Origin of the sequence: Providencia sp. PROV208 (genome assembly GCF_028479465.1) — a bacterium.
GTDB classification, from domain to species: Bacteria; Pseudomonadota; Gammaproteobacteria; order Enterobacterales; family Enterobacteriaceae; genus Providencia; species Providencia alcalifaciens.
In genome coordinates, this window is sequence record NZ_JAMPNS010000012.1 from 1 (window position 1) to 57671 (window position 57671).

Consider the following 57671-nt stretch of genomic DNA (forward strand, 5'->3'; position numbering starts at 1 on the left):
CGACTCTATTCCTTATGGAGTTCCCTCTTCACGATGAGAAGGAACTTAAATTAAAGTAGTTAAATCGATAAAAATCGATTATCTAGCGTTACGAGCTTCAATTACAGCTTGTGCAACGTTGTTTGGCGCTTCATTGTACTTCAGGAACTCCATAGAGTATGAAGCACGACCTTGTGTCTGAGAACGCAGGTCAGTAGCATAACCGAACATTTCGGATAATGGTACTTGTGCACGAACAACTTTACCAGTAGGTAAGTCATCCATACCTTCAATCATACCACGACGACGGTTCAGGTCACCAATTACATCGCCCATGTAGTCTTCTGGAGTTTCCACTTCAACTTTCATGATTGGCTCAAGCAGAACTGGTTTCGCTTTTTTGAAGCCGTCTTTAAATGCGATTGATGCCGCAAGTTTAAACGCCAATTCAGAGGAGTCAACATCATGGTAAGAACCGAAATGCAGACGAACACCCATGTTAACTACTGGATAACCCGCTAATGGACCAGATTTCAGCTGCTCTTGCAGACCTTTGTCAACCGCAGGAATGTATTCCGTAGGGATTACACCACCTTTGATTTCGTTGACAAATTCGTAGTCCATTGGCAGACCATCTTTGTCTTTCTTGTCCAGTGGGTACATATCGATAACGACATGACCGTACTGACCACGACCACCAGACTGTTTCGCGTGTTTACCTTCGATGTCAGTCACTTTAGTCGTGATTGCTTCGCGGTAAGCTACTTGTGGTTTACCAACGTTCGCTTCAACTTTGAATTCACGACGCATACGGTCAACCAGAACGTCCAAGTGTAATTCACCCATACCAGCGATGATAGTCTGATTAGTCTCTTCATCACTTGATACGCGGAATGATGGGTCTTCTTGAGCCAGACGGCCTAATGCGATACCCATTTTTTCTTGGTCAGCTTTAGTTTTTGGTTCGATTGCAACAGAGATTACTGGCTCTGGGAATTCCATACGCTCCAGGATGATTGGTGCATCAACTGCACATAAAGTATCACCTGTAGTTACGTCTTTCAGACCGATAGCAGCCGCGATGTCACCAGCGCGAACTTCTTTAATCTCTTCACGCTTGTTAGCGTGCATCTGTACGATACGACCAAAACGCTCTTTCTTCGCTTTAACGGCGTTCAGAACGGTATCACCTGAGTTAACAACACCGGAGTAAACACGGAAGAATGTCAGGTTACCAACGAATGGGTCAGTTGCAATTTTAAATGCTAAAGATGAGAACGGCTCTTCGTCACTTGCATGACGTTCAGCTGGAGTATCTTTACCATCGTCCAGAACACCGTTAATTGCCGGCACATCTGTAGGAGCTGGTAAGTAATCCACAACCGCATCCAGCATCGCCTGAACACCTTTGTTCTTAAATGCAGAACCACAGGTAACCAGGATAATTTCGCTTGCAAGAACACGTTGACGTAAAGCGCCTTTGATTTCAGCTTCAGTCAGTTCTTCACCGCCCAGATATTTTTCCATCAGTTCTTCTGATGCTTCTGCAGCGGATTCGATCAGGTTGTTGTGCCACTCTTCAGCCAGCTCTTGCATGTCCGCAGGGATATCTTCGTATTCGAAGGTAACGCCTTGGTCTTCGTCGTTCCATTTGATTGCTTTCATTTTCAGCAAGTCAACAACACCAGTGAACGACTCTTCTGCGCCGACTGGTAATTGCAGTGGAACTGCAGTAGCTGCTAAACGTGTTTTTAATTGCTCAACAACACGTAAGAAGTTCGCACCCATACGGTCCATTTTGTTAACGAACGCGATACGTGGAACTTTATATTTGTTAGCCTGACGCCATACGGTTTCAGACTGTGGCTGAACACCACCAACTGCACAGTAAACCATTACTGCGCCATCAAGAACACGCATAGAACGTTCTACTTCGATTGTGAAGTCAACGTGTCCCGGGGTGTCGATGATGTTGATACGGTGTGGTTCATACTGTTTAGCCATACCAGACCAGAATGCAGTAGTCGCAGCGGAAGTGATAGTAATACCACGCTCTTGCTCTTGCTCCATCCAGTCCATTGTTGCAGAACCTTCGTGGGTTTCACCGATCTTATGGTTTACACCAGTATAGAACAGAATACGTTCAGAAGTTGTGGTTTTACCGGCGTCGATGTGTGCACTGATACCGATGTTACGATAACGTGCTATGGGCGTTTGACGGGCCATTTTTTCCTCTCTCGTGGGCGTTCAATTCTTCATATAAAGGGCAGCTGAAAGCTACCCTGAGATACATCACTAAGATTGGTAAGAGATTACCAACGGTAGTGTGCGAACGCCTTGTTAGCTTCTGCCATACGGTGAACGTCTTCACGTTTCTTAACAGCGGAACCTTTGTTCTCAGCAGCGTCTGATAATTCGTTTGCCAGGCGAAGCGCCATAGATTTATCACCGCGTTTACGAGCAGCATCAACGATCCAACGCATTGCCAGGGCATTACGACGAACCGGGCGAACTTCAACTGGAACTTGGTAAGTTGAACCACCAACACGGCGGGATTTAACTTCCACAGTCGGACGCACGTTATCAAGTGCTAATTCGAATGCATCAAGTTCAGTTTTACCAGAACGCTGAGCAAGGGTTTCAAGTGCGTTGTATACGATTGCTTCAGCAGTAGATTTTTTCCCGTCTACCATCAGGATATTTACAAATTTGGCCAGTAATTCTGATCCGAACTTAGGATCTGGAAGAATTTTACGTTGACCAATTACGCGACGACGTGGCATGGATATGACTCCGTTGTTAATTCAGGTTTGTCCAAAACTCTACGAGAGTATTTTGACATTAAGATTAAAATGTTTGGCCTTACTTAACGGAAATCCATTAAGCCTTAGGTTTTTTCGCGCCGTATTTAGAACGAGCTTGCTTACGGTCTTTAACACCAGAACAGTCCAGTGCGCCGCGAACGGTGTGATAACGCACACCTGGCAAGTCTTTAACACGACCGCCACGGATCAAGATTACGGAGTGTTCCTGCAAGTTGTGGCCTTCACCACCAATGTAGGAAGAAACTTCGAAACCGTTAGTTAAACGAACACGGCATACTTTACGTAATGCTGAGTTTGGTTTTTTAGGAGTGGTAGTATATACACGAGTACATACGCCACGTTTTTGCGGGCAAGCTTCCAGTGCTGGAACGTTGCTTTTAACAACCTTCGAGCTACGAGATTTGCGTACCAGCTGATTAATAGTTGCCATTATTAAAAAAGCTCCTGGTTTTTTGCTTCGTAAACACGGATTTGACCTCGTTCGCCAACATGACGATACACGAGGACGCGAAATTTTATTGCCGACTGGCTCGGGTGTCAAGAAATATACAACTTTTAGTGACTTTATAAGGCAAAATGTTGCTTATGAGCTTCAGTTAGCTTTACAAAACCTTGGTATGAGATGATAGAAACGCCATCAGCGATCTGATTTTGCAGCCCTCGGGCGTAAATATCTGCATCCAAGGCATAAATTTGAGCTCCGCTATTTTGTAATTCAAGAAGGTATTTAGACCGCGAAATGCCAGCCAGAACACCATCTTGGAACAACAATATAGCGTCTTCATTTGTGACTAACCGCAGCATTGCGGAAAAATCGCTTTTAAATGGAGAAGTGGCTAAGGTGTATAACATAGGCGGGATCCTACTACAGATCAAAAATTGAACGCAAGATCAAAATTTAAGCACGACGTCGCAAGCAGATAAGTATGCTTGAATTTGTTGTGGCGTTAAAAATTCAGGAGTGACAACCCAATCATTCTGCTGGCTAATCCCTCTTTCCTGTAATGATTCAGAACACAGGTAAATATTTTCAATATCATACAATGGTAGGACTTTGAATGTCGCGATATAGTCTCGAGCCAAAATTTCTTTGGGTTGCTGGTGCGCAAGTAGTTGACATACACCATCCGAAATAAAGAATACGTTAATATCCTCAGTCAATGCTGAAGTTGCCAATAATGCATCCAGCCCTTCTCGTCCACTGGCACTGCCATGAGGCATCGTCGTAAAAACAAACGCAATCTTTTTCACAAAATACCTTATATCGTTGTGCTGTTCATGGTGTTCAGACTTAAAACTGAATAGTTCGGTCTGTTGTCAACATCGCCTCAGCTAAACTGCCTAAGCCGCTCATGACAAAACCTTCAGATAAGTTATAGGCTGGTAATGACAATGCTTGTGCTTGCTCTTCGTCGGTAATACCACGGCGCAGACTCGCAGCAACACAAATGTTCATTTCACACCCAGATTCTTGTGCAAGTTTACGCCATGCTTTGATTAAATCAAATTCATCAGTCGCGGGAGAAGTCAAGGTGTTGCCGTTAAGAACGCCATCTTGATAAAAGAAAATGCACTTCAATATATGCCCTTCTTCAAGAAGAGCATTGGCAAATTGATAGGCACTCGCTGATTGCGAAGTACCATATGCAGGGCCTGTCACTAACAAACAATATGTTAGCGGGTTTGCTTTACTCATTCACCACTCTTAAATTGGCGTATATATAAATAGACGGTGTGCTTCGAAATGTTCAGACGGTCAGCAACCTGATTGATTGCATCTTTAATATCGAAGATTCCTTTCTCGTATAGATTCAGAACCACTTGCTTGTTTTTCGCATTGTTCGAAACATTACGGTCATTACTGACTTCTTCAATGGTGTATTCCAATGTTTGAGCAACTAGGTCATCAACAGAAGATGCGAAGTTTACATCTGAAGTCACTTCTTGTTTTTCTTCAGGAACAAATGATTTAATAATTTCTGAGAATGGCACATCTAAGTTCATATTAATGCACAGTAAACCAATAACACGCTGCTTACGGTTACGAATCGCAATCGTCACGGATTTCATTAGGTCACCGCTTTTAGCTTTCGTAAAATACGCTTTGGATACATTTGATTCTGCATCGGCCATGTCATGGAGCATTCTTAACGCTAAGTCAGTAATAGGCGAGCCAATCTTACGCCCTGTATGCTGACCATTAGCTATTCTCACTGCTGAACATTTTAGATCTTCTAGAGAATGAAGAACAATTTCACAATGCGCACCAATTAGCATAGCGAGCCCGTCAACCGCAGCTTCATATGATTTCAAAATTTCGTGGTCAGTCTCAGTAAACGGCTGGTTATCTAGAATATTAATATCACTGAGGTCTTGGGATTGTAATGCATCAGACATTTCAACGTCATCCTTCTAAAGTGTATAAAATTCATCCAGTCAACCAATGAGGCATTCATTATTCGACTCATTTGCCTTCATTCTGTTGTACATAGTCAACGGATGTGATGATTAAAAATAAAAACGAATCTATTGAAGTTAAAACTCCGAGGCGTTGCCGTCAAGCGAATGAATGCAAGAGAGTATGTTTTATCACAATCTTTACGTAAATCAATCGCTACACAAGAGCCGAATGGCTGTGTTTATATTAACCGCGTTTTATAATAGATGTTACGGAGTTTAAGTAATAGCCTTCAAAGTCTTAGCAATATTAGATATGGACATAAATAATGCCAATGATAAATGCGCATACTCGCATGCTAGATATCCTGCAAAAAACTTCAACTTACTTAGCCGAACAGGTTCAAAAAGGTCTCACTCACAGCCTAGCCTCCGTTTCAAACACCTACAATCAGCTCTACTTTTCCTATACAAACCAAGATACAAACAAAGATATTGATACTTTTGCCAACGCATTAAAAAACTACAGTAAAGAGTACATTTCTACCTATGGAGCATTAATAGGTGAAGGCAATTATGGTCGAGCCTACAAATTAGGGTCATATGTCATAAAAATAGCGTTAACTGAAGATTCCTTTCAAGGTTCTAATTCTAATTGTGCTCGAACCTCTCGAATTACCAATGAATTCAATGATTCTGATTACTCACGAGAAGCCAACTTAAGTAATGGTGAACATGTTTTAGTGTCTAAATTTATTCAAGGTCATTCCGTGACAGGTAAAAAAGTTGTTGAATTTATGAATTCAAAAGACAGGGTCATGTACGACATAGACTCGGAAGGTAATGTAAAGGAAGGTTCAGATAAAAACCTGTACTTAATTGATTCTGATATGGTTTTTTACAAAAAAAATCACCGTAAACAATCAATAGCCAGTGATGAATTTCATGAAAATCTTGCAGTAATCGCGGATACGTATGATATCGAACTATCTTTAAGAGGCTGGGTCGATTAAACAACGCTTTTTTAGGTCGTCATTTATTCCCTTATACGAAGAGCGCTACATGATGTAGCGCTCACTCAAACATTATTTAGCAGCTGGTTTGATATCTAATAATTCAACATCAAAGATCAACGTTGAGTTCGCAGGAATACCTGGAACACCGTTTTCACCATACGCTAATTCTGGCGGGATAACTAATGTCATTTTGCCGCCTTTCTTCAGGTTAGCTAAACCTTCTGTCCAACCTTTAATGACTGAATTCAATGGGATAGTCAGTGGTTCATTACGTGAATAAGAGCTATCGAATTCTGTTCCATCAACCAGAGAACCTTTATAGTGCACGACCACTGTTTCGTCTTCTTTAGGTTTTGCGCCTGTACCGTCTTTTTCAATTTTGTACAACAGACCAGACTTAGTTTTCACGACACCTTTTTCTTTCGCAAACTTCTCGCGATACTCTTCGCCTTTCTTCACGTTAGCAGCAGATTCAGCTTTGATTTTATCTTCAGCCGCTTTTTTCACTTGGCCTTCAAATTGACGTAACGTTTCTTCAACTTGCGCATCTGTCATTTTACTTTTGCCGCTGAATGCATCTTGCACACCAGCTAATAATTGGGCTTTGTCCAGATTAATGCCAATAGATTTTTGCTCTTCTAAAGAGTTTTGCATGTAGCGACCTAAAGAGGCACCTAATGCATACGCGTTACGCTCTTCTGCATTTTTGAACGCGCTTGCTTGTGTTTTTGCTTCTTCTGCCATAACTTGTGGTGCAGTGAAAGCGAATGCTAATGTTGTTGCTAATAGACTTGCCTTAAACAGTGATTTCATCCTAATCTCCGATAGCTATTATTCGAGCTATTACGCTCATTTTTATTGATAGCTGTTCCTTATCTTAAAAAACAAGCTGTCAGTTAACACAATAAATATAAGAATATCTTAGACCACATTAACAAAAAGAGGTTTCAACGCCTACACCTTTAAATAAAACTTATCTGTTGATTTGTAATGTTCGGTTATTATGATGTTTTTTTCATGGTGAGAACCCATAAGGAGATCCTAAAATGGATTCATCAAACAATTTTGAACAGCGTTTAGAACTTTTGGAAAGCAAAGTTGCCTTTCAAGAATTAACCATTGAACAGCTCAACCAAGTGATCACAGAACAACAAATGCAGCTGTCAAAAATGCAGGAACATTTGCGTATCGTTGCGGAAAGATTGAAAGCGTCGCAATCATCTCACCTAGCGCGTCCTGAAGAAGAGACTCCCCCTCCCCATTATTAGTCTCTCAACTTTTCCCCCTGATATGAAATTGGGAGATATCAATATCAGGCAAGGCCACCTCTTCGGGCTTATCCACTTGAGGTACCCATTCATAGGGAACTCGATAAGCCCGATAAATCATGTTATCCCAGGCGTATTGTTCATCGGTATAGGGGGAAATATATTCCCAAGCAATTTTATTTTCCTTAGTAACTTCAATTATTCGTCCATCCGCGCCCTCTGTAATCAATGTATTACCATTGAGGAGTCGTTGTGCGCTGCTAACATGCGGACTAAAAAATCGAAAACGATTCGTCGGCATTTTAAATCCCTGCTCATTTGCAGAATGCTGCCAAACAATATCTAAACTGATCGGGTCTATCTCCAAGACTCGAGAATAGTCACGACCCGCATTTTTTAATCCATAAAGCGAGGTTGGCGTTGCTTGCCCATAGCCTGCTTGCCAGCCATTATCAAACAGTAAAATATTCCCCGCACCCGGTAACCCTTGAGGAATAAGATGGGCATGATGTTGACCAATAATCCCCCCTAAATGTTTAACATTATCATGGGTATAATCAGGCCCAATTTGCCATACAATCTTTCTTGTTTCACGGCTGGTAATTCCAATAATATTCGCTTCCCGAGAGCTCCATATTATATTCTCAGGATGAAAATCAGTATTGCCATTATCATAGTGTTTGTTGGGACCAAGCCGAGATAGGCTATTGATATGTAAATAATCCCCCACACCATCAGATATGAGATTAGGGTTACGATAAAAGACATTCTTTGCGGTTTCAGAAAAACCGAGCTCTGAAAAGTGATCACTGAGCGCCCAAGTCCATACAATATTTCCCTGCCAATTAACCTCAACAAAGACGTCATCCAGTAATGGCTTATCTGATATTTGAGGATTTTGAATATTTCGATGGCAAAGTAATAATGTTTTTCCTTCATAGATAGGGGATATCAAGTCAGGCGTATAATACCCGACGGGGTTTCCTTCCCGTTGAAAATCATGATGGGCTCTTGCAGACCAATATTGCTCCCCAGCATCATCCGTCAATAATTCGACACGATCAAATGACCAAACTTCGTTATTGTCCCAATCCCGCTGGACCAACCGAGTATATTCGCGATATTTATCACCTTCTTTTGACCATTCATAACTCAGCAGATTGCCTCGAGGTAACATTTTACAAGGCACTCCATTACTGTCCTGCCAAACATGAACTTCATTGCCATTCATATCAATAAGCACAGCGCCCTTATTAGCCACTGAAAATAATGTATAACCATTCCAGGCTTTATCTGGTTTATAAGTGGTTGTTTTTGTAGGGTAAATAGAGGGCATTCCCATAATGATTTTCCTCGATAATTGAGACAATGACACGAGATAAACAAAGAAATTAATCTCGATAAAAATCATGGGAATTATAAGTTAGAAAAATAACCAACTGATTTACAATAAATTTCAGTAATTATTAAATTTAATAACAGTGAATACTTGAGACTGAATGTTGAGTAAAAAAAAGCCCAACATAAAAATGTTGAGCCTACTTTCGAAATAAAAAGCGAATTCACTTTTTATTGAATCTCTTTTTTAGAGATTAGTGGCAACCACAGCCACCATGCTTGTGTCCGTGGCCTTGACCTTCGCCACCACCACAGCAACCGCCTTCTGAACCGTGGCTATGACCGCCACCGCCACAGCAACCACCTTCGTGATCATGGTCATGGTCGTGACCATCAGCACCATGGACGTGACCATGTGCGATTTCTTCTTCTGTTGCTTCACGGATAGCCATGACTTCAACATTAAATTTCAGGTTTTGACCTGCTAACATATGGTTACCGTCGACGATAACTTCATCGCCTTCGATGCCAGTGATTTCAACAGGAACTGGACCCATATCAGTATCCGCTAAGAAACGCATACCCACTTCCAGCTCGTCAACGCCCATGAATACATCTTTTGGTACGCGTTGAACTAAGTTGTCATCGTATTGACCATATGCATCGTCTGAAGCGACTTCGACATCGAAATGTTCGCCAACTTCACGACCTTCTAATGCTTTTTCCAGACCAGAAATTAAAGATCCACGGCCATGCAGATAATCCATTGGCGCGTTTGCCGGGGACTCATCAACTAAAACACCGTCTTCTGTTCTTACTTGGTAAGCGAGGCTTACAACCAAGTCTTTTGCTACTTTCATGACATCTCCTACGACCCGTAAGGGAAAAATTTTTGCCAATTGTACCGGAAAACAATTGTGCTGTATTGAGAATTGACAAAATTCTCTTATTCTGGGGTAAAAATCCCAATAACTTGTTCTTGCTTTCTCACATGCTCAGTGGCATCACCTTCGGTTTGGCGCTGTTGATCCCCACAGCTCACACATTCAACCACATCAATTTTGTCTTCTCGCCACATCATTAAGGTGTCTTGAGACTTGCATTTAGGGCAAGTTGCCCCAGCAATAAAACGCTTACGTGTTGCTGCCATTTTTCTACCTTACTGTTCGTTATTCCAGCTATGCGGTTGGCGATTTTCTCTTTGCATCTCTTTTTCGAAAAGTTCGTTAAGTTCACGCCGCGCCTCTTTAATGCGTGAGATTTGCCCGCTGTCGCTGTTTTCATTTTCAGGAATGATATCGCGTAACATACGCATATCGAGTCTGCGGAAATGTTGCTTAGCTCGATAAGCTTTATGAGGGTGCATACCGGTACTAACTAGCGCCTTACTGCCCATTTCCAGCGCACTTGAGAAGGTTTCACGGCTGAAATCCGTCACGCCACTGTGCAATAATTCGTGTGCCTCTAAACGCCCTTTAGCTCGTGCAATAATATGCAAGTTAGGGAAATTTTCTTGGCAAATACGCACAATTTCCATCACTTCCTCAGGCACATTGCTGGTGATCACAATCGATTTCGCTTTATCCGCGCCTGCCGAACGAAGAAGTTGCAGCTCACGCGCATCCCCATAATAAACGGTATATCCATAGCGGCGCATCGTGCTAATTGCCGTGACATCTTGTTCAAGCACCGTAATGTTCACTTTATTCGCCATCAACAAACGACCAACCACCTGCCCCATGCGCCCAAATCCCACTAAAATAACATGAGGATTAGTATCTTCCACAAACGGTTTTTCTGTCGATGTCGCTTGCTGATTATAACGGCGGTTGAGATACGCATCTATCAGCTGCATCACAAGTGGCGTTGTCATCATCGACAAAGTCACCACAACCAACAAGAGGTCCATTTGACGTTCATCAATAACACTCGCGCCAAACGCGGTGGCATAAATCACGAAGGCAAACTCCCCACCTTGGCTCAATACCCCAGAAAACTGTGCGCGAGCACCATTACGTAAGCGAGCCACAAACCCTAGCGCATACAACACCAGTGCTTTCACCGCGACTAATACTACAACAGCGATCAAGACTTGTGGAAGGTAAGTCCACAACACTTGTAGATTCAGAGACATACCAACAGAGATAAAAAACAGCCCTAACAATAATCCTTTAAACGGCTCGATATTAATCTCTAGTTCATGGCGGAATTCTGTTTCCGCCAGCATCACTCCAGCCATAAATGTTCCCAAAGCCATTGAGAACCCTAGGCTTTCCATAATCAGTGCCGAGCCTAATACCACTAACAGCGCGGCTGCCGTGAAAATCTCGTGCACCCCCGACTTGGCGGCTAGTCTAAATAGTGGACGTAATAAATAGCGACCGACAACCCACAGCCCTACAAACGCTACCACTTTCAAACCAATTTTGTACCAATCACTGCTCCCCGTATCACCGGCTAATAACGGAATCAACGCCATAATGGGGATAACGGCCATATCTTGAAACAGTAAAACGGAAAAACCAAGCTGCCCACTTTCTTGATTAGACATCCCTTTTTCGTTCATCAATTGCAGCGCCATCGCCGTCGAGGACATCGCCATGCCCAAGCCACCGACTACCGCAGCCTGCCAAGAAAATTGTGCCAAAATGAGCACCCCTGCCATTAGCACCGCAGTGACAACCACTTGGATGGTTCCCACACCAAAAATTGACCGACGCAGTTCCCATAATTTAGATGGCTTCAGCTCGAGTCCTATCAAAAACATTAAGAAGACAACACCTAACTCAGAGAAATGCAGAATATCATTCACATTGCGGATAAAACCCAACACAAAAGGACCAATGATGATCCCAGCGAGTAAATACCCTAACACCGCACCCAATCGGATTTTTTGGGCAATTGGCACCATCACAACACCGGCGCATAAAAATATGATCACCGACTCAAATAGATTCAACTCATCCATTTGAAATATCTCCCATATTGAGGGGCTGCTTCATCCATTGTTTATATTCTTCAACTGCTTGCTGTAATTGTTGTTTGCTCAGTCGACGGGCAGAATAAATGATACTCGGTTCTAGCCACTGCATATCACACATCAACGCAGTCAATTCAAATGGGCGAAGAATTTCGGATAACGGATAGCGATTATAGCCGCCATGCTGGTAAGACTCTTCTGGCTCCCCTGTCGTAATAATCGAACGCCAATATTTGCCTTTTAACTTTTGATAACCTTGGTCTGTGGCAAACCGGCGAGTCAGCACTTGGTCAAACCACTCTTTTAATAAAGCGGGGCAACTATAAGTATAGAGAGGATGCTGAAATACGATGACATCATGCTGACAAAGTCGCTTTTGTTCTGCGGTGACATCAATAAAATAATCGGGGTATGTTGCATATAAATCATGGATAGTGACATTATCAAAATCACGCACCGCATCTAATAACAGACGATTAGCAACTGACTCATGGGGGTCTGGGTGAGCGTAGACCACCAGTACTTTTAGCGAATTTGACATCTTTCCCTCCTCAAAGGCGTGTCAGGCGGATAATTTTCCGTTACCATGCAGCCTGCTAAATGTATTTTAAGCTTAATATATTTCAGTAATAACTTTTTTATTCGAATATATCTAACTCAATAATTTAACATATTTTCAATAGACGGTTTCTATGATTGTTTTCTCTTCATTACAAATTCGCCGAGGTGTACGTGTTCTGCTGGACAATGCAACTGCGACTATCAATCCGGGACAGAAAGTCGGATTAGTGGGTAAAAACGGCTGCGGAAAATCCACATTGCTGGCACTGCTAAAAGGTGAATTACAAGCAGAAGCAGGATCAGCAACCTTTCCAAGCAATTGGTCAATGGCATGGGTTAATCAAGAAACCCCAGCCCTTGATGTGCCTTGTATTGAGTATGTGATTGATGGCGATCGCGAATTTCGTGCCCTAGAACAAAAACTCCAGCAAGCGAATGAAAAAAATGATGGTCATGCCATTGCCGTGGTTCACGGACAGTTAGATGCCATTGATGCATGGACGATTCAATCCCGTGCGGCCAGCCTACTACATGGTTTAGGCTTTAGTCAGGCACAACTACAGTCCCCAGTAAAATCCTTTTCGGGTGGCTGGCGTATGCGCTTGAACTTAGCGCAAGCCCTATTGTGCCGTTCTGATTTATTGTTGCTCGATGAACCAACGAACCACTTAGACTTAGATGCCGTCATTTGGCTGGAAAAATGGCTTAAGAGCTACTCAGGCACACTGATCTTGATTTCCCATGATAGGGACTTCCTCGATCCTATTATCGATAAAGTGCTGCATATCGAACAAGAAACGATGTTCGAATACACGGGTAACTACTCCTCTTTCGAGCGTCAACGTGCCACTAAATTGGCACAACAACAGGCTCTGTATGAGAGCCAACAAGCCAAAGCCGCTCACTTACAAAGCTACATTGACCGCTTCAGAGTACAAGCAACGAAAGCGAAGCAAGCTCAAAGCCGTATTAAAATGCTTGAGCGTATGGAGATGGTTGCCCCTGCACATGTGGATAACCCATTCCATTTTTCATTCCGCAAACCAGAAAGCTTACCTAACCCATTATTAAAAATGGAAAAAGTCAGTGCTGGTTACGGTGAAAAAGTGGTATTAGAATCCATTAAATTGAATTTAGTCCCCGGCTCACGCATTGGTTTACTTGGGCGAAATGGTGCAGGTAAATCAACATTAATCAAAATGTTAGCGGGAGATTTACCCCCATTGCACGGTGAAATTTCCCTCGCCAAGGGCATTAAACTGGGGTATTTCGCCCAGCACCAATTAGAATATTTGCACGCTGATGAATCCCCGTTGCAGCATCTTGCCCGCTTAGCACCAGAGCAAACGGAACAACAGTTACGTGACTATTTAGGAGGGTTTGGCTTTAAAGGCGACCAAGTGACCGATCCTAGTGGGCGATTTTCCGGTGGTGAAAAAGCTCGCCTAGTATTAGCGCTGATTGTCTGGCAACGCCCTAATTTACTGTTACTCGATGAGCCAACCAATCATTTAGACTTGGACATGCGCCAAGCACTGACTGAAGCATTAATGGCTTTCGAAGGGGCCTTAGTGGTGGTTTCCCATGATAGACACTTACTGCGTACCACAACCGACGAGCTGTATCTGGTTCATGGTGGAAAAGTCGAGCAATTTGATGGCGACCTTGAAGATTACCAACAATGGTTAGCCGAACAAAACAAAATGGAATTGCAGCAAGCACGGGAACTGCTTGATAAAGAAAAACCAGCCAGTACCTCAACCGTCACGGCACAAGATAGAAAAGACCAAAAACGCCGAGAAGCCGAGTTCCGTCAACTGACTCAACCCATCCGTAAAAAAATTACGGAATTGGAAAAGAAAATGGAAAAGTATTCGATTTCCTTGGCAGAATTAGAGGCAAAATTATCTGACGCAGCCATTTATGAGCAAGATAAAAAAGCAGAGCTTACTGACTGTTTGAAGAAACAGACAGAACAAAAATCCGCACTCGAAGACGTTGAAATGGAGTGGATGGATTTACAAGAACAGCTAGAAACCATGACCAATGAGTTTGAAGCAGGTTAATCGGTAATTTATTTCAATGAATAAGCCCTTATTAAGCTCATATTAATAAGGGCTATTTTTACAATAAGACCAAATTAGATATTTTTAATTAGTGCAAAACCTTTAAAAATTTAAATTACACATAAAAATCTTATTTATAGTTTTTTTAAAAAACAATCTGAAGATTTGAGGTGTAATTAATAGATTTAAATATTAACATATCATTAACTTTAAGCAGTTAAAACCAATCAAAGAAAGTGTAATATTAAAAATAACACTTATTCTTCAATAGATTAAAATCATAGTAAAACACTTCAGCGAGCATCTATTTTGTCACTGTAATATCCCCATTATAATGAAGCCTATCCGACAAATTAAAAAATAAAAACCTATAAAGATAAGGCATTAGCACTTATCTAGATTCTATGGTTGGTACAGCATGATTTATATAATGACAATGCTCTATGGCAGAAACACAGCAAAAAAATATTTTTGGTTTATTCTCGCATTAACACTCTTTGGTGTGTTTATTGGCGCCTGCTTTTTCTTATTACCTTTTTTTGCAGATCCCCATGAGTACATGATTTTTCTATGTATTCCAATTTTATTGGAAGCCATTCGCTCCTTTGTTTGCTCAGCATATTGCCAAGGTGCCACTCGAGGATTACGAATCAGCCGTGGGCTAGTGCTGCTGCTTATGGTCTACATTGTGTTGTTTTCCAAAATACATGCTTGGGAAACCGTTCTTTCTGGCTTTATTACTGGCTTATATCTGATGGTCAGCGCTATCTGGAAAATGTCCAACAGCGTGGTTTTAAAGTTTCAGCGCTGGAAACTGATGTTTACCGTATCCATTATTGAGTTCTTACTTGGCTTATGGAATTTTATTCCATGGTCTTTTGACTATTCATCCCGCCAAGTCTATTGGGATGTCGGTACGCTGATTATGATCTTCTCCCTAGACTCATTCTTTGTGTACTATTTTGTCGTCAGTAGCCGGATATCCGATGATGTGGATCAAATAACTTTTGTACGTAATCACTCATCTTCAGATAGAGAATCCGGCACCCTACATGTTTGGACAACCACAGGGCAACTACCGTTATTTTTTAAAATTATCCAGCGCTACATTGTCTCCCGCAATTCTCAGGGGGTCATTAGTACAGGGCATGTCGCCTTTGAACTCGATGAGATTTATATCAGCCACTACCCAGAGAAAGATATTGACCGCGATACGGCGCAATTCTTACAGATATTAAAATCCACGGAAGAAAACAATGACACTGGCGTTTTTCAAATCAGTTATCTTGATGAAATGAAAATTGCGCCGCCGTCTAATTTCAAATTAACCATTGAAGGGATCAGTAAAGAAAAACTGGATGCATTTTGGCGTGAATACAGCAAAGACACGACCTACAATTTAACTAACCGTAATTGCTCAACCGTTGTCTCTTTAGCGCTAATAAAAAGTACTGAAGGATATTTTACTGAGAAAAAAGGCGGCTTCATGTTGCTACTTAAATTACTCTTTAGCCCTGAACTTTGGGTCATGTCCCAGCTCAGAAAACATGCAAGTATAATGACGTGGACACCGGGGATTGTTTTAGATTACTCCCGAGCCATGTCCGTTCTATTGAAAATGCGATGATGAGTAATTTACTTCCTAAAGACGAGTGGAGAACAGAGTATCGCTATAAATCCTCTATGGATTTTAACCGCGATACTTCAGAGGTTGCCATCCACAATTTTCGTTCGTTTCAATTCACAGATAAAAACGAATACATATGGGGTACCAAACATTACAACTTGTCTGATCTGCAAAGTGTCGATTTAGTACAGTCACATTGGTCTGGTAAAATGATTGCCCATGTTTTTTTGAGTTTTGGTTTTTCCAATGGAGACTATGTCTCTTTTTCCATTGAAACACGGCGAAAATCACATCAGCAATTTTCGGTTTGGAAAGGTTTTTTCTATAACTACGATATTATCTATGTGGTCGCGGATGAGCAGGATTTGATTGGTACGCGGGTTAATTTACGCAATGAGCAAGTCTATATTTATCCCTTAAATTTAGATAAACCACTTATTACTGAATTGTTTATCAATTACATGGATAAAATCAATTCATTGAAAGAAAATGATGAAAAATATCATTCTATGTGGAATAACTGCACAACCAGTATTTATAAAATCGCAAAAAAAACTTATCCAGACTTTAAATTCAATTGGAAACTTTTAGTCAGTGGCTATGCTTCACAATATTGCCATCAATTAGGCTTTATTGAAGATAACGATTATTTTAATAAACAAAAAATTCCTATCATTCCATTAGTTAACCACACATTCTCACACCAGATTAGGCGTTAATTCCGCTCATAGTAACCGACAGAAAGACACAATAGATCCTTAGCTAATCCCTGATAAGGATCTATTTTCGGTATTAAGCACTAAATTTAATTACATTCTCACTATCGAGCTTTCACGCACATCACATGGTACTCGCCATTAATTTTTTCTGTACCTTCCGTTTCATGCTCGAAACCCGGAAATTCGCTATCCCACGCTTGTAAACTACGCAAATAGCCAATATGTGGACTGTCGGTTTCTCCAAAGCTTTCGCCCGATAACAACATTGGGATCCCCGGCGGGTAAGGAATAATCGAGTTCGCCGCAATACGTCCAGCCAGTTTGTCTAACGGTACGGCTTCAACACGGTTAGCAACAATCTGTTGATACGCATCACGGGGGCTCATCATGACATTCGGTAACTCGGAGTAGGCTTGATTAAGCTGGCTGCCAGGGTTATTACGTTGCAAATACGCAAACATTTTATTGCCCAAATCACGTAACCCCATATCACCATAAATATCAGGTGCGACTTCTACCACTTCCGGCAACACTTTTTTTAACTGAGTATTAGCATCATAGTGGCGTTTAAAAGAGAGCAATGCATTGACCAATGTTCCCCACTTACCTTTGGTGATCCCCATAGAAAACAGAAACATAATTTGAAAATCTGTGGTGCGCGTTGGCACAATACCGTAGTGATTTAGCCATGCTGTGACCAAGGCTGCGGGTACACCAGAATCCAGTAATTTACCATCATCCCCCATACCCGGCGCCAGAATACTCACTTTTATAGGGTCAAGCATCGCCCAATCAGCAGGGATATTTTTGAATCCATGCCATGTATCTTCCGGATTCATCACCCAGCAGCTTTGCTCTTTCATCAAAAGCTCAACAGGCGCGAACTCAAAATCGTAACGTTCACCTGTTGCAGGGTCCTTCACGGTTTCCTGATTCCACGGCTTGAAAAACCACTCCCCATCATTTTGAAACTCTTTGTAGAGATAACCCAGTGATTGACGGAAGTCGATGGCTTCACGAATCACTTCGTCAGTTAATGAGCGCCCACTATTTCCATCCATCATATCCGCGGCAATGTCGTTAGAAGCACAGATAGCGTACAGTGGAGAGGTAGTTGCATGCATATGATACGCTTGGTTAAAGCGATTAAAATCAATGGCATCACGCCCATTTCTGACATGAATAAACGATGCTTGCGAAAGCGCATTCAGTAATTTATGGGTCGAGTGAGTCGCAAAAATCGTTGGATCGTCATCCTTACGTTCTTCATCACGCATCGCAAAGTGGTCACGGTAAATGGGATTAAATCGGGCATAGCCATACCATGCCTCATCAAAATGAATCCTATCGAGAGATTTATCCAGTAAATTCTGGACTTTGCGTGCGTTGTAGCAAACGCCATCATAAGTACAGTTTGTCACTACGCTATAGGCAGGTTTTTTGCCCAGTTTATCCGCGGTGAACGGGTTGTTAGCGATTTTTTCTTGGATAGCTTCAGGAGACATTTCGGTTGGGTAAATTGGCCCAATAATGCCATAGCGGTTACGGCTTGGAACCATATAAACAGGTTTTGCTCCCGTCAAAATCAAACCTTGCTCGATGGATTTATGGCAGTTACGGTCAATAACTACGACATCCTCATCCGTCATGCATGCCTGCATAATTGTACGGTTCGAGCCTGATGTGCCCACCACCACAGAGTAAGACTGGTCTGCGCCAAAAATTCGTGCGGCATTTTTTTCGCATTCACCGAATGCGCCGGTGTGATCAAGAAGTGATCCCACGGCAACCCGCTCAATACCAATGTCCGTACGGAATAAGTTTTCACCAAAGAAATCATGATAAATACGCCCCGCTGGCGTTTTCGTAAAGCCGACTCCGCCTTGGTGCCCTGGCGCAGCCCATGAATGTTCATGCACATCACTGTATTTAATTAGGCTTTTCATTAATGGCGGGAGTAATTGAGCGCGGTAGCGAATAATTGCGGCGAGAACTCGCCCAGCAATAAAGTCGGCTGAGTCTTCTAAAATCCACGCAAACTCATCCACTTGCTCCATCATTTTTCGGTCAAAAGCCACTAAAGCTTCTTCACGATCACTCAAGAGAAAAACAGGCACATCTTCTTGACGACGATGAAGCTGGGTAATTAGTCGATGGGCTTGCGCTTGCTCTTCCTTATCAGACATATCTCGCCCATAAAGCAAGCAGTCAATACTGGTATTTGAGCGGATATAGGCAAGACCATCCTCGAAATCACGAATAATGACCGTTTCTACATGCTCGTCATTCAGTTCACTTGCCAGCCGTGCTACCGCATGGCTGATCACAGAATCTTCATCTGTTAGCTCGGTATAAACGATCAACGCCCTCATGGACTCTCCCTCAATTAATTATTTTAAGCGAAATAATATCTCCTTTAGTCTTAACGCAGATAAAGTTATTTTGCAAAGTTATCGAGGCATTAATCGTTATTCATCAAGTTTATTTATCATCACTTTTGCATTCATCACCAAGGCTTTCGCTTTATCTTCCCGTTTTTGTAGCAATGCCATGAACAACAAATCGGTAAGGGTATTTTGTGCCGTTCTTGAAGAGATAGAAGAGCTCCGCCATTCATTTTCTTCCGCCACGCTTTCCAACATATAATCCGACATTTGCGCTAGAGGAGAATCTTTCGAGCGCGTAATCGCAATAACACAAGCCCCATTTTGATGTCCAATATTGGCGGCAGTGAGCATATCTTTACGCTTCCCAGAAAAAGAAATGACAATTTGTACATCTTGTGGCGTTAACGTTAATGCCGCGGCAATTTGAACATGGTGATCAGGCTCCACCAGTGTCGTAATTCCAATCTTCTGGAGCTTATAGCTTAAATCTTTCGCGGTGAGACCTGAGCCTCCAATCCCGACAATTTGCACACGCTGCGCACTGTCTATGCGCTGAATGATTTTTTCAAACTGTTTAAAATCGAGGCGTTTAGTTGTTTCGGTGATGGAATAATTTTTCTCTAATGCCAGCTTCTGGGCGACCACCATCAAGCTATCCGTTTGAGTAATTCGGTTATGCAATGCACCATGGGGTTCTCCTATATCGAGCTGCTGGCGACCAATAATTTCACTCAATGCCAGTTTCAGCGCGGGATACCCCTTTACGCCTAACTTTTGACTAAACTTCACAATAGCGGATTGACTGATTCCAAGCTGTTCTGCCAATTGCGAAGAGGACAGTTTCAGCACTTTTTCAGGACTTTCTAAGATAAATTGCGCAATTTTACGTTGATTTTCCGCGAGTCGTGGTAATAGGTACGTGATGGTATCAAGTAACGTCATAATAGCCCTCAAGAAGGTAAACCTTTATCTACAGAATAAATTTACAAATAAATTATTCCTGCAATAAAAACTCAATGCTTTAAAATTAATCATTTAAATTCAAATAATTATTATTTTATCGCGTAATAAGCAGCCAAGATTATTCGCTTATTTTGGCAAGAGAGAATAGATTGCACCGTGATAGCCATCACATCAAAGGAATAAATAATTCCATAGCATACCCCTCATGATACGTTTAAGGAGTTATTACTATGTCGATTGATTTAAGCAAGATGGTCACGGAAAGTCGCAATGAAGCCAGCACCCACATTGACCAATTGTCTACCCTTGAAATGCTTCAAGTGATTAACAATGAAGATAAAAAAGTCCCTTTAGCTGTGGAAAAAACCTTACCGCAGATTGCACAATTGGTCGATAAAGTTGCCGATGCCTTCCAACGTGGTGGTCGCTTAATCTATTCCGGTGCGGGCACGTCAGGACGCTTAGGGATCCTCGATGCCAGTGAATGCCCTCCTACCTATGGAACCCCACATGAACAAGTGATTGGGCTGATTGCCGGTGGTCACCAAGCCATCTTTCGTGCCGTTGAAAATGCGGAAGACAAACCCGAACTCGGTGAACAGGATTTAAAAAATATCAATTTTAATCAAAACGATGTTCTCGTTGGGATCGCGGCGAGTGGGCGTACTCCCTATGTACTGGGTGCCATGAAATACGCTCGCGCCTTAGGTGCCACCGTCGCGGCGATTAGCTGTAACCCTGACAGCCCTGTCTCTCAAGCCGCCGACATTGCCATTACCCCTATTGTTGGCGCTGAAGTTGTCACAGGCTCTTCACGAATGAAAGCAGGAACGGCTCAAAAACTCATTCTAAATATGATCACCACCGGAGCGATGATCCGCATCGGTAAGGTGTTTGGTAACTTGATGGTCGATGTCGAAGCGACGAATGCCAAACTTATTGAACGCCAAACCAAGATTGTGATGGAAGCAACTGAATGTGACCGCCAGACCGCAGAATCTGCATTACAACAATGTGATAGACACTGTAAGACAGCGATTTTGATGATTTTATCGGGCTTAAATGCCGATGAAGCTCGTCAATTACTCGCTAAAAACCATGGCTTTATTCGCACTGCCCTCAACATCGCAAAATCCGTCTAATCAACGGATATTTATGAGAGAAACAGTATGGCTAAAATAACCAATGAAATGATACAGCAGATCCTGCAACACGTAGGTGGCGGTCGTAATATCAAGCAATGCGGCAACTGCATGACCCGCTTGCGACTCACATTACATGATGACCAATTCGTGGATAAAGCGGCAATCAAACAAATTGCAGGTGTACTTGGCGTGATTGAAAGTGATGACCAACTACAAGTTGTTCTTGGTCCTGGTAAAGCTCAAGCAGCCGCAGATCTGATGAAGCAGATGCTAGAGAGCGGCGAAGCCGATGAGCTTCACGATGCGTCGGCGACGCAAGATCTGAAAGAGATCGCCTCTGCGAATAAACAGCAACTTAAGAAGAAACAAACCAGTGCAGTCCATCGGTTTTTATCTAAGTTCGCGACCATTTTTACCCCATTAATTCCAGGCTTTATCGGCGCAGGTCTGTTAATGGGACTAGCGTCATTGCTAACATTATTGTCAGCAAACCAAAATTTATTCCCTGCGGATTCAACTCAGCTGGACCATCTAAAAAGCTTAATTGCCTATATGAGCGTGTTTGGTAAAGGTCTATTCACCTTTATGGGACTGCTAATCGGTTATAACGCACAAAAAGCCTTTGGCGGAAGTGGTGTGAACGGGGCGATTATCGCAGCACTGTTTATTTTAGGCTACGATCCGGCTGCCACTAAAGGCTTCTATTCTGGTATGACAGACTTCTTTGGTTGGTATATCGACCCTAGAGGTAACATTATCGGTATCCTGATTGCCTGTATTTTCGGTGCTTGGGTCGAAAAACAAGTTCGTAAAATTATTCCTGCAAGCTTAGATATTATTTTAACCTCGACCATTACACTGCTCATCGTTGGGGCTGCTACCTTTGTTTTCATCATGCCTATCGGCGTATGGCTCTTCGAAGGAATGTCTTGGCTGTTCATGCACTTAAATGGTAACCCGATAGGAACCGCGGTATTAGCAGGCTTGTTCTTAATTGCGGTCATGTTCGGTGTCCACCAAGGTTTTATTCCTGTGTATGTGGCATTAGTCGAAGCCCAAGGCTTTAACTCACTATTTCCAATCTTAGCAATGGCTGGAGCGGGTCAAGTCGGCGCAGCATTAGCCTTGTATGTAAAAGCGAAAAAAGGCTCCGTGACGCGTAGCCAAATTGGTGGAGCGTTATTCCCAGGCTTCTTAGGAATCGGTGAACCATTGATCTATGGTGTCACGCTACCGCGAGTAAAACCGTTTGTGACGGCCTGTTTAGGTGGTGCTGCCGGTGGGTTCTTTATTGGTGCCGTAGCCTGGATGGGCTTACCTGTTGGTTTAAATACGGTGTTCGGACCTTCCGGATTAATTGCGATTCCACTGATGACCTCTGACCAAGGCGTGCTTCCAGCCATGGCTGTGTATGCTGGCGGTGTCTTAGTTTCGTATCTGTGTGGATTCATTTTCACCTACCTGTTTGGTAGTAAAAATGTCGATTTAGATTAGATGATGATTTGAATTGAACGATAAAAAAAGGCACTTAACGTGTCTTTTTTATTTATTGGAAATGGATTACTCCAGCCAAATTAATGGCACACAAGCGGCAGTTAATATCCCCATGACCAAATTGAAAATAAACCATGCACGTCGGCTACGTAAGAAGACACCAATCAAAGAACCAAATCCCATCCAGATCAAGCCTGCCGTTAAGTTCACCGCCACAAAAGCGATGCTCATCAAGATAATGGATTGAGTAAATAGCTCACCAGGCAGACTAAAACTGCCTACTGCGCCTAATCCCATCATCCACGCTTTCGGATTTAAGAACTGCAATAACCCGCCTTGGAACCATGTTACACTTTTAGAGGCTTTGCTATCTGTTTTCAACGGCTCATAGCTAGCAGTCGCTGTTTTCCATGCCAACCATAATAAATAAATGCTACCAACAATTTTCAGCACGATATGAATTGCTGGATATAATAGTAAGAGTGCAGCAACGCCGAATGCAGACAAATAAAGAATTGACTGCATTCCAAGCATTATTCCTAATAATAATCCGATACTACGACGGAATCCGTAGTTAGCGGCACAAGAGGTCAACAACATATTGTTAGGGCCTGGCGTGACTGCGGCAATGAATAAAAACGTAAAAAGCGAAAAAATTAGCCCCAGAGTCATTTATACTATGTTCCTCAACCTAAATATGTTTACTTGCATCACAGAAAAATAACAGTATGTTATGTGACTCTCAAGCGTTCCCACTAAATAAAAAATAAGGCCATGTCAGAAAATTTCCGCCCTATGAGTTGGGCAAAAAATCCACACCTCCAAACCTTATTACCAAGGATCTTTCGGCGTACCCCGAAAATTGTCCCCACATGGCAGCGATTAGAATTGCCTGATGGTGATTTTATCGATCTTGCATGGAGCGAAAACCCAGAACAAGCAAGTAAAAAGCCTCGTTTAGTGATTTTTCACGGATTGGAAGGAAATTTTAAAAGCCCTTATGCCCATGGGATGTTAGAAAGCGCCCAAAAGCAAGGGTGGCTAGGCGTAATTATGCATTTTAGAGGGTGTAGCGGAGAACCTAATCGCCAAAAACGTATTTATCATTCCGGTGAAACCAGCGATGCTCGCTATTTTTTACATTGGTTGAAACAAACCTGGGGGGATGCTCCAACTGCAGCGGTCGGTTACTCTCTTGGCGGTAATATGTTAGCCTGCTATTTAGCAGAGAATGGTGAGAATGCCGAATTGGATGCGGGTGTTGTTGTCTCTGCACCACTCATGCTAGAAGCCTGTTCCATCAAAATGGAAAAAGGTATTTCTCAACTATATCAGCGCTACCTACTTAACGGGTTAAAACGCAATGCAACGCGCAAGTTGGTACGCTACCCCGGCTCGCTTCCGCTTAATTTATTGCAACTTAAGCAGCTTAAACGTATTCGCGAATTTGATGATGTCATTACTGCGCGCATCCACGGCTTTGATGATGCGGCGGATTATTATCAAAAATGCAGTGCGCTACCTAAATTATCACAGATTACAAAACCCACACTGATAATCCACGCCAAAGATGACCCATTTATGGCGCCGGAAGTGGTACCAGATTTAAGCCATTTACCTGCAAATATTGAATACCAAATGACGGAACATGGTGGGCATGTTGGATTTGTCGGTGGCAGTTTTAGAAAGCCGCAAATGTGGTTGGAAACACGTATTCCGTTGTGGTTAACATCGTATTTGAATGAGCAAAAATCATGATTATTCCGTGGAAAGATCTCGCGCCTGAAACTCTAGAAAATCTCATCGAAAGTTATGTTTTACGCGAAGGCACCGATTATGGCACCCATGAGAAAAGCTTGCAGGATAAAGTGAATGACGTGAAACGGCAGTTAGTTTCTGGCGAAATTGTGCTAGTCTGGTCTGAGTTACATGAATCGGTAAATTTCATGCCTAATAACCAGTTTCGCCCGTAGCGCTGTTTCTCAAAAATAGTGGTCATGGCGTAAAACAGGGAGTCCACTATGTCAAAGAAGCATCCGATTATTGCAGTGACGGGTTCGAGTGGCGCAGGAACAACCTCAACGAGCCAAGCATTTCGTAAGATATTCCATCAATTAAATATCCGCCCTGCGACCCTTGAAGGGGATAGTTTTCATCGCTATACCCGCCCTGAAATGGATATGGCTATCCGTAAAGCCCGCGAACAAGGACGCCATATTAGTTATTTCGGTCCTGAAGCCAATGATTTTTCTCTACTTGAACAAACCTTAATTGACTACGCGACAACCGGTTATGGGCAGTCTCGTAAATACCTCCATACCTACGATGAAGCTGTGCCTTATGGGTTACAACCCGGTACTTTTACGCCGTGGGAGTCACTGCCATCCAATACCGACGTGTTATTCTATGAAGGGTTACATGGTGGTATTGTCACGCCAGAACACGATGTGGCACAACATGTTGACTTGCTGGTCGGCGTTGTACCTATCGTCAACCTTGAATGGATTCAAAAGCTTATTCGTGACACCACCGAACGGGGGCATTCTCGGGAAGCCGTGATGGATTCCGTAGTCCGTTCAATGGGAGATTATATTAACTATATTACGCCACAATTCTCCCGTACCCATATTAACTTCCAGCGCGTTCCGACGGTTGATACCTCGAACCCTTTTTCGGCAAAAGCGATTCCCTCACAGGACGAAAGTTTTATTGTGATTCGTTTCAGGGGATTAGAGCAGATTGATTTTCCCTATTTATTATCCATGCTAAATGGTTCGTTTATTTCAGCAATGAATACCATTGTGGTGCCGGGAGGGAAATTAGGTCTCGCAATGGAGCTGATTATGATGCCATTAGTGGAAAAACTCATGAAACAGCGTAATGGGTAGCTCAGCATTATAATTAAATAGATTAATGATAAGATGCTTATCGATAATAAAGATAAGCATCTGAATATAAACACGATTATACGTTTTTAATTTCGAAGCTATGAGTCACATTCACCGTTTTTTCTAACATGATTGCGACGGAGCAATATTTTTCCGCCGAAAGTTGGACGGCGCGTTCAACGACTTTGTCTGTTAATTCACGACCAGTGACAATAAAATGTAAATTGATATCAGTGAAGTAGCGAGGCGCTTCTTCGCGGCGCTGTGACGTTAATTTCACCTCACAATCAAGAATATCCTGACGACCTTTTTGAATGATGGAAACAACGTCAATCGCACTACATCCACCCGCCGCCATTAAAACCATCTCCATTGGGCTGGGCGCTTTATCCCCTGCATTACCATCCATCATAATTTGGTGACCTGATGCTGACTCACCTAAAAAAGAGAGTCCTTCTACCCACTTTACGCGTGCTTCCATTTTTATTCCTCTCAAAAAATAGTGATGTTTATCGCCTCATTGTTCCATATATCTAGACAATGTTATATCAGCATTATTAGGCTGAAGCGATACAGGGAAGACATTCGACATTGGATATGATACAAACAATGCTTAGTTGATAGGATTAAGATCAAAACTCAACGTTTCAATTGATTATATTATACAATTGATATTAATTTGCATTGGCCCATAGCAGCATTAATAATAGGCATCAATGTGACTTAATATGCTAAGCTAGACACTTTAAAGTCAGCCTTTCCCTACTTTTCGAAAGGTTGCAATAACATACAGAGGATAACGCTAATGGTTCTCGGCAAGCCACAAACAGACCCTACTCTTGAATGGTTTTTGTCACACTGCCATATTCATAAGTATCCATCCAAGAGCACTCTGATCCATCAGGGTGAAAAAGCAGAAACCCTTTACTACATTGTTAAAGGTTCAGTGGCTGCTTTAATCAAAGATGAAGAAGGCAAAGAAATGATTCTCTCTTATTTAAATCAGGGAGACTTCATTGGCGAACTTGGGTTATTTGAAGAAGGACAGGAACGTACTGCATGGGTTCGCGCAAAAGTTGCTTGCGAAGTCGCTGAAATTTCCTATAAGAAATTCCGTCAGCTGATTCAAGTCAACCCAGATATCCTGATGCGTCTTTCTGCGCAAATGGCGAATCGCTTGCAAACCACTTCCGAAAAAGTAGGTAACCTTGCATTCTTAGACGTTACTGGTCGTATTGCTCAAACATTGTTAAATTTAGCAAAACAACCTGATGCGATGACTCACCCTGATGGCATGCAAATTAAAATTACCCGTCAGGAAATTGGTCAAATCGTCGGTTGTTCCCGTGAAACAGTGGGTCGTATTTTAAAAATGCTGGAAGACCAAAATTTAATCTCCGCGCATGGTAAAACAATTGTTGTCTACGGCACACGATAATTTATTTTTCCGTCTAGCTTATTAGCTGGACTCTGAATAAAAAGGGTTTGTATCAGTGATATAAACCCTTTTTTATACATGTCAGTAATATAACCTTTTCGCCTGAACAAAAAATAACCGCGTTTTTTGATATTATAGAAAACATTCTTCTATATAGAATACTGAATAGTTAGCCAATAATTATTTAGGATTTCATTCATGACACACATTAATAATCTAAGCCATGCAGAGTCTCTTCAGCATTTAGAGAAATACCAAAAACGCTGTATTAACACTTTCTTGAAAAAGCAGGCTTTTTTCGAACATTTAGATGCGGCAAATCGCTCAACAACAAAATGCCCCGCATTAGCGAAAAAGCCGCTGGAAAAAGTCAACAATTTGCCTCAAACACGTTTTGTATCTTCATTGAGTATTGGTCGTTTAGTTCCTAATAGCCAACCTACCCAGCATGTTTCTAAGCCGAAGGTAGCGGTTATGTTTGGTACTCATTCAAACAAAAACATTGATACCCATTCAATTGAATTTAATAAGAGCTTCGTATTCTTTAAGAATCTTACGAGCAAATAGCATTCCAAATTTTTGCCATATGTAGCACCTTAATGAATATGCCACACTTTTGCCTAACCGCTATTTGTTAGGCCTTTTTTATCAATTAGTTAATTATCTAAAGTCGTTTTTTTATATTGCAAGTACATATTACTGAATAAACTAGCCTCATTTTTACATTATCAAGGTGAGGTATCATATGCCCATTTCATTCCCAAAAATTCGATGTGACACCAGTTCCGCACTCAAACTCTATATCCAAAAAACCAACCAAGGTTCATTAAGTTCTGAGACTAAAATTTCATTAATTGCCAATCAAATTGCTAAAATAAAAAGTCGTCATGATTTTTTTAATTTAAAAAATCATGAAACAGAATTAAAAGACCAAAACACCACTCACGATTTTATTATGACCACAATGGATGATGCATCATGGGATGATGAGTCATTTGAATCCTGTGAACAGTTGCCTGCTTGGAAACAAGAATTTTATGATGATTTTGTATCAAATAAATTTAAAAAATGGGATAAACAAACTAAACCATTAATCCATAATCATTACGATGGCACGGTATTTGCTCAATATTTTAATGCTAAAGAAGAACAGCATGAAAATAGCCTCCCCCCCACGCAAACACCTTCTGACACAGCCACACCACAAATATCCCAGCCTCCAGCCATTGCATTATCTCGAAAATTAAAAACAGTGAAACAAGAAAAGAAACAGATCAATACAACAGTAAAACCGACGGTATTCCGTACAGATGGCACTCCGGTGAGCGCAAAACAACAATTAGCATCCAGTGACCGACTATCTAAGCATAAATCGTCGAATTTAACGCTGGTAAACTTAACAAAAAATAGTCAGAAAGAGCACGTTACCCGACATACACCAAAATCGACGATCAAACCTGTTCGTAATGTGATATCAAAAACAACACACACCAGAATGAATTCAGCCAGTGAAAAAACTCGAGCGTCAACATCATTCAATCCGATATTAGAAGAGAGAAATATTCCAAATGAATTTTCTTATAAAAAACCGGAAAGCCCGGCAATACAGGAGACAAAATCTACGCCCAAAACGATAAAAACGAAGAAAATTAATGGCAATTTGATCGGACTTTACACATCAGGAAGTACAGTCAAATCGACAACTGACATGACGAAAAATAGGAGCACTGAAAATCAGCCAATAAAGAAAAATATCTCGTCGAAAAAAACCTTCAACTCTCGATTAGAACAAGAAAAATCAATTAATCGATTACAAAATCATCGAACTCAACAACCCATAATGCCGCAGTTACAAGATGAATTTGTTATGAATATCAACAAAGAAATGGTAAGAAATGCACAACAAATAGAAGCATTGAAAACCGATATTGCCGTGAAAAAACAGAAAGCAGAAATTATCAAACAAAGAATTTCCACCCGAAAATAAGTCTAAAGCTCAAAGAGGGTGATACCTCTTTGAGCTTTGAGTTAATTATTCAGCCAATAGCTTTTCTATTGCTGCCGTCAGTTTCGCCATCCCACTGTTAATCTCTTCCTCAGAAATAATCAGTGATGGTGTGAAGCGCAACACGTTGGCTCCTGCACTGAGCATCATCAACCCTTCTGCTGCACTGGCTTGTAACACATCTTTCGAGCGATTCAGTAATTTACCTTTGAGCTCTGCACCAATTAATAAGCCCATTCCACGAATTTCAGCAAAAATTCCATATTGGTCATTTAGCTTATTTAGGTGTGCGGTAAATAACTCACGGCGTTTTGCAACACCATCAAGCACTTCATCTGTATTGATAATATCGAATGCTGCATTACCGACTGCACATGCTAGTGGGTTTCCACCGTATGTCGTACCGTGAGAACCTACTTCCATCGTTTGTGCAATATCTTCAGTGGTGATCATCGCACTGATTGGAAAGCCGCCACCGAGCGCTTTGGCAGTGGTTAAAATATCAGGTGTCACATCGTAATGCATATAAGAGAATAGCTTCCCTGTACGCCCCATACCGCTTTGTACTTCATCAAAAATAAGCAATGCATTATTTTCATCGCAAAGTTGACGTACTCCTTGCAGGAATTCTAGAGTTGCAGGTGTCACCCCTCCTTCTCCTTGAACGGGTTCCAGCACGACTGCACACGTGTTTTCATCGATGACCGCTTTGACGGCATCAAGGTCATTGAAAGGCACATGAATAATATCTGCAGGCTTTGGACCAAAACCATCTGCATATTTTGCTTGCCCACCAACTGACACCGTAAATAATGTTCTGCCATGGAAAGCTTGCTTAAATGCAATGATCTTCGTTTTATATGGGCTATATTTGGTGATGGCATATCGACGCGCTAGCTTAAACGCGGCTTCATTTGCTTCAGAACCTGAATTAACAAAAAACGCGCGGTCTGCAAACGTTGCTTTCGTTAATTTTTGAGCCAGTTTTAGCGCCTGTTCATTCGTAAAAACATTACTCACGTGCCACAGTTTTTCGCTTTGGTCACGCACGGCCGCAACTAGACTCGGATGACAATGACCTAGCGCTAAAACCGCAATCCCGCCTGCAAAATCAATATATTCTTTACCTTGCTGATCCCAAACGCGGCTCCCTTCGCCTTTAACTGGAATAAATTCAGCTGGCGAAAAAATAGGTAGCATAACCTGATCGAAAGTTTGCCGATTGACTGCTTGTTGTTCTGACATACCCCTCACCTGCTCTTTATCGAATGCTTAAGTGAAAATATAAGCATCAAATATGAATAAAAAATCAATAAAGAGCAAGAGGAAAGGGTAAAATATGCATAATTAATTTTGCTAGCCGGAAAATATAGTGACTAGTATTTGAGGAAGTTACTCAACAGCTCATGACCTTGTTCGCTGAGAATACTTTCGGGATGGAATTGAACCCCTTCTATTGGCAGGGTTTTGTGGCGGATCCCCATAATTTCATCAATATCCCCGTTATTCAATGACCAAGCAGAAACATCAAAAGAAGCAGGAAGTGTTTCAGCCGCAATCACAAGAGAATGGTAGCGGGTCACAGTTAAAGGTCGGTTAAGCCCTTTAAATACCCCCTGATGGTTATGATGGATAGACGAAGTTTTGCCGTGCATCACTTCACGCGCCTTTACAACAGATGCGCCAAATGCTTGACCAATCGCTTGATGACCTAAGCAAATACCCAAAATAGGTACTTTGCCCGCAAAATATTTTATCGCTTCCAGAGAAATCCCCGCCTCATCTGGCGTACAAGGACCGGGTGAAATGACCAAATGGGTTGGAGCCAATTGTTCAATTTCTTCAATGGTAATTTCGTCATTACGTTTCACCAGCACTTCAGCCCCTAGTTCGCAAAAGTATTGGTATAAGTTGTATGTAAATGAATCGTAATTATCAATAAGTAAAAGCATAGTAGCCTATCCGACTGATTTTTATCATTATAAGTTTTTTGTTTATGCATAATTTATAGCGGTTAGCAATCAGAGCGCCACCCAAAATCCATAAATTTACACAAAGGGCGGCTATCATAGCACAGCCAAGACAGGAAAATAGCCTATTTAAGTCAAGTAATCTATTTTCAATATAAAAATTTCCATATAAAAATCATGGAATTATATTCACAGAGATATAACAATTTCATAATTGGACAAGAAATGCTTTAAATACAATAAAGTAAAATCACAACGGTCAGATGGGTAAAATCAGAAGATACGGTTAACCCACGAAAAAATCATGCATTCGCAAGCTAGGAAATAAGAAAAAATGCAAAGAAAGGGGTTTTAAACGAAATAAAGAGGATGATTAACGAAAACCATCCTCTTCATGAGAAAGATATTAAGGCTTTTTAATCACTTCAGCAGAAATAATCGTGATTGGTTCAACAGGAACATTTTGGTATGGTCCGACATTCTCTGTTTTGACTTTCGAAATTTTATCCGCGACATCCATTCCTTTAACCACTTTGCCAAATACGGCATAGCCAAAATCACGCTGTCCGTGATCTAAGAATGCGTTATCAGCAACATTAATAAAGAATTGGCTTGTTGCACTGTCTTTATTTGCACTACGCGCCATCGCAATGGTTCCACGTAAATTACGTAACCCATTATCAGCTTCGTTAGCAATTGGTGCACGAGTTTGTTTTTGCTGCAATTCTTTATTAAAACCGCCGCCTTGGATCATAAAGCCGGGAATCACACGGTGGAAAGTGGTGCCGTTGTAATAACCTTCATTAACATATTGCAGGAAGTTTTCAGTACTAACAGGGGCTTTTTTACTATTTAGCTCTAATTCAATATTACCTGCTGACGTCACTAATTTAACGTAAGTTTCACCAGCTGCTAATGCAAGAGAAGTTGTGCTCATCGCACAGACTGCCAATAATGGCACAAAAATTCGTTTCAACATTCAAGATCCCTTTTGTTAATACCCAAAAACATATTAATGCCCAATTCTAGAGCGAAGCGGGGGTAATTGCTAAAGATTTACCTATATTTACGCCGAATAGTTAAATTTCGCTAAATATAATTAATTGTAGGACATTTAAATGAGAAAGCTTTCGCATAATGTCATTCTCAAATAGATATAGCATCAAATATCCCCCTTTTGTTGTTTGTATGCTATTCAGTCGCTATAATCCCCCAGCCTTTTGAGGCTACTCAGGGAGAACCACCAATGGCAATTAAAAACCACAACTATCACATGACAAAATTTGTCATCAGTGCCCCCGATATCCGTCATCTGCCAAAAGATACGGGCATTGAGGTGGCGTTTGCTGGCCGATCTAACGCGGGCAAATCCAGTGCATTAAATGCATTAACACAGCAAAAAAGCTTAGCGCGTACCAGTAAAACACCGGGAAGAACTCAGCTTATCAACCTATTTGAAGTTGAAGAGGGCATTCGCCTAGTTGACCTCCCGGGCTACGGTTATGCCGAAGTGCCTGAAGACATGAAGCGCAAATGGCAGCAAGCTCTCGGTGAATATTTACAAAAAAGAGAATGTATCAAAGGGTTAGTAATTTTGATGGATATCCGTCATCCACTGAAAGACCTTGATATGCAAATGATCGAATGGTCAGTTGCGATGAACATTCCCGTCCTCGTTCTACTCACCAAAGCTGACAAACTGGCTTCTGGCGCGAGAAAGAAACAATTAATGGAAGTTCGCCAAGCATTAGCACCTCTTGAAGCTGAAGGCGATATTGAAGTGGAATATTTCTCGGCACTGAAAAAGATAGGTATTGATAAGTTACGTATCAAACTCGATAGCTGGTACAGTACTTCCGCAGAATAATCTTTTCGTTCCTTGTACGCCAATCGCGGCGTACAACGGTCTATGCCGTTAGCGCATCAGAATTTATGCAAAAAAAATGCTCCAGTCAAAAACTTGACTGGAGCAGCTAATATTCAGCTAAATCCGATTACGTGAAGTAAAAGGTCTGAAAGATAGAACATCTTACCTCTGTACCCTACGCCTGATAATGTACTTTATTTTTCGCTCGAAAAAAAGGCTTTTTGTAGTTTTTTTTCAAAGCTTACTACGATTCAGCCCCGAGAATCGTCTAAAAACTCGCATAAAACGTATTTTTACTACATATTTATGAGATCTAAGTCGCATAATTATCCCTTACGTCATTTCACTGATAGTTTTAAAATTCAGTGTTTTACCGACGAATTAACTGCAATTTAAAGAGAATAAAATGGCGGAAAGATTAACGCATGTTCCACTGATAAAAAAACACCCCAAACATTGTCTCCAACCTTTGGGGTGCCTTACATTATCTTTTGCTTTTAAAACCCAGACTAACCAATATTCTGAATAGCCCACCGTTTTATTAAACGTTTTTCTATTTTTATTTCTTTCCCAATCAATACTCTAAATAGTTCGCGGCTGTAGGTAGGCGGCAAACGAGGATATCCCTAGGAGCATACACAAGTATGTGACTAGGGTGGCCGAGTGCAACCTACCCCCCTACAGCCCGAAATATGATGAGTAAACGAGTATTAGTGGGCTTCGTCCCAGTTTGAACCCACACCCACCTCTACTTTGAGGGGAACATCCAACGTCATACTCTGTTCCATCAACTCCTGCACTTTTGCTTGTACTTTTTCTAGCTCGGATTCTTTGACTTCAAAAACCAATTCATCGTGTACTTGCATTAGCATGTCCGCACTTGGTTTTTCTGTTTCAAGCCAATTATCCACGGCTATCATCGCCTTTTTGATAATATCGGCTGCGGTACCTTGCATTGGTGCATTGATTGCTTCTCGCTCTGCCGCTTTACGACGCATACCGTTGCTCGACTTGATGTCTGCGAGATACAATCTACGCCCTTCTAATGTCTCGACATAGCCGCGTTCTGACGCTTGCAAACGCGTATTTTCCATATAACGCAATACGCCCGGGTAACGCTCAAAATAGAGATCCATATAACGCTGTGCTTCTCCACGAGGGATCCCTAACTGACGCGCCAGTCCAAATGCGCTCATACCATAAATCAAGCCAAAGTTAATCGCTTTTGCACTACGACGTTGGTCGCTGGTCACTTCCTCTAATGGAACACCGAAGACCTCCGCAGCTGTTGCTCTATGAATATCTTTCCCTTGCGCAAAAGCGGTCAGTAAGCCTTTATCTTGGGAAAGATGCGCCATGATACGCAATTCAATTTGTGAATAGTCCGCAGCCATGACCTTATAACCATCACGAGCCACAAACGCTTGGCGGATACGACGACCTTCTTCGGTACGCACTGGAATGTTTTGTAAGTTCGGGTCACGTGAAGATAAACGTCCCGTCGCAGTCACAGCTTGATGATAGGACGTATGCACACGCTGCGTTCTTGGGTTAATCATTAGTGGTAGTTTATCGGTATAAGTCGATTTGAGTTTCGCTAAGCTACGGTGTTCTAACAATAATTTTGGTAGTGCATGGTTTAAGGCTAGCTCTTCGAGCACTTCTTCATTGGTTGAAGCTGCGCCACTTGGCGTTTTCTTAATAACAGGCAATTGCAGCTTTTCGAACAAAATCGTCTGTAGCTGTTTTGGCGATGCCAAATTAAACTCTTCACCTGCCAAGTCGAATGCTTGTTTTTCCAATTCAGCTAAACGCGCCGTAATGACTTGAGATTGAGCCGTCAATACAGCGGCATCAATCAGAACACCTTTACGCTCCATCCGCACCAGCACAGGGACGAGTGGCATCTCAATATTCTGGAAAACATGGGCTAATTTTGGTTCAGACTCCAGTTGAGGATATAACGCTTGATGTAATAGCAACGTCACATCAGCATCTTCGGCAGCATAATTCGCCGCTTGCTCTAATGGAATTTGATTAAAGGTTAATTGCTTTTTACCTTTACCCGCAATCTCTTCAAAACTCACGGTTTTGTGGTTGAGATGACGATCGGCGAGGCTGTCCATATCATGGCGTCCCATACCCGCCACACTGTTCAACACATACGATTCCAGCATCGTATCAAACGCGATGCCTTTTAGTTCAATATCGTAATTTAGCAGGACTTCGGCATCATATTTTAAATTTTGACCGATTTTGCCAATCTTCTCATTCTCCAAGATAGGCTTCATAACTGCGATCACCTCGTCCAACGATAGCTGGGCAGGGGCATCAAGATAATCGTGCCCGACAGGTAAATACGCCGCGCGACCTGCTTCGATAGCAAAAGACATTCCCACTAAGCGAGCTTCTTGAGTATCTAAGCTGTCGGTTTCAGTATCAAAGGCAAACAGCGTCGATTCGCTCAGTTTTTTTACCCAACGGTCTAACTGTGCTTTGTCTAAAATCGTTTCATAATTTTCAGCACTCAGCGTCGGTACTGCTGGCTTAGCTTTTGCTGCTGGCTGGCTTTCTGGAGCACGATAACTTTCAGCGACTTTTGCAGATTTTGCACCTTTGCCGTCCATCCAAGTCCCATTTTCAACATCTGCTAGCCAACGTTTGAATTCATAACGGCTAAATAATGCATGCAGTTTATCCGCATCGAGCTCCGCAACTTTTAACTCTTCGCAAGGCTTATCAAGTTCAACATCGGTTTTGATAGTGGCTAACTGGTAGGATAAAAACGCTAATTCGCGGTTATCTTCCATTTTAGGCGCAAGGGTTTTAGAACCACGGAAACCTAATGGAGCAATAGCCTCTAAATTTTTATAGATATCTTCTAAGCTACCAATACCTTGTAACAACGCGAGTGCGGTTTTTTCGCCAACGCCTGGGACACCCGGAATATTATCCGATGAATCACCCATTAGCGCGAGGAAGTCGATAATTAAACTTGGTGGAACGCCGTATTTTGCTTCCACTTCTTCAGGTCCTAAAATGGTGTTGGTCATAGTATTAATTAGCGTGATATTTGGCTCGACTAATTGCGCCATATCTTTATCACCTGTACTGATTAACACCGGCATACCCTTGCTGCTCGCTTCACGCGCTAACGTACCAATCACGTCATCTGCTTCCACTCCGGGGATCACCAACAGAGGAAGTCCCATCGCAGCAACCATTTCATGTAATGGCTCAATTTGCGCGCGTAAATCATCTGGCATTGGCGGACGATGGGATTTGTAGCTTTCAAACAATTCATCACGGAACGTTTTTCCCTTGGCATCAAAGACAACAGCCACATGACTTGGGGTGTATTGCATGATTAGGCTACGTAGCATATTCAACACGCCATACATCGCTCCGGTTGGTTCACCAGCGCTGTTGGTCAATGGAGGGAATGCATGATAAGCACGGTACAGGTAGGAAGAGCCATCTACCAAAATAAGGGGATTTTCAGCAATCTGAGCCATAATCTGTCATCATCTTGTTTATCGGGAATGAATGGGGAATAGGATGCCACATTGTGGCTTCAGATACACCTTGAGATTCAAATTCCCACACAGTTATCGTTTTTTATGCTGGCGAATATCCTGTGGATAACTTTGTGAGTAAAATTTGGTTATCTAACGGATTCAATAAGTAAGAGAATTGCAACAAGAAAACAAGAAAATAAAATCAATGAGTTAGCGACTAGAGGTTTGATGTATCACAAATCAGGGGCGATGGTCGAATTGTGGATATTGATAACGGACAATCCGTAAATAAAAAGATAGCGGCAAGTTACCGCTATCTTCTTGGATTATTTTTTATTGACTAAGAAGTTCACAACTTTTGAGTACTCTTTAGCATAGTCATCTGCGTTATCCACAGAAATACCATTATTACGGATTTGGTACTTACCATCGACGAATAACGCTGGCACGCCGCGCAGTTTTAAATCTTGCGCTGCATTTTGCTGTTTCGCGACTAACGATTTCACAACAAAGCTATTCAGTGCTGCATCATATTCTTCACCAGTCACACCCGCTTTAATAAACGCATTACGGATATCTGCTGGGGTATTGATAGTTTGCGTTTTTTGAACGCCTTCAAACAGAATTGGGGTCACTTTATCTTCGACTTTCAGCACCATCGCGACTGCCCATGCTTGAGTCAGCTGAGCACCTAAAGGACCTAAGAAATCAACATGATAACGAGCTTTAGTCACGCCTTCTGGCAGGTTTTTCTCAACGGTCTGTGGTACTTTATATATGCTTTCAAACTGATAACAGTGTGGACAATAAAATGAGAAAAACTCTAGTACTTGCGGTAAATCCTGTACCGGAGGTTTAACATCAGAGTACTCTTTACCTTCTGAATAATTTGCTGCTGCGGCACCAAAAGACATGGCAATACCAATCAAAGCCAACATGATTTTTTTCATAGAAAACATTCTCCAAAAACACAGTCTTAAATATTAAAATTGCGGGTTCAATTGCAAAGGAACTTCCAACAATCGTTCGGTTTGCTGTGCAAACTCAATTGATTGTTTTTGCCAAAAATCAGCAGATTGGATCCATGGGAATGCTTTCGGAAAAGCAGGATCTTGCCAGCGACGAAGGATCCATCCTAAGTAATGTACCATTCGCATCGCACGTAGCGGTTCAATCAGCTTTAACTCACGTACATCAAAATCGCAAAACTCGTTATACGCTTCTAATAACGTATCCAGTTGAATAATTTGCTCTTGGCGTGAGCCATTGAGCAACATCCATAAATCTTGTACCGCAGGACCATTGCGAGCATCATCAAAATCCACCAGCCAAGCTTCATCCCGCCACAAAATATTACCGGGATGACAATCTCCTTGTAGGCGGATAAATGATTGCTGAGCAGGCCACAGCATTTTAACTTGAGCAATCAACTTATCTAACGAATCAATTAATGGTGTTTTATCACGCTCTCTAATTAATGAACTCGTAGCAATAATATTTCTAGGCTGATCGAGATATTCATCCACACCGATAGTCGGACGAAATGCAAAATTTCGTTGTTTGCCTATCTGATGGACACGACCTAATAAATGCCCTACCCCTTCAAGTTGAAATAAGTTATCTGTTTCATATTGGCGCCCTCCGATGCTCGGAAAGACTGCAAACATAAATCCACCAAACTCTAAAACAGTCTGCCCTGCAAATTCTAACGGTGCTGCGACTGATAGACCTTCATCTTGCAGCTCAAGGGTAAAATCATGCTCTTCTTGAATTTGAGATCGGTTCCAACGCTCAGGTCGATAAAACTTCACCACATAGCGCTGGCGATTTTCATCCTGAAATTGGTAAACACGATTCTCGTAGCTATTTAGCTCAGTGAGCCCTGATTCGGGATAAATACCCGCTTCCATCAACGCATCAAGGATCACATCAGGGGAGATTCCACTAAAGTTAAAGCTCGAATGTTCTGTTAAATCCATATCCATTTAGTCTTTTATGATGCCACGCGCGCGCAAAATCGCCGTTTTAAAATCATCCTCGTAATCTTTTTGAATACCAGGGATAACCGCATTACTATCAGTACCACGCATTTTCAGATGATAAATTAATACGTCGTCAGTCAGTTCAGATAAACTGCCTTTAAAACCCGCTTCATCAGCCAGTTTTTGCAATAGTTGCACGAGATTTAAATCTGAGTTGTCCTTCCATACTGGATGCAGAAGTTCAATGACTTCATTTAAACGATGGCATTTCATGTTTATTCCTTATCACGAATATTCGATACAAGTTACCAATAATCCTACAATAGAAAAAGGGAACAGTTGTCAATCTAAGTAAAGTTTAACCGTTTCTTGTATTAATATTCATTGATTTTATAGGAAAATAGAATAGATTTTAGCTGTAACTATACTCAAAAAATTATTTAAGTTCGTTGAAACATTTTCGCTAAGATTTTCAGAGATATTGAACATGTCATTTCGTCAGTCAATTACAGGCGTTATCCTCGCAGGCGGCAAAGGCACTCGCATGGGAGGGCAAGATAAAGGGCTCATACCTTTATTGGGTAAGCCGTTGTACCGCTATATTATTGAACGCTTACAGCCACAAGTTGGTCGGTTACTGATCAACGCAAATCGCCATCACGCCGAATATGCTCAAAGCCAGCTGCCTGTCTTTAGCGATTTGACGACCGATTTTTCAGGTCCGTTAGCTGGTATGCAAGCCGCACTGCATCAAGCCACGACAGATTGGCTGCTATTTGTCCCTTGCGATGTTCCTGAATTTCCAACTGACTTAGCTGAGAAAATGTTTCATGAAAAAGGTGAGCATCTTGCCTGCTACGCCTGTGATAATGAGCGAGAACACCCCACATTTACTCTGATTCATCGGTCTCTACAAAAAACCTTGGATGATTACCTCGCAAGAGGGGATCGCAAATTGATGCTATTTATGCGTGAAATCGATGCAAAAAGCGTCATGTTTACCTCTGAAACCGGCATATTTGCTAATTTAAATACGCCGGAAGATAGCCGTAACTGGGAGTTGCAACAAAAATAATCATGAGCCAGAACACGTTACCTTTACTCGGGATCACCGCCTACAGTGGAACCGGAAAAACCACCCTACTCAAAAAAGTTATCCCGCTACTGAGACAACGCCATGTCCGTGTCGGCTTAATCAAGCACACGCATCACGATATGGAGATTGATACACCGGGCAAAGACAGTTATGAATTACGCAAAGCAGGTGCAGATCAAACGTTAGTCGCCAGTAATCAACGCTGGGCATTAATGACCGAAACCCCTGAATGCAATGATATGAACCTGAATTACCTTGCCAGCCGTTTTGATCCTACCTCATTAGATCTGATCTTAGTTGAGGGCTTTAAAGGTGAGCCTATCGATAAGATCGCACTGTTCCGATCCGATGTTGGTAAACCCTTAAATGGCTTAATTGATGAGTATGTTGTGGCAGTCGCCAGCGACGAAATCATCGATACCAATGTCCCACAGTTGGATATCAATAATCCAGACCAAGTAGCTGATTACATTGTCTCTTGGTGGCAAAAAAGCCAGTAACCTAAATACACAAAACGCCTCATTGTAGGCGTTTTTTATGCACTTTTTCGCACGATGAGTTCCGGTTCCAGCTGAATCAGTTTTGGTTGATAGCAGGACTGAGTCCAAATCCCTTCCAGTAAAATCATGACTTGCTGAGCAATGCTATTCACTGGCTGCGCCAACGTTGTAAGTTGATACCCTTCCCATCCCGCCATTGGAATATTATCGCACCCAATTATCCGTAATTGTTGTGGGATCTCGATATTTAACCTTTGGCGGCAATAATCCATCACGCCTAGTGCCAAAGAGTCCGCAGCACAGAAGAGTCCCTCTAAGGATGTCATCTGCGGTTGATGCAATAATGCTGCCTCAAATCCAGCTTGGTAGCGGTAGCTTCCTGCTGATAAGCAGATCGGTTCTGGCTGACCTAATGCCATTAAATAACGCTTAAATCCTTGATAACGTTCATTTGATGCTTGACCATCCCCTCTTCCTGCCATAAATCCTAGCTTGCTTAATCCTAAACTTAATAGGTATTTTGCCGCCATTTCCCCCGCTAATTGATTATTCGTTTGCACTGACGGAATCAACCCTGTGGCATCAGCACGACCCAAGGTAATGAGTGGTAACGAGAGCTTTAGGCACAGATGAAAATGTTCCGCAGGAAGTGACCCTACCACCGCTACCACCCCATCAATTTGGTAGCCCGATAGTTGTAGAATCGCACCATCAAGATCGCTCGCCTGTTTCACACTCAGCAGCATTGGCTGTTTCCCATGCCCCTGTAAGGCACTAGATAACGCTTCAAACAAATAAGACTCATAGGGGTTCGATAAATCACTGACCAGAATAGCCACAATATTCGAACGTTTTTTCTGAGAGGGCATACCGAGCGTACGAGCAAAAAAATTGGGTTGATACCCCAACTTTTTCGCCGCTTCTAGGATTTTTTGCTGTTTTTTCGGGTGGATACTCGCGCCCTCCGTAAATGCCCGAGATACCGACGAACGGGAAACGCCTGCCACCTCAGCCACATCCGATGCCGTCACTTTTCGGTTGTGCATCATGATAAGCATTCCCCCTGCTGAGCCAACTGAAGAAACGGATATTCGACAATATGTTCACTCAAGCTATCTCGGGAACGCTGCTCAATATGATAAAGCCGCCATTGGCTATTCGATTTTGGAGATAACTTTTGTAATCGCTGGTGTAGAGACGCCCAAGAGCCATGACTCGGATGAATATCGAGGGTTTCACACTCCAAAAATACCCAATCACTTTGTAACGCCAGTTGTTCCCCTTGGGGCGAAATCTCACCATCCCCTGAGTAAAACAGGCTGCGCCCCGAATTCGCCGTCAGGTGCAAGCTACGATTACTCACCGAATGCTGCGTTAACGCCGTTGTCACTTTCCAGTCGCCAATATACTGTATGTCTTCACTATTTTGCCGAATAATGTCAAATCCTAATTGAGATTTAGGCCAGTGGGCAAACGCCAAAAGTGGCGTTAATAATGCCCATTGTTCCCGCTGAGCAATAATCGTAAGTGGGTGCTTACGCTGGTATGAATCCATCCAATTCAGCAAAGACGTTAATCCCAAACAGTGATCAGGATGGGTATGCGTTAGATAAATTGCGTCCAAGTCCTCCACATGCATTTTTCCAAACAGCGCTTGAGGAACTGACGGACCACAATCTACTAACAATTGGTAACCGAATTCTTCCACCAAGATACTGGCGTTTGTCCGCTCACTGTCATAAGCATCCCCCGTTCCTACGACGGTAATTTGAAAACTAGGCTGCATGGTTCGTCCTTATTTGTTGGGGCTCAATCCGTTGTTCCTGCGCATCAAAAAAATGTAACGCCGAACGCCCAACGTTAATCGGCAGCGCATCACCCGCAACACAAGCCTGATCACTTTCCACCACAAAGTGTTGACCTTGTAATGAACCATAATAGAGACGTGAATGCCCAAGAGGCTCCACGACAGAAATTGGCATGAGTGCATCGGGGTGTTGATTGTCTACCACGACTTGATTAGGACGAACCCCCACATATGCCGCCTCAATCGGTAATCGCCTATCTATCGAATTAAATACTTGTGGTGTCATAAAGTTCATCACCGGAGAGCCAATAAATGACGCTACAAACTTATTCGCAGGTTGGTTATATAGCGCTTCTGGCGTACCTACTTGCTCAATGCGCCCTTGATTTAAGACGACGATGCGGTCGGCTAAGGTCATAGCCTCAACTTGGTCATGTGTCACATAAATCATGGTGGCCTTTAGGTTTTGATGAAGCTGTTTCAAGTAAATACGCATCTCGCCGCGTAACTTAGCATCGAGATTCGACAACGGTTCATCAAATAAAAAGAGTTCGGGGTCACGCACAATTGCACGACCAATGGCGACACGCTGGCGTTGCCCGCCAGAAAGCGCTGATGGTAAGCGACCAAGTAAATGCGTCAGCTGTAAGTTTTCGGCGGTAGCGCGAACTTTCTGAGTAATATCCCGAGCGCTCATACCCGCCATTTTGAGCGGGAATCCCATATTTTTCTCGACACTCATATGGGGGTATAACGCATAAGACTGGAACACCATTGCCACATGCCTCAGCGAGGGATGCACATCATTCAAGCGCTGACCATTCAGTCGCAGCTCTCCTGCTGTTATCGATTCCAGCCCTGCAATCATGCGCAGCAATGTGGACTTTCCACAGCCAGAAGGTCCCACAAACACCACAAATTCACCCTCATCGATCGTTAAATCGACTTGTGGGATTACGCAGTGTCCCCCGTAACTTTTACCAATTTGAATGAGTTCAAGTTTTTTCATGATAAGTGCCTATTATTTCAATCCCATCGAGAAACCACGTAGTAAATAACGCTGCATATAGCCCGCAAGTGCCAGCATTGGCAGTGAAGAAACAATCCCTATCGCCATCATTTCACCCCATGCAGTGCCGTCTTCTGTCATAAAATTAGAAATAAACAGTGGGAGGGTGAATTTGTCCGGCGTATGAATAAATAACAGTGAAAACAAGAACTCATTCCAGCCTAGGATCATGGAGAAAATTGCTGTTGCCACTAGCCCCGGTGCACAGAGAGGAAAAACAATATAGCCCAAACGGCGTAATAGATTTGCGCCATCCATCGCGCCCGCTTCTTCAATTTCTAACGGAATATCGCGGATAAATCCAAGCAGCATCCAAATACAAAACGGCAAGGTATACACCTGATAAGACAAAATCAGTCCGATACGCGTGTTAAGTAACCCAACGTGATTCATCAGAGAATAAAGCGGAATAGCAATTACAATGGGCGGCATCATTTTGATAATTAAAACACCCAGTAAAAACACGTTATCGAGCTTTGCGGGAAAGCGATAACGCACTAAGGCGTAAGCACAAAAAAAAGCGAGTATCACAGAGAGTGCGGTAGCCCCTACAGAAATTAAAACGGTGTTACCAATTAACCTCAGCAAATCCCCTTCAAATAAGGATTTAAATGCCGAGAAACTCGGCTGGCTAGGTAATAGCTTAGCCCCCGATTGCAAAATTTCAGAGGGTGATTTAAACGCTGTGCCAAACATCCAAATAATGGGTAGCGTCATACTAAAAACGGCAATCCAAACAATTAACGTATGTATTTTTGCTTTCATAATCAGCGCCCTTTCATGACGTTACGGGCATAAATCAACGTCATCAGTAATGAAATCGCCAGCATCACTAATGCCGCCGCGCTCGCCATGCCTAAATCGAAGAATCGAAAACCGTATTTATAGACAAACATCGATAATGTCTCGGTGGAGTTGCCTGGCCCCCCACCTGTCATCACATACACTTTGTCGAATAACTTAAATGTATCGATAGAACGCAGTAAAAACGCCAACATCAGCTGTTTTTTGATTAACGGGAGCGTGATGTAAATAAAGGATTTCCAACCTTTTGCACCATCCACCATCGCCGCTTCGCCAATATCTTTAGGAATGGACTGTAAACCCGCCAAAATGATCAGAAATGCCATCGGTGTCCATTGCCATGTATCAACTAATGCAATGGCATACAGGGCTAAATTCGGATTGAATAACCACTCTTGGGGGTGTAGTCCAATAGCCACCAGCAAACTATTTAAAAAACCAAAATCATAGTTATACCAAGAGCGCCAAATCGATGAACACACCAGTGTGGAGAGCATCATTGGGTAGATAATGATAGGTAAAGCAAATTTTCGCCCAGCAAATTGACGGTTAAACAGCAGTGCTAGCCACAGTCCTAAGAGAACCTGGGCGATGGACGCTACTAGCGTAAAAATGAACGTATTTTTGATGGCAGCCAGAAAGAAAAAGTCATCGAACAATTCAGCAAAGTTTGACCAGCCAATAAAGTGATAACTATCATCGATATAATCTACCTGCCCAAATGCGTGATACAGCACGGATACGATGGGATACAGCGTCAATAATCCCAGCATAATAAGTGCGGGGAAAAGTAGCCAAAACAGCTGTTTACGATTTTCAAATAACATACTCAGCATTCCATAAAGGCGCTAGAAGCTAGCGCCATGAAAACATCACTATTTTTTGGTGCTACGTTCAATACGTTTTTGTGCTTGTTCCAAAGCTTGATCTGCGGTCATTTGCCCCATCATCGCCATTTGTAAAAAGTCCCCAAGAATACTTTCCACTTCTGCCCAATTTTGAATACGTGGGCGCGCTTTACCGGCCTCTAATGCGGCGGCTTGTTGTGGGTACCAACGGTATTGATTTACGACTTGGGGGTCTGCATACACACTATGACGGGTAGGTGGCGTACCAAAATTTAGCGCTAAAGCTTTTTGCATCGCTGCACTGCTAGCAAATGCGAGGAATTGCTCGGCTTCTGCTTTGTTTTTCGCATCCGCCGGAATGGCTAACTGCCAAATACCTAACATTGGTGCTGACTGCCCTGTTTCTGCGGGAGGTGCCATCATTTCCATTTTACCCACCACATTTGATACCTTGGCATTATCAAGATCAGGCACCCATGCTGGCCACACTTCGATTGCCATCGCCGCTGTGCCTTTTTGTAACGCATCACGCACTTCATCGGCGTTATACACATCGACACCTTTCGGTGCATATTGCTTCATCGCCAAGAACGTTTCTAACGCTTGTTTGGCTTGTGGAGTATTTAAGGTTGGTTTACCGTTAGCATCAACAACATCGCCACCATATCCCCACAGAATTGGTAAAAATCCCGTCACGATCGGGTTACCTTTCACACCACGATAAACCACGCCATTGGCTTTGCCATCTTGGCTAATGGTTTTCGCTGAGTTCAACACATCCGTCCATGTTTTCGGTTGCTGAAGTTTATACTGGTCGAAGAGGTCTTTATTCCAAGCGAACATCGCCACGTTACCTACCATTGGTAACGCATAGGTCGCCCCTTGACCATCTTGGCGACCAATATCCACGGTGGATTGAATAAAGTCTTTATCGTGTAATGCATCAGGAAGCGGAGATAACCACTTATTAGCAAGGAACTCAGGTGCTCATGTGTCGTCCATTAAAATCACATCATAGTTGCCCGTCTTTTCGCGCATGGAGAGCACGACGCTTTCGTATAACCCTTTACTTGGACGCTTCACTAGCGTGATTTCTGCTTTTGGATTATTTTTTTTATATTCATCGACAACAAACTGCATCGCATCACCGTAACTACTGTCTCGACCGGCAATAACTAATTCTGCGGCGCTAGCGCCAAATGTTGAGGCGATCAGAGCTGATGCCAATAATGTGCGCTTAATCATTTGCTTCTCCTAGTGTTTGGTTTTGCAGTACGAATTTTTGTTAAGTGATTTTTTTTGCACGCGTGTTCAAATTGCCATGGCAGGCTACGGCGGGGAGATGACAGTGAGATGAATAAGAAGTGAAGGTTTTATGGAGTATAGGTTTTATGGCGTGTAGTGAAGACGATTAGCATTACATTGCTACTTTCTTTAGTATGATGACAATAACTTGCATAACATCCTAATTGAGAGCTGAATGACTCGCACCCAACGCCTACTCACGCTGATCCAGATCCTGAAAGAGAATCGCTATCCGGTTACCGCAGACGCCCTTGCCTGTCAGTTAGAAGTGAGTGTTCGTTCCATTTATCGTGATATTGAATCGCTACGCGACCAAGGGGCTGAAATTACTGGTGAAGCTGGCATCGGTTATCAGTTAAAAAGCGGATTATTACTGCCACCATTGATGTTCGATGAAAATGAATTGGAAGCGCTGATTTTAGGGTTACGCTGGGTAAAAAGTAACGCTGATACAGAACTCAAAAATTCAGCGCTACGCACGCTCAATAAAATTAATGCCATGGTGGGTAAAGAGGCGCAGATCATCCTAAACAGTAATACTTTATTTGCCCCGACAACTCAACTTAATGAAGTTGACGAGCATGTGGCTAAAAATTTGCGCTTGAGTTTACGGGAAGAGCGCAAAGCCAAAATAGCGTATATGGATATTAAAGGGCAACCCAGTGAACGGATTATTTGGCCGATTGCGGTGGGCTATATGAAAGATACCCAAGTGTTAGCCGCGTGGTGCGAGCTGCGCCAAAGCTATCGCCATTTCCGCTTAGATAGAATGCAATCTTACACCGTGTTAAGCGAGACACTTCCCTACCCGAAAGGCTATTTACTCACCCGTTGGCAACAAGAAGTCTTGTGTGTCACTCCTGACAATTTCTGACACTGCTCTCGCCTATAGTGAGTGCTCTACTTCATTTAAGGAAAATCACGATGAGCGAGCTAGTTCTATTTACCAATGCAATGTCCCGCGGCAATACCGCTGAATTACTCTTAAAAATGATGGACGTTCCCTATAAGCGCATTGAATTAGCTTATGGTGCAGAGATGCACACCAAGGAATACCTTGCCATTAATCCGATGGCAAAAGTACCCGCATTAGTTGATGGAGATGTCATTGTTACTGAATGTGCGGCGATTTGTCTTTATTTAGCCGATAAATTTATTGAAAAAGGCTTTGCTCCAGCACTCAATAGCCCTGAGCGTGGTGCTTATTACCGCTGGTTTTTATTCACCGCAGGTCCGATTGAATCTGCGTTTACCGTCCTTGATTTAGGCGTGGAATTAACAGAAGAACAGCAAAAATCGTCAGGCTTTGGCAGCGTTGAACGCACTTTAGCAACACTAGATGTCTGCCTTGCCAGTGCCAAGCCCTATATTTGCGGTGAAACATTGATGGCAGTTGACGTATATGTGGGCTGCTTTGTGATGTTTTTAACTAAATATTGCAACTATACCGCCACCCCTGCGATGCAAAAATATATGGATAACTTAGCAACACACCCAGAGATTGCTGCGCTGCTGGCGATGTAGTACGTTCTCTACGCATCCCTTGAAAACATGTCGAATGAATTCAAGGGATCGTAATGCCACCACCAACGAACCGCATCAAAATCAATCGGCTGAGTTGCATTAAATTGTGACTCTGGAAGTTGCTCCGTCAAACGCCCTCCCTCAAACACACTCTCCCCGCCCTGACCGCTGATAGATTTATAGCGTCGTGTGTTTTGTGACCAGACTGTCGCGCCCATATAGTAGCGAATCAACGTTTCAATATATTCGCAGACACCCGCAGGGGCTTCTTTTTCAATATCTTTTTTCAAACGCAAAATCAGCCCAAGTAGCCGATCACGCATCTCTAAATATTCCTGAATTGCCTCATCGAGCCCATATTGACGCTCACGCATCAGCACACGAATTAAATTATGTTCTTTATCCGTCGCACCACGTACAGATTCTTTGATATAAGCGTGAGGCTCCGCTTCCCATACCATTAAGTTGGCTAGCGCTTCAAATAACACGCGAACTTTACGATTTTCATAGTCACTCTGAGCAATATCCACATTTGCAATAATGTGCCCTAATGTCGGAAAAGCAAGTGCGCCACCTCCCGTTAAACGGATCGTCATATAATCATTCAATGAAGGGGCTGGGTTCACGGCTTTCCACATTTCTGCCATCATATACACCCGCATATACTCCACAAACCTCGCGGTTTGTTCTGCCGTTGCGTATTTATCTAAGCGAATACGTAGGTCGCGCGCAGCAAGCGCGTATCGATCATTAGATAGCTTGTATTCCGGCACCTCAAATTGTCGCCAAATCTCTGCTGAATATTGAATCAGCTTTTCAGGTTGATGTGCGACTTCCCCCTCATCGCAGTATTCATCGTCGTAAGCAATTGACCACATACAAAAATCAATGCCGATTTGCAGTAGCTCATCACTGCCGACCGGGAACATTAACGAACCAAACCATGCACAATGACAGTTTGCCAGCCGCGCTCGTTGGGTGTCATCAGCGTATAACTCAAAGTGGTCAGCATAGTCCCGAGTGACTTTTTCAAATGGGTGATGGTCATACTCATCAAGTTGAATATAAGGTGTGGGATTGTTGGGATAAAAGCTAGGATGAATAGCGGGTAAAAATGGGTGAGGTAGAGAAGGAAGTTGTAATGGCATGCAATGACCTCTTTATTTTTTCTCGACAATGATGCTGTAAGTGGAAACTTTGTTTTTTAACAGTGCGACAGAGAAGTTTTCGGCTAAAACCCGTAGCTCTTCTAAAGCCCCATCGACACCTTCAGGGAAATGGCGTTCAATATTGGCTTTGGATTCCATTAACCAACGGGCGACATCAATATTTGACGGTAGCACCCGAAAATCGTTAATAACGAATCCGCTATGTTCAATAACTTGCCGAACATACTTGGGAGTTTTGCGGTATTTGCAAGCTAATCGGTCAACTTCATCGGGGGTATCTGACTGATATTCATCCAATTCTATATTGTATAAATTATCTGAAATGATGATTTTTCCACCCTTACGCAATCTTGGATATAGCGCAGAAAATACTTTTTCGAAAACATCGTTGGTGAAATGGGAAATTACGCCGCGAATAATCGCTAAGTCATAATATTTTTCTTCATCGGATAATAATGAGAGGTCATGAGCTTGGCATAAATACAGATTGATTCGCTTACGAAGCCGCTCGTCACTATAGAGTTGATCGCAATAATCAAGCTGTTGGGCGCTAATATTAATGCCATCTAGGGTGGCACATTCCGTAAAGTATTCGGCTAAATATTTCAGCGTATATCCCCAGCCACACCCTAGATCCAGAATTCGTCCCACCGCTGGTCTGTTGGATCCCGTAACACCCGCTAGAAAAAGCTGCTGATTGAGATGTCGTAATCCTGATTTATCTAACGATGACAAGAGCCTACCATCGAGATAGTTTTCATTGGAAATGAAAGGACCATCATAAACACCAAATTGGAACAGCAATAATTCGCCAATCGCTTTTTTCCATTTTTCGGGGTCTTCACTGTAAGTTAAAGCGACTTTATCGCCATATTCATCATGTTGAACGCTGTGAATTACATGGTATTTTGCACCACATTGTGGCACACCATCAGAAAGCAACGGATCCATATCTACTCCACAAAAAATAAATGATGGAGGGAAGATAATAGGAAGCATGCCCAATTAATAATGTAAAAATTAATAGGGGCTGATAAGAACCTTTCGGGGGAATTAAAAAGTAAAAAGGCCAGATATTATCTGACCTTCTTTTTTATGACTTATTTACACGCAAATGCTTAACGCATTGTCACGAACTCTTCTGCACCGGTTGGATGGATTGCGACGGTATTGTCGAAATCTTTCTTGGTTGCGCCCATTTTTAGTGCAACCGCGAAGCCTTGCAGAATCTCATCCATACCAAAACCAATTCCATGAATACCAACAATTTTTTCATCTTCACCCACACATACCAGCTTCATGCGACATGGTTGGCGATGAGAAGTGACTGCGGTATACATCGCGGTAAATGAAGATTTATAGCATTTCACGGCATCTGAGCCATATTTTTCAATCGCTTCTGGCTCAGTTAAACCCACAGTACCAATTGGTGGATGGCTGAATACAACCGTAGGTATGTTGGAATAATCTAAATGCTCATCTGGTTTGTTGTTAAATAAACGCTCAGATAAACGACGACCCGCAGCAACCGCAACAGGCGTTAATTCAACAGCACCCGTGTTATCACCGACAGCATAAACACCCGCTACATTGGTATTTTGGTACTTATCGACCTTGATATACCCTTTCGCGTTCAGTTCAACACCCGCCGCTTCAATATTCAGGTTATCCGTCATTGGCTCACGACCGATTGCCCAAATCAACGCATCAACGGTTTGCTCATGACCATTTTCTAATTTAAGTGTCAGTGAACCATCTGCATTTTTTACCACTTCTTTCGGAATGGATTCAGTATGCAGTGTTGGACCTTCGGTGTTCATCACTTCCACTAGCGTTTCAACGATGAGTGGGTCAAAAGCACGTAGAGGCGCATGTTTACGAACAAACAGGTGTGCTTCGCTACCTAAACCATTCAATACACCTGCCAGTTCAACCGCAATATAGCCAGCACCGACAACAGCAACGCGTTTTGGTAACGCTTCCAATTCAAAGAAGCCATCGGAAGTCATGCCATATTCTGCACCGGGGATCGCGGGGATCACTGGGCGTCCACCTGTTGCGATCAGAATATGATCCGCAGTGTAGATTTCACCATTGACTTCAACAGTATGCGCATCAACGAAACGGGCAAAACCTTTAATTACGTCAACTTTATTATTACCCAGCACGCGGTCATAAGATTGATGAATACGGTCGATATAAGCAGTACGACTTTCAATTAATTTCTTCCAATTGAAATCATTGATGGTGGTGTCAAAACCATAGTCTGGACCATATGCACGAATCGCTTCGGAAATTTGCGCTGCATGCCACATCACTTTTTTCGGTACACAACCGACGTTAACACAAGTGCCGCCTAACTCTTTGCCTTCAATTAGGGCGCACTTTTGTCCGTACATCGCGGCACGGTTCATTGACGCAATACCGCCGCTACCGCCGCCAATTGCAATATAGTCGTAATGTTTGCTCATAACTTGGTTATTCCCATTTGTTGAATTACGAATACGTTAATATTCTCTTATTATGCTATGTAAACATAAACATTTAAGATAGCTATTGCCTGTTACTGCAATAGCCAGAGTCTATTGTTACTCAGGTACAATCCACTCAACTAATGTATGTCCAGTACCTTCTGGCACCAGTGTTTTATGTAACCACGGCAGGACATTTTTCATCTGCTGCTCAAGTTTCCAAGGCGGGTTAATCACAATCATGCCCGATGCGGTCATTCCGCGCTGGTCACTATCAGGGCGCACGGCTAATTCAATTTGCAGAATTTTACGGATCCCCGTTGCTTCTAATTGATGAACCATACGCTTAATTTGCTGGCGTAGTACCACTGGGTACCAAATCGCATAAGTGCCAGTTGCGAAACGTTTATAACCTTCCATAACGGCTTTTACGACGGCTTCGTAATCTGATTTCATCTCATAAGGTGGGTCCATCAGCATAAAACCACGACGACTTTGAGGTGGTAATTTTGATTTTAATTGTTGGTAACCATCTTCACGAGCCACTTGCGCGCGGCTGTCACGAGAAAACTCAGTACGCAGTAATGGGTAATCACTAGAGTGTAACTCGGTTAAAACCAGTTTATCGTCTTCACGCAGTAAATATTTCGCTAATAATGGCGAACCCGGATAATAACGTAAGCGCCCATTTTCGTTTAAACGACGCACAATGTTCATATACGGGAGAAGTTCCTCAGGTAAATCTGGTTGCTCCCAAATACGTGCAATCCCTTCGAGATACTCCCCTGTTTTTTCTGCATGTTCGCTGGTTAATTGGTAGCGACCCGCACCGGAATGCGTATCCAGATACAGAAATGGTTTCTCTTTTTCTTTAAGAGATTCAATAATCAGACTTTGCACCGTATGTTTGAGAACATCCGCATGGTTGCCTGCGTGAAAGCTGTGACGATAACTTAACATGTCGCGTTTATTTCCTGAGGAATTCAGCGGTCACCATTGTGAACGCTGTTAAATAGAGTCTGTAAAGAAGGTCTGTTGAATGAAAAATAGACCGAATAATTTCTTTCGCGCCATTATAGCTAAAATTTGATGGGATTGTCATAGTGACAAAACATGACAAAATTACACATGACCTTTCTTTGCCGAAAAGTTATCCTAAGCAAAATTTAAAACCATAACAAGGAAAACCAATGAAACGAGTATTCATAATATCCTCCATTTTAACCTTATTTTTAGTGAATAACTCTGCAATGGCTGGAAATTCATCACAGGGTTGTGAAATTAAAAAACAGAAGATTGAAACTCAGCTCAAATATGCGAAAGAGCATGGTAATACATATCGCATCAATGGGCTTGAACGTGCTCTCGACAATGTGACTCGCTACTGCACATCCGATTCACTCTATCGTGATAGCCAGGAGAAAATCGCTGAGAAACAAGAAAAAGTCGCTGAACGCGAAGCTGAGTTACAAGAATCTATCCAAAAAGGTGATCCTGAAAAAATCGCTAAACATAAGCGTAAAGTGGCTGAAGCCAAAGCTGAATTGAAAGAAGCCCAAGATCTTGCGGATATCTACAAAGACACGCTTTAATAGAAAAATAAATATAATCAAATAGTTATATTTTATTTTTCACCTCACCCCATGCCTAATTTAGGATAAATAACGGCATGGGGTGAAATTACCAACAAACATAGGCTATAGTATAAAATAATATAGAATGGTGAATTATAAGCATATTTTGATTAAGCAGTGAAAAGGGGAACGCATGTCAGACATGCAAGATGAGCAACAAAAAGAGACCAACAAATTAAAATCCACTCTAAACAAAAGCCTAGATGGTAGTAAAAAAGCCCTAACGTTCTCAATGAGAGTGGTCGATTTTGTTTGTGCAATTCCATTTATTGCGCATTTAATCCGCACTGCCCAACGTTTTACCGATAGAATGGGCAACCAGTTTGGTGCCGCAATTACCTATTTCTCGTTTTTATCCCTGATCCCTGTACTAATGTTTAGCTTCGCTGCGGCGGGTTTCGTGTTAGCCAGTAATCCTGAATTACTTGAGAAGCTCATTCGTGGTATTTCCGCAAATATCACTGATCCGACGTTAGCCAATACGCTTGAGCAAACTATCGACACAGCAATCCGCCAGCGTACCACCGTGGGATTAACTGGTTTAGCCTTAGCCGTTTACTCTGGGGTTAACTGGGTAAATAACTTACGTTTGGCGATTTTGGCACAATCTCGAACAGTATGGGAGCGTAACGAAGCAGAACAAGAAAATATCATTTTCCGTTATGTTCGTGACTTTTTTGCCCTCATTGGCTTACTTATTGCGCTTATTGTCACCATTACCCTAACGTCTGTCGCAGGTTCTGCGCAAGCGACGATTGTTAGCACCCTTGGATTAGACAGCATCGAGTGGCTTAAGCCCGTTTGGACACTGATTGGCTTAGCGATCTCCATTACCGCCAACTTCTTATTATTTTTGTGGATTTTCTGGATATTACCGCGCATGCAACACCGACGCCGTTCACTGTTAAAAGGAACGTTGCTAGCTGCAATTGGTTTTGAAATTATCAAATCGATTATGACGTGGATTTTACCTACCTTAGCATCATCACCATCAGGAGCGGCTTTCGGTTCGGTGCTGGGATTAATGGCATTTTTCTATTTCTTTGCCCGATTAACGTTATTTTGTGCAGCTTGGATTGCCACCGATGAGCCAAAAGGCACAACCCAAGACGTACTCATGTCTTAACGTCAACAAAGGGGAATGAGCTGTTCACCATTCCCCTAACTCTCTTACACCATCTCTTTCACCAACGTTTCCATTAAATCTTTTGCGCTCATTTCACGCACTTTCGCCACATTTTGCCCTGCCCAATGAGCCGCATAATCATCACTACCATACTGGGTTGCTGCTGCATTAAGCTGCTTACCAACATCATAAGCAATGGGGTAATCGGGTAATTTACTCACATCATACTGCTGCCCTGTCTGCATAAACTCATTAAAAATGCCACGGGCAGGTCGACCGGATATTGCAGCCGTTAAATGGGTATTATCTGTGGTTTGACTCTTTAATTTACGACGATATCCATCGTTTGCCGCAGATTCAGGACACAACAAAAATGCAGTGCCTAATTGAGCCGCAGATGCGCCATGATTAAGTGCTTGTTTAATATCAGCACCATCCATAATTCCCCCTGTTGCAATAATTGGTAACTGGGTATGCTTGGCTAACAATGCCACCAGCTGATTAGTCGTGAGTTCCTCATCTTTGGCTTGTACATCAAACATACCACGATGCCCGCCCGCCTCAATTCCTTGAGCAACAATGGCATCAATACCTGCATCTTCGATTAATCGCGCTTCCTGCAAATTGGTCGCCGTCGCCATCGTGAAAATACCTTTTTCTTTCAAGGCGTTGATAATTTCACGAGACGGTACATTAAAATGAAAGCTCACTACCGCGGGTTGCATTTCTAAGAAGAGCTGTAGCATCGCAGGGTTATCCAAGAATGAAAGATAGATTTCATTCAATTGTTCCGGAGATTGGCGATTAAATTGTTGAAATTTTGGCTGTAAATGTGTCAGCCAAGCCTGCTCATTTTGACTATTACGCTGTGGTGTCGCATGGCAAAACACATTTACATTGAAGGGCTTATCCGTTAACGCTTGAGTCGCCGCTATCAATGTTCGAGCTTGCTCTACCGAACACGCACCTAAAGCAAGGGAGCCTAATCCGCCCGCTTCACAAACAGCAGCAACCAAAGCAGGCGTAGAAACCACTGCCATCGGTGCTTGAATAATCGGATAACGTAGATTGAGGCGATGCCGCAATACATTCGAGTTATTCATACTTTCCCTTTCCTTTTTATGCTTACGCGACAGATGAATGACATGTTAATAAATTGCATATAATATGTATCTTTATCATTCTATCCCAATATTTTCCCAATGAACCTAACTGTTTATCGGAATGTGATAGCGACCGCATTTCTCATGACTATCATAAAATTAGCGTATTAAACGCATTTTAAGCGTTTCTGTTATCGCCATAACATCACTAAGATACAGAGAGTCCATCCCTAAGGAAGCCGTCCATGCAAATCTCTCTGTTAGAAAATTTACCTTGTGGTGTTGTGGTGTATGTCCGTAATCACTCCCAAGACTGCGTTGGAACATTTTGCGCACGTGGAAGCGATCTTTCTGGAGAACCGTTAACAGTCGATACGCCTTTGCGTATTGCCAGTAATACGAAGCCGTTTACCGCTGCGGCGATTCTACGTCTCGCTGAGATGGGAAAATTGTTCGTTGATGATAGCATTTCTCACTATATCTCCCCCAAATACAATCAATTGCTCACGCCTAAATATGATACTGATGCTATTACTATCCGCCACTTACTCAGCCACAGTAGCGGATTATTAGATCATGCCAATGAAGAGTACCTCAAAGAGGTATTAAAGCGCCCAGACTATCAATGGACGCGAACAGAGCAAATTGAGTTATATGTTCAGCAAGATCATCCGTTTTTTCCGCCTTCTGAAATGTTTATCTACTCTGATACAGGCTATATTTTGCTTGGAAATATTATTGAACGCATAACAGGACAAACATTGGGAGAAGCCGTTCGAGAATTACTAAAATTTAATGTAATTGGCTTACAGTCCGCCTATTGGGAAACGTTTGAATACCCAAGCACAACTGTACCACGCGCGAAACAATACTTAGGTAAGCTCGATTGCTCCGATATGGATCCTTCCATGGATGTTTATGGCGGCGGAGGTTTAGTCATGTCATCAAAACAAATGGCGCAGTTCTTTGAAGCTTTGTTCTGCGGGAAAATATTTGATAAACCAGACACATTGAAAACCATGTTAAGTGCAGGAGACCATGAAGGAGCAAGTCATTATCGACTTGGGATTATGGCAAAAGAAATCAATGGGATGATGCTATATTCTCATTTAGGTTTTTGGGGTTCAGTCGCTTACTACTCACCGGCAACTCAAACAAGCATCGCGGGGTTTGTTGATCATCGAGATTCGCGAAATGTTTTGATTCAAGTGGTTGAATCCCTCTTAACCTCAGCGTAAAAAAAAGCCCTCATAGAGGGCTTTTTGATGAAGATAATGTATTAGCGAGTCAGTGGTGCAGGTATTGGTAGTGCCGGTGCAGGCTCTCCATCTTGCGGCTCTGCGACTGCTGAAGCTTCTGGAGCAGGTTCCACAATCACTGGTGGAGCAGGCCATAACACTTGCGTGAATTTTTGGCGAATCTGCTCTGCATCCATGATCTGTTTTTCTTTTGGCTGAGCTAAAACAATTGCGGCTTCTTGAGATAATAAACGACGAGCTTCCATGTTGACTTGCTCAAGATTTTGGCTGCCTAAGAATGCTTGTCTGAGCAATTGATACTGCTCAGGTGCAATATCTACCACTCCATTTTGCTGAGAAATCAAACGTTGGCTAATCAACACGTCGGTACTGGTACGTGCATACGCAGCAAACAACTGTGACAATTGCACTTGTTTCTCTTTCATCATGTCGTTGAATAGCTCTGGGTCGATACCATTTTGGTTGATTGCCGCCAACTCATTTAAAACCACATCCGAAACAGCTGCCATTTTTTCTGGCGGCGCTGAAATCGCTAATGTGCAGCTTGCTTTTTGATATTGAACACGGCAATCCAGACCTGGCGTTACACCATCGTCAACAAATTTCTGCTTAAAGGTTTTCTGTAATGAGCGGTAAATAGCTTCACGCGCCAGATCACTTCCCCAATAACGTAACAGTACATTGGAATCTTTAATCGGTAACCAATCGATATCCCAAATCAGAGAAAGCGTATCTTGTGTTGCTTTATCTTGCAGAATATTAATAGATTGCGGCTTGACTGATGATAATACGGCAACTGAAACTGGTTCAGAACGTCTACCTTCTAGTGATGAAAACGCTTGAGTGATGCTATCAGATAACATACGCGCATCGACATGCCCAGCCACATACAGTGTCATGACATCGGGTGTATACCATTTTTGATAAAACGAGTTCACACTCGCTAAATCTACTTTACCGTTTGGCTTCTGCCCTGGATCGTAGCCTAACATCGCTGAACCATTAAGGCGTGCACGCCACACAGGATCATTCGCATTGACAGGTAGTGTTGCCACTGGGACATTCGGTACGTTTAACCCACTTTGTAATGAGTTTTCAGTGTACTGCGCTCCAGCTACTGATGTTGCAAGCCAACTTAACGCCTGTTTGATAAGATCAGGACGGTTGTTTGGCAAACTTAAACTGTAGATTGTGTAGTCGTAAGAGACAACGGCTGGAGGTAAGGGCATATCAGGATCAGTCGCCTGACGCCAAAAACTTTGTAATGTAGCAGCAGGAAAAGCGTCAGACTGATGAAGTAGCGCCATCCGAGGGATCAGATAGCTGTACCCTTTTTCACTGGCTTTCTCAGATAATGAACCTGTTTTAATGGCTAACCGAAGTTGAATTCGGTCATTTGGACGCTGTGGTGTTTGTAATAACTGCCAATTAAAGCCATTCTCGAGCTTTCCTTGCTGCCATGCTGGATCGGGTTGTAAAGGTTCAGCACTTGCAAAACCAGTGACTGATAAAAGTACCACTCC

The 57671-nt window shown here is 42.5% G+C and carries 58 protein-coding genes and 1 pseudogene (1 of these 59 running past the window's edge); 21 read left to right on the plus strand and 38 right to left on the minus strand.

Translation table 11 applies throughout. The features are described from left to right. Positions 1-78: 78 nt before the first annotated feature. From fusA to PR766_RS10245, 7 genes are all read right to left on the minus strand, one after another. On the minus strand, positions 79-2205 hold the full coding sequence (gene fusA / locus PR766_RS10215; protein ID WP_006659523.1) for an elongation factor G: 2127 nt from the start codon (positions 2203-2205) through the stop codon (positions 79-81). A gap of 86 nt (positions 2206-2291) precedes the next feature. Next, positions 2292-2762: a 30S ribosomal protein S7 gene (gene rpsG, locus PR766_RS10220; protein WP_004262486.1), complete on the minus strand. Its 471-nt coding sequence runs from the start codon at positions 2760-2762 to the stop codon at positions 2292-2294. Between the two features lie 97 nt (positions 2763-2859). Further along, the gene (gene rpsL, locus PR766_RS10225; RefSeq protein ID WP_004265905.1) at positions 2860-3234 is read right to left on the minus strand and encodes a 30S ribosomal protein S12; all 375 of its coding nucleotides are present in this window, start codon (positions 3232-3234) and stop codon (positions 2860-2862) included. A gap of 134 nt (positions 3235-3368) precedes the next feature. Continuing rightward, positions 3369-3656, minus strand: a complete 288-nt coding sequence (gene tusB, locus PR766_RS10230; RefSeq protein WP_006659524.1) for a sulfurtransferase complex subunit TusB — start codon at positions 3654-3656, stop codon at positions 3369-3371. Positions 3657-3695: 39 nt separating this feature from the next. Further along, positions 3696-4055 carry a sulfurtransferase complex subunit TusC gene (gene tusC, locus PR766_RS10235; protein WP_036977910.1) on the minus strand — a complete coding sequence of 120 codons (360 nt, stop codon included), beginning with the start codon at positions 4053-4055 and terminating at the stop codon, positions 3696-3698. 40 nt (positions 4056-4095) lie between these two features. Further along, positions 4096-4500 carry a sulfurtransferase complex subunit TusD gene (tusD, locus tag PR766_RS10240; protein WP_036959723.1) on the minus strand — a complete coding sequence of 135 codons (405 nt, stop codon included), beginning with the start codon at positions 4498-4500 and terminating at the stop codon, positions 4096-4098. Then, positions 4497-5201, minus strand: coding sequence for a helix-turn-helix transcriptional regulator (locus tag PR766_RS10245; protein WP_006659527.1), 705 nt, complete (start codon positions 5199-5201; stop codon positions 4497-4499). Before PR766_RS10245 ends, tusD begins: the two co-directional genes overlap by 4 nt. A gap of 329 nt (positions 5202-5530) precedes the next feature. On the opposite strand from PR766_RS10245, the gene PR766_RS10250 reads away from it, so the two are divergent. Next, positions 5531-6214 (plus strand): kinase, encoded by a 684-nt coding sequence (locus PR766_RS10250; RefSeq protein WP_154636007.1) that lies wholly within the window; start codon positions 5531-5533, stop codon positions 6212-6214. A 72-nt stretch (positions 6215-6286) separates the two neighbouring features. Here PR766_RS10250 and fkpA read toward each other — a convergent pair whose 3' ends face one another. Further along, positions 6287-7030, minus strand: a complete 744-nt coding sequence (fkpA, locus tag PR766_RS10255) for an FKBP-type peptidyl-prolyl cis-trans isomerase (RefSeq protein WP_006659530.1) — start codon at positions 7028-7030, stop codon at positions 6287-6289. Positions 7031-7263: 233 nt separating this feature from the next. Here fkpA and PR766_RS10260 point away from each other — a divergent pair, with 233 nt between their 5' ends. Further along, positions 7264-7485: a SlyX family protein gene (locus PR766_RS10260; RefSeq protein ID WP_006659531.1), complete on the plus strand. Its 222-nt coding sequence runs from the start codon at positions 7264-7266 to the stop codon at positions 7483-7485. Between the two features lie 4 nt (positions 7486-7489). Here the strand turns inward: PR766_RS10260 and PR766_RS10265 are convergent, their stop codons facing one another. The 5 genes from PR766_RS10265 to kefG form a co-directional block, all read right to left on the minus strand. Further along, positions 7490-8827: an aryl-sulfate sulfotransferase gene (locus tag PR766_RS10265; protein WP_230086762.1), complete on the minus strand. Its 1338-nt coding sequence runs from the start codon at positions 8825-8827 to the stop codon at positions 7490-7492. 250 nt (positions 8828-9077) lie between these two features. Then, on the minus strand, positions 9078-9683 hold the full coding sequence (gene slyD, locus PR766_RS10270) for a peptidylprolyl isomerase (RefSeq protein ID WP_006659533.1): 606 nt from the start codon (positions 9681-9683) through the stop codon (positions 9078-9080). Positions 9684-9769: 86 nt separating this feature from the next. After that, positions 9770-9973 carry a YheV family putative zinc ribbon protein gene (locus tag PR766_RS10275; RefSeq protein ID WP_006659534.1) on the minus strand — a complete coding sequence of 68 codons (204 nt, stop codon included), beginning with the start codon at positions 9971-9973 and terminating at the stop codon, positions 9770-9772. Positions 9974-9982: 9 nt separating this feature from the next. After that, positions 9983-11791: a glutathione-regulated potassium-efflux system protein KefB gene (gene kefB / locus PR766_RS10280; RefSeq protein ID WP_006659535.1), complete on the minus strand. Its 1809-nt coding sequence runs from the start codon at positions 11789-11791 to the stop codon at positions 9983-9985. Beyond that, positions 11784-12344, minus strand: coding sequence for a glutathione-regulated potassium-efflux system ancillary protein KefG (gene kefG / locus PR766_RS10285; RefSeq protein ID WP_006659536.1), 561 nt, complete (start codon positions 12342-12344; stop codon positions 11784-11786). Before kefG ends, kefB begins: the two co-directional genes overlap by 8 nt. A gap of 151 nt (positions 12345-12495) precedes the next feature. On the opposite strand from kefG, the gene PR766_RS10290 reads away from it, so the two are divergent. From PR766_RS10290 to PR766_RS10300, 3 genes are all read left to right on the plus strand, one after another. Next, on the plus strand, positions 12496-14430 hold the full coding sequence (locus tag PR766_RS10290; protein WP_006659537.1) for an ABC transporter ATP-binding protein: 1935 nt from the start codon (positions 12496-12498) through the stop codon (positions 14428-14430). A 430-nt stretch (positions 14431-14860) separates the two neighbouring features. Then, on the plus strand, positions 14861-16057 hold the full coding sequence (locus tag PR766_RS10295; protein WP_224061698.1) for a peptidase: 1197 nt from the start codon (positions 14861-14863) through the stop codon (positions 16055-16057). Continuing rightward, entirely contained in the window at positions 16054-16776 is a 723-nt protein-coding gene (locus PR766_RS10300) for an Lnb N-terminal periplasmic domain-containing protein (protein ID WP_006659539.1), read from the plus strand. The genes PR766_RS10295 and PR766_RS10300 overlap by 4 nt, the downstream gene beginning before the upstream one ends. Positions 16777-16877: 101 nt before the next feature. On the opposite strand, the gene adiA is transcribed toward PR766_RS10300, so the two are convergent. Together adiA and PR766_RS10310 are read right to left on the minus strand one after the other, a co-directional pair. After that, positions 16878-19148: an arginine decarboxylase gene (gene adiA / locus PR766_RS10305; protein ID WP_154630981.1), complete on the minus strand. Its 2271-nt coding sequence runs from the start codon at positions 19146-19148 to the stop codon at positions 16878-16880. A 96-nt stretch (positions 19149-19244) separates the two neighbouring features. After that, entirely contained in the window at positions 19245-20105 is an 861-nt protein-coding gene (locus tag PR766_RS10310; RefSeq protein WP_154636005.1) for a MurR/RpiR family transcriptional regulator, read from the minus strand. A 251-nt stretch (positions 20106-20356) separates the two neighbouring features. Here PR766_RS10310 and murQ point away from each other — a divergent pair, with 251 nt between their 5' ends. Together murQ and murP are read left to right on the plus strand one after the other, a co-directional pair. Further along, on the plus strand, positions 20357-21268 hold the full coding sequence (gene murQ, locus PR766_RS10315; RefSeq protein ID WP_006659542.1) for an N-acetylmuramic acid 6-phosphate etherase: 912 nt from the start codon (positions 20357-20359) through the stop codon (positions 21266-21268). A 27-nt stretch (positions 21269-21295) separates the two neighbouring features. Continuing rightward, the gene (gene murP, locus PR766_RS10320) at positions 21296-22765 is read left to right on the plus strand and encodes a PTS N-acetylmuramic acid transporter subunit IIBC (protein ID WP_006663028.1); all 1470 of its coding nucleotides are present in this window, start codon (positions 21296-21298) and stop codon (positions 22763-22765) included. 66 nt (positions 22766-22831) lie between these two features. Here the strand turns inward: murP and PR766_RS10325 are convergent, their stop codons facing one another. After that, on the minus strand, positions 22832-23437 hold the full coding sequence (locus tag PR766_RS10325) for a LysE family translocator (RefSeq protein WP_006659544.1): 606 nt from the start codon (positions 23435-23437) through the stop codon (positions 22832-22834). A 102-nt stretch (positions 23438-23539) separates the two neighbouring features. On the opposite strand from PR766_RS10325, the gene PR766_RS10330 reads away from it, so the two are divergent. The 3 genes from PR766_RS10330 to PR766_RS10340 are packed head-to-tail and all read left to right on the plus strand — an operon-like array spanning position 23540 to position 25653. Beyond that, positions 23540-24523: a hydrolase gene (locus PR766_RS10330; RefSeq protein ID WP_006663029.1), complete on the plus strand. Its 984-nt coding sequence runs from the start codon at positions 23540-23542 to the stop codon at positions 24521-24523. Then, entirely contained in the window at positions 24520-24738 is a 219-nt protein-coding gene (locus PR766_RS10335) for a YheU family protein (protein WP_006659547.1), read from the plus strand. Before PR766_RS10330 ends, PR766_RS10335 begins: the two co-directional genes overlap by 4 nt. Positions 24739-24786: 48 nt before the next feature. Next, positions 24787-25653 (plus strand): phosphoribulokinase, encoded by an 867-nt coding sequence (locus tag PR766_RS10340; RefSeq protein ID WP_036966542.1) that lies wholly within the window; start codon positions 24787-24789, stop codon positions 25651-25653. A gap of 76 nt (positions 25654-25729) precedes the next feature. Here the strand turns inward: PR766_RS10340 and PR766_RS10345 are convergent, their stop codons facing one another. Next, positions 25730-26134, minus strand: a complete 405-nt coding sequence (locus PR766_RS10345) for an OsmC family protein (protein WP_006663031.1) — start codon at positions 26132-26134, stop codon at positions 25730-25732. A gap of 324 nt (positions 26135-26458) precedes the next feature. Here PR766_RS10345 and crp point away from each other — a divergent pair, with 324 nt between their 5' ends. The 3 genes from crp to PR766_RS10360 all read left to right on the plus strand — a co-directional run bounded on the left by crp (position 26459) and on the right by PR766_RS10360 (position 29078). Then, on the plus strand, positions 26459-27091 hold the full coding sequence (gene crp, locus PR766_RS10350) for a cAMP-activated global transcriptional regulator CRP (protein WP_154636004.1): 633 nt from the start codon (positions 26459-26461) through the stop codon (positions 27089-27091). 198 nt (positions 27092-27289) lie between these two features. Next, a complete protein-coding gene (locus tag PR766_RS10355) occupies positions 27290-27658 on the plus strand; it encodes a hypothetical protein (RefSeq protein ID WP_154636003.1) in 369 nt (122 codons plus the stop codon). Between the two features lie 178 nt (positions 27659-27836). Further along, the gene (locus PR766_RS10360) at positions 27837-29078 is read left to right on the plus strand and encodes a hypothetical protein (RefSeq protein ID WP_154630979.1); all 1242 of its coding nucleotides are present in this window, start codon (positions 27837-27839) and stop codon (positions 29076-29078) included. A gap of 45 nt (positions 29079-29123) precedes the next feature. Here the strand turns inward: PR766_RS10360 and PR766_RS10365 are convergent, their stop codons facing one another. The 3 genes from PR766_RS10365 to ppiA form a co-directional block, all read right to left on the minus strand. Beyond that, the gene (locus tag PR766_RS10365; RefSeq protein WP_154636002.1) at positions 29124-30341 is read right to left on the minus strand and encodes an aspartate aminotransferase family protein; all 1218 of its coding nucleotides are present in this window, start codon (positions 30339-30341) and stop codon (positions 29124-29126) included. Between the two features lie 131 nt (positions 30342-30472). Next, positions 30473-31048 (minus strand): aminodeoxychorismate synthase component II, encoded by a 576-nt coding sequence (locus PR766_RS10370; RefSeq protein ID WP_006659554.1) that lies wholly within the window; start codon positions 31046-31048, stop codon positions 30473-30475. 424 nt (positions 31049-31472) lie between these two features. Continuing rightward, positions 31473-32045 carry a peptidylprolyl isomerase A gene (ppiA, locus tag PR766_RS10375; protein ID WP_006659555.1) on the minus strand — a complete coding sequence of 191 codons (573 nt, stop codon included), beginning with the start codon at positions 32043-32045 and terminating at the stop codon, positions 31473-31475. Between the two features lie 267 nt (positions 32046-32312). Here ppiA and yihA point away from each other — a divergent pair, with 267 nt between their 5' ends. Continuing rightward, a complete protein-coding gene (gene yihA / locus PR766_RS10380) occupies positions 32313-32933 on the plus strand; it encodes a ribosome biogenesis GTP-binding protein YihA/YsxC (protein ID WP_006659556.1) in 621 nt (206 codons plus the stop codon). A 113-nt stretch (positions 32934-33046) separates the two neighbouring features. On the opposite strand, the gene PR766_RS18450 is transcribed toward yihA, so the two are convergent. From PR766_RS18450 to PR766_RS10400, 5 genes are all read right to left on the minus strand, one after another. After that, complete coding sequence (locus PR766_RS18450) at positions 33047-33094, minus strand: hypothetical protein (protein WP_438361642.1); 48 nt, start codon at positions 33092-33094, stop codon at positions 33047-33049. 549 nt (positions 33095-33643) lie between these two features. Then, positions 33644-36448 carry a DNA polymerase I gene (polA, locus tag PR766_RS10385; RefSeq protein ID WP_036966531.1) on the minus strand — a complete coding sequence of 935 codons (2805 nt, stop codon included), beginning with the start codon at positions 36446-36448 and terminating at the stop codon, positions 33644-33646. Between the two features lie 329 nt (positions 36449-36777). After that, complete coding sequence (gene dsbA, locus PR766_RS10390) at positions 36778-37401, minus strand: thiol:disulfide interchange protein DsbA (RefSeq protein WP_006663036.1); 624 nt, start codon at positions 37399-37401, stop codon at positions 36778-36780. A 33-nt stretch (positions 37402-37434) separates the two neighbouring features. Beyond that, the gene (locus PR766_RS10395) at positions 37435-38430 is read right to left on the minus strand and encodes a serine/threonine protein kinase (protein WP_036966595.1); all 996 of its coding nucleotides are present in this window, start codon (positions 38428-38430) and stop codon (positions 37435-37437) included. A gap of 6 nt (positions 38431-38436) precedes the next feature. Continuing rightward, positions 38437-38706: a YihD family protein gene (locus tag PR766_RS10400; RefSeq protein WP_006659561.1), complete on the minus strand. Its 270-nt coding sequence runs from the start codon at positions 38704-38706 to the stop codon at positions 38437-38439. Between the two features lie 214 nt (positions 38707-38920). Here PR766_RS10400 and mobA point away from each other — a divergent pair, with 214 nt between their 5' ends. Next, entirely contained in the window at positions 38921-39508 is a 588-nt protein-coding gene (mobA, locus tag PR766_RS10405; RefSeq protein ID WP_154636001.1) for a molybdenum cofactor guanylyltransferase MobA, read from the plus strand. A 2-nt stretch (positions 39509-39510) separates the two neighbouring features. Then, positions 39511-40029: a molybdopterin-guanine dinucleotide biosynthesis protein MobB gene (gene mobB, locus PR766_RS10410; protein ID WP_006659563.1), complete on the plus strand. Its 519-nt coding sequence runs from the start codon at positions 39511-39513 to the stop codon at positions 40027-40029. 35 nt (positions 40030-40064) lie between these two features. Here the strand turns inward: mobB and PR766_RS10415 are convergent, their stop codons facing one another. From PR766_RS10415 to PR766_RS10445, 7 genes and pseudogenes are all read right to left on the minus strand, one after another. Next, entirely contained in the window at positions 40065-41078 is a 1014-nt protein-coding gene (locus PR766_RS10415) for a LacI family DNA-binding transcriptional regulator (RefSeq protein WP_154636000.1), read from the minus strand. Continuing rightward, the gene (locus PR766_RS10420) at positions 41075-41815 is read right to left on the minus strand and encodes a ribonuclease Z (protein ID WP_154635999.1); all 741 of its coding nucleotides are present in this window, start codon (positions 41813-41815) and stop codon (positions 41075-41077) included. Before PR766_RS10420 ends, PR766_RS10415 begins: the two co-directional genes overlap by 4 nt. Next, complete coding sequence (locus PR766_RS10425; protein WP_154635998.1) at positions 41805-42845, minus strand: ABC transporter ATP-binding protein; 1041 nt, start codon at positions 42843-42845, stop codon at positions 41805-41807. The genes PR766_RS10420 and PR766_RS10425 overlap by 11 nt, the downstream gene beginning before the upstream one ends. 12 nt (positions 42846-42857) lie before the next feature. Continuing rightward, positions 42858-43670, minus strand: a complete 813-nt coding sequence (locus PR766_RS10430; protein ID WP_006663041.1) for a carbohydrate ABC transporter permease — start codon at positions 43668-43670, stop codon at positions 42858-42860. 2 nt (positions 43671-43672) lie between these two features. Next, a complete protein-coding gene (locus PR766_RS10435) occupies positions 43673-44536 on the minus strand; it encodes a carbohydrate ABC transporter permease (protein ID WP_154635997.1) in 864 nt (287 codons plus the stop codon). Positions 44537-44584: 48 nt separating this feature from the next. Then, positions 44585-45508: pseudogene (locus PR766_RS10440) on the minus strand (extracellular solute-binding protein); the annotation flags it as partial. Positions 45509-45544: 36 nt separating this feature from the next. Next, complete coding sequence (locus tag PR766_RS10445; RefSeq protein WP_230086760.1) at positions 45545-45802, minus strand: hypothetical protein; 258 nt, start codon at positions 45800-45802, stop codon at positions 45545-45547. 235 nt (positions 45803-46037) lie between these two features. Here PR766_RS10445 and PR766_RS10450 point away from each other — a divergent pair, with 235 nt between their 5' ends. Further along, positions 46038-46736: a helix-turn-helix transcriptional regulator gene (locus PR766_RS10450; protein ID WP_006659570.1), complete on the plus strand. Its 699-nt coding sequence runs from the start codon at positions 46038-46040 to the stop codon at positions 46734-46736. Positions 46737-46786: 50 nt separating this feature from the next. Further along, positions 46787-47386: a glutathione S-transferase family protein gene (locus PR766_RS10455; RefSeq protein ID WP_036966515.1), complete on the plus strand. Its 600-nt coding sequence runs from the start codon at positions 46787-46789 to the stop codon at positions 47384-47386. An 8-nt stretch (positions 47387-47394) separates the two neighbouring features. Here the strand turns inward: PR766_RS10455 and PR766_RS10460 are convergent, their stop codons facing one another. The 4 genes from PR766_RS10460 to PR766_RS10475 all read right to left on the minus strand — a co-directional run bounded on the left by PR766_RS10460 (position 47395) and on the right by PR766_RS10475 (position 51986). Next, positions 47395-48534 carry a terpene synthase family protein gene (locus PR766_RS10460; protein ID WP_154635996.1) on the minus strand — a complete coding sequence of 380 codons (1140 nt, stop codon included), beginning with the start codon at positions 48532-48534 and terminating at the stop codon, positions 47395-47397. A 12-nt stretch (positions 48535-48546) separates the two neighbouring features. Beyond that, a complete protein-coding gene (locus PR766_RS10465; RefSeq protein ID WP_154635995.1) occupies positions 48547-49506 on the minus strand; it encodes an SAM-dependent methyltransferase in 960 nt (319 codons plus the stop codon). Positions 49507-49673: 167 nt separating this feature from the next. After that, positions 49674-51026, minus strand: coding sequence for a glutathione-disulfide reductase (gene gorA / locus PR766_RS10470; RefSeq protein ID WP_006663047.1), 1353 nt, complete (start codon positions 51024-51026; stop codon positions 49674-49676). A gap of 117 nt (positions 51027-51143) precedes the next feature. Further along, positions 51144-51986, minus strand: coding sequence for a 23S rRNA (adenine(2030)-N(6))-methyltransferase RlmJ (locus PR766_RS10475; RefSeq protein WP_006663048.1), 843 nt, complete (start codon positions 51984-51986; stop codon positions 51144-51146). A gap of 230 nt (positions 51987-52216) precedes the next feature. On the opposite strand from PR766_RS10475, the gene PR766_RS10480 reads away from it, so the two are divergent. Together PR766_RS10480 and yhjD are read left to right on the plus strand one after the other, a co-directional pair. Continuing rightward, complete coding sequence (locus PR766_RS10480; protein WP_006663049.1) at positions 52217-52618, plus strand: DUF1090 domain-containing protein; 402 nt, start codon at positions 52217-52219, stop codon at positions 52616-52618. A 175-nt stretch (positions 52619-52793) separates the two neighbouring features. After that, the gene (yhjD, locus tag PR766_RS10485) at positions 52794-53786 is read left to right on the plus strand and encodes an inner membrane protein YhjD (protein WP_154601665.1); all 993 of its coding nucleotides are present in this window, start codon (positions 52794-52796) and stop codon (positions 53784-53786) included. Between the two features lie 44 nt (positions 53787-53830). On the opposite strand, the gene PR766_RS10490 is transcribed toward yhjD, so the two are convergent. Further along, entirely contained in the window at positions 53831-54889 is a 1059-nt protein-coding gene (locus tag PR766_RS10490; protein ID WP_154635994.1) for an NAD(P)H-dependent flavin oxidoreductase, read from the minus strand. A 245-nt stretch (positions 54890-55134) separates the two neighbouring features. Here PR766_RS10490 and PR766_RS10495 point away from each other — a divergent pair, with 245 nt between their 5' ends. After that, the gene (locus tag PR766_RS10495) at positions 55135-56127 is read left to right on the plus strand and encodes a serine hydrolase domain-containing protein (RefSeq protein ID WP_036959680.1); all 993 of its coding nucleotides are present in this window, start codon (positions 55135-55137) and stop codon (positions 56125-56127) included. Between the two features lie 41 nt (positions 56128-56168). Here the strand turns inward: PR766_RS10495 and PR766_RS10500 are convergent, their stop codons facing one another. Further along, on the minus strand, positions 56169-57671 hold the 3' portion of the coding sequence (locus tag PR766_RS10500; RefSeq protein WP_006663053.1) for an insulinase family protein. Its footprint extends 30 nt past the window's final position; 1503 of the gene's 1533 nt are visible here — the last part of the coding sequence; its start codon lies beyond the right edge, outside the window; the stop codon is at positions 56169-56171.

Coding starts and splice junctions, on each gene's coding strand:
- fusA (WP_006659523.1), bottom strand. CDS start 2,205: ATGGCCCGTCAAACGCCCATAGCACGTTATCGTAACATCGGTATCAGT.
- rpsG (WP_004262486.1), bottom strand. CDS start 2,762: ATGCCACGTCGTCGCGTAATTGGTCAACGTAAAATTCTTCCAGATCCT.
- rpsL (WP_004265905.1), bottom strand. CDS start 3,234: ATGGCAACTATTAATCAGCTGGTACGCAAATCTCGTAGCTCGAAGGTT.
- tusB (WP_006659524.1), bottom strand. CDS start 3,656: ATGTTATACACCTTAGCCACTTCTCCATTTAAAAGCGATTTTTCCGCA.
- tusD (WP_036959723.1), bottom strand. CDS start 4,500: ATGAGTAAAGCAAACCCGCTAACATATTGTTTGTTAGTGACAGGCCCT.
- PR766_RS10245 (WP_006659527.1), bottom strand. CDS start 5,201: ATGTCTGATGCATTACAATCCCAAGACCTCAGTGATATTAATATTCTA.
- PR766_RS10250 (WP_154636007.1), top strand. CDS start 5,531: ATGCCAATGATAAATGCGCATACTCGCATGCTAGATATCCTGCAAAAA.
- fkpA (WP_006659530.1), bottom strand. CDS start 7,030: ATGAAATCACTGTTTAAGGCAAGTCTATTAGCAACAACATTAGCATTC.
- PR766_RS10260 (WP_006659531.1), top strand. CDS start 7,264: ATGGATTCATCAAACAATTTTGAACAGCGTTTAGAACTTTTGGAAAGC.
- PR766_RS10265 (WP_230086762.1), bottom strand. CDS start 8,827: ATGGGAATGCCCTCTATTTACCCTACAAAAACAACCACTTATAAACCA.
- slyD (WP_006659533.1), bottom strand. CDS start 9,683: ATGAAAGTAGCAAAAGACTTGGTTGTAAGCCTCGCTTACCAAGTAAGA.
- PR766_RS10275 (WP_006659534.1), bottom strand. CDS start 9,973: ATGGCAGCAACACGTAAGCGTTTTATTGCTGGGGCAACTTGCCCTAAA.
- kefB (WP_006659535.1), bottom strand. CDS start 11,791: ATGGATGAGTTGAATCTATTTGAGTCGGTGATCATATTTTTATGCGCC.
- kefG (WP_006659536.1), bottom strand. CDS start 12,344: ATGTCAAATTCGCTAAAAGTACTGGTGGTCTACGCTCACCCAGACCCC.
- PR766_RS10290 (WP_006659537.1), top strand. CDS start 12,496: ATGATTGTTTTCTCTTCATTACAAATTCGCCGAGGTGTACGTGTTCTG.
- PR766_RS10295 (WP_224061698.1), top strand. CDS start 14,861: ATGACAATGCTCTATGGCAGAAACACAGCAAAAAAATATTTTTGGTTT.
- PR766_RS10300 (WP_006659539.1), top strand. CDS start 16,054: ATGATGAGTAATTTACTTCCTAAAGACGAGTGGAGAACAGAGTATCGC.
- adiA (WP_154630981.1), bottom strand. CDS start 19,148: ATGAGGGCGTTGATCGTTTATACCGAGCTAACAGATGAAGATTCTGTG.
- PR766_RS10310 (WP_154636005.1), bottom strand. CDS start 20,105: ATGACGTTACTTGATACCATCACGTACCTATTACCACGACTCGCGGAA.
- murQ (WP_006659542.1), top strand. CDS start 20,357: ATGTCGATTGATTTAAGCAAGATGGTCACGGAAAGTCGCAATGAAGCC.
- murP (WP_006663028.1), top strand. CDS start 21,296: ATGGCTAAAATAACCAATGAAATGATACAGCAGATCCTGCAACACGTA.
- PR766_RS10325 (WP_006659544.1), bottom strand. CDS start 23,437: ATGACTCTGGGGCTAATTTTTTCGCTTTTTACGTTTTTATTCATTGCC.
- PR766_RS10330 (WP_006663029.1), top strand. CDS start 23,540: ATGTCAGAAAATTTCCGCCCTATGAGTTGGGCAAAAAATCCACACCTC.
- PR766_RS10335 (WP_006659547.1), top strand. CDS start 24,520: ATGATTATTCCGTGGAAAGATCTCGCGCCTGAAACTCTAGAAAATCTC.
- PR766_RS10340 (WP_036966542.1), top strand. CDS start 24,787: ATGTCAAAGAAGCATCCGATTATTGCAGTGACGGGTTCGAGTGGCGCA.
- PR766_RS10345 (WP_006663031.1), bottom strand. CDS start 26,134: ATGGAAGCACGCGTAAAGTGGGTAGAAGGACTCTCTTTTTTAGGTGAG.
- crp (WP_154636004.1), top strand. CDS start 26,459: ATGGTTCTCGGCAAGCCACAAACAGACCCTACTCTTGAATGGTTTTTG.
- PR766_RS10355 (WP_154636003.1), top strand. CDS start 27,290: ATGACACACATTAATAATCTAAGCCATGCAGAGTCTCTTCAGCATTTA.
- PR766_RS10360 (WP_154630979.1), top strand. CDS start 27,837: ATGCCCATTTCATTCCCAAAAATTCGATGTGACACCAGTTCCGCACTC.
- PR766_RS10365 (WP_154636002.1), bottom strand. CDS start 30,341: ATGTCAGAACAACAAGCAGTCAATCGGCAAACTTTCGATCAGGTTATG.
- PR766_RS10370 (WP_006659554.1), bottom strand. CDS start 31,048: ATGCTTTTACTTATTGATAATTACGATTCATTTACATACAACTTATAC.
- ppiA (WP_006659555.1), bottom strand. CDS start 32,045: ATGTTGAAACGAATTTTTGTGCCATTATTGGCAGTCTGTGCGATGAGC.
- yihA (WP_006659556.1), top strand. CDS start 32,313: ATGGCAATTAAAAACCACAACTATCACATGACAAAATTTGTCATCAGT.
- polA (WP_036966531.1), bottom strand. CDS start 36,448: ATGGCTCAGATTGCTGAAAATCCCCTTATTTTGGTAGATGGCTCTTCC.
- dsbA (WP_006663036.1), bottom strand. CDS start 37,401: ATGAAAAAAATCATGTTGGCTTTGATTGGTATTGCCATGTCTTTTGGT.
- PR766_RS10395 (WP_036966595.1), bottom strand. CDS start 38,430: ATGGATTTAACAGAACATTCGAGCTTTAACTTTAGTGGAATCTCCCCT.
- PR766_RS10400 (WP_006659561.1), bottom strand. CDS start 38,706: ATGAAATGCCATCGTTTAAATGAAGTCATTGAACTTCTGCATCCAGTA.
- mobA (WP_154636001.1), top strand. CDS start 38,921: ATGTCATTTCGTCAGTCAATTACAGGCGTTATCCTCGCAGGCGGCAAA.
- mobB (WP_006659563.1), top strand. CDS start 39,511: ATGAGCCAGAACACGTTACCTTTACTCGGGATCACCGCCTACAGTGGA.
- PR766_RS10415 (WP_154636000.1), bottom strand. CDS start 41,078: ATGATGCACAACCGAAAAGTGACGGCATCGGATGTGGCTGAGGTGGCA.
- PR766_RS10420 (WP_154635999.1), bottom strand. CDS start 41,815: ATGCAGCCTAGTTTTCAAATTACCGTCGTAGGAACGGGGGATGCTTAT.
- PR766_RS10425 (WP_154635998.1), bottom strand. CDS start 42,845: ATGAAAAAACTTGAACTCATTCAAATTGGTAAAAGTTACGGGGGACAC.
- PR766_RS10430 (WP_006663041.1), bottom strand. CDS start 43,670: ATGAAAGCAAAAATACATACGTTAATTGTTTGGATTGCCGTTTTTAGT.
- PR766_RS10435 (WP_154635997.1), bottom strand. CDS start 44,536: ATGTTATTTGAAAATCGTAAACAGCTGTTTTGGCTACTTTTCCCCGCA.
- PR766_RS10445 (WP_230086760.1), bottom strand. CDS start 45,802: ATGATTAAGCGCACATTATTGGCATCAGCTCTGATCGCCTCAACATTT.
- PR766_RS10450 (WP_006659570.1), top strand. CDS start 46,038: ATGACTCGCACCCAACGCCTACTCACGCTGATCCAGATCCTGAAAGAG.
- PR766_RS10455 (WP_036966515.1), top strand. CDS start 46,787: ATGAGCGAGCTAGTTCTATTTACCAATGCAATGTCCCGCGGCAATACC.
- PR766_RS10460 (WP_154635996.1), bottom strand. CDS start 48,534: ATGCCATTACAACTTCCTTCTCTACCTCACCCATTTTTACCCGCTATT.
- PR766_RS10465 (WP_154635995.1), bottom strand. CDS start 49,506: ATGGATCCGTTGCTTTCTGATGGTGTGCCACAATGTGGTGCAAAATAC.
- gorA (WP_006663047.1), bottom strand. CDS start 51,026: ATGAGCAAACATTACGACTATATTGCAATTGGCGGCGGTAGCGGCGGT.
- PR766_RS10475 (WP_006663048.1), bottom strand. CDS start 51,986: ATGTTAAGTTATCGTCACAGCTTTCACGCAGGCAACCATGCGGATGTT.
- PR766_RS10480 (WP_006663049.1), top strand. CDS start 52,217: ATGAAACGAGTATTCATAATATCCTCCATTTTAACCTTATTTTTAGTG.
- yhjD (WP_154601665.1), top strand. CDS start 52,794: ATGTCAGACATGCAAGATGAGCAACAAAAAGAGACCAACAAATTAAAA.
- PR766_RS10490 (WP_154635994.1), bottom strand. CDS start 54,889: ATGAATAACTCGAATGTATTGCGGCATCGCCTCAATCTACGTTATCCG.
- PR766_RS10495 (WP_036959680.1), top strand. CDS start 55,135: ATGCAAATCTCTCTGTTAGAAAATTTACCTTGTGGTGTTGTGGTGTAT.